Origin of the sequence: Gluconacetobacter sacchari (genome assembly GCF_014174255.1) — a bacterium.
Classification (GTDB): domain Bacteria; phylum Pseudomonadota; class Alphaproteobacteria; order Acetobacterales; family Acetobacteraceae; genus Gluconacetobacter; species Gluconacetobacter sacchari.
This window is the reverse complement of record NZ_JABEQJ010000004.1, coordinates 1-57,671: the sequence shown is the minus strand read 5'-3', so window position 1 is coordinate 57,671 and position 57,671 is coordinate 1. Positions and strand designations below refer to the sequence as shown.

Sequence of the window (57,671 nt, the reverse complement as noted above, 5' to 3'; positions counted from 1 at the left end):
TGGCCCCAACGGGCTGGTCGTGCCGGTGATCCGCGATGCGGAAAAGCTGAGCTTCGCCGGGATCGAGAGCGCGATCGCCGGCTTCGGCAAGCGCGCGCGCGACGGGTCGCTGAAGCTGGACGAACTGTCGGGCGGCACGTTCTCGATCACCAATGGCGGCATCTACGGCTCGCTGATGTCCACGCCGATCATCAACGCGCCGCAATCGGCCATCCTGGGCATGCATGCCATCCAGGATCGTCCGATCGCCCTCAACGGCCAGGTCGTGATCCGGCCGATGATGTATATCGCCCTGACCTATGATCACCGCATCGTCGACGGCAAGGAAGCCGTCAGCTTCCTGGTGCGCGTGAAGCAGAACGTGGAAGACCCGCGCCGTCTGCTGCTCGAGGTCTGATGCGCCGGGGCGGACCGGGCTTTCGGCTCGGTCCGCCGATTCTATTCCGACGCAGCGAACGCAGGACAAGAAGATGACCATTGAAATCAAGGTGCCGACTCTCGGCGAGAGCGTGACGACGGCCACGATCGGCAAGTGGCTGAAGCAGCCCGGTGACAGCGTCGCCGCCGACGAGCCGGTGGTGGAACTGGAGACCGACAAGGTCAGCGTGGAGGTTGCCGCGCCGTCGGCCGGCCGTCTGGGCGCCCATGCCGTGGCCGAGGGCGATGAAGTGGCGGTCGGTGCGGTGCTGACGACCGTCGAGGCGGGTGCCGGCGCCGCTCCGGCCGCCAAGCCTGCGCCCGCGGCGGCGAAGCCCGCCGAGGTCGAGGCCGCCCCGGCCCCTGTACCCGTGGCGGCGCCTCCGGCCGAGACCGATTATGATGTCATCGTCATCGGTGCCGGCCCTGGTGGCTATGTCTGCGCCATCCGCGCGGCGCAGTTGGGCTTCAAGGTCGCCTGCGTCGAGAAGCGCGCGACCCTGGGGGGCACCTGCCTGAATGTCGGCTGCATTCCGTCCAAGGCGCTGCTGCAATCCTCCGAGAATTTCCATGCCGCCGGCCATGATTACGCGGGCCATGGCATCCTGATCGACAGTGTCAGGCTGGATCTGAAGCGGATGATGGCGCGCAAGGCCGAGGTGGTCGATGCCAACGTCAAGGGTGTCGAGTTCCTGTTCAAGAAGAACAAGGTCACGTGGCTGAAGGGCTTCGGCACGCTGGAAGGCACCGGGCGCGTCACGGTCGACGGCAAGACGGTGACGGCGAAGCACATCGTGATCGCCAGCGGCAGCGACAGCGCCGGCCTGCCGGGGGTGGAGGTCGATGAGAAGGTTATCGTCACCTCGACCGGCGCGCTGGAACTGTCGGCGGTGCCGAAGAAGCTGGTCGTGATCGGCGGCGGCGTGATCGGGCTGGAACTGGGCAGCGTGTGGCACCGTCTGGGCGCCGAGGTCACGGTGGTCGAATATCTCGACCGTCTGGTGCCGGGCACGGATGGCGAGATCGCCAAGCAGTTCCAGCGCGTGCTGACCAGGCAGGGCCTGCAATTCAAGCTGGGCCACAAGGTGACCAAGGCCGAGAAGACCGGCAAGGGCGTGACGCTGACGGTCGAGCCGGCGGCCGGCGGAAAGGCCGAGACGCTGGATGCCGATATCGTCCTGCTGGCGATCGGCCGCACCGCCGCCAGCAAGGGTATGGGCCTGGAAGAGGCCGGCGTGGCGCTGGACAAGCGCGGCCGCATCGTGACGGACGCCCATTATGCGACCAGCGTGCCGGGTGTCTATGCGATCGGCGACGTCATCGCCGGCCCGATGCTGGCGCACAAGGCCGAGGATGAGGGCGTTGCCATCGCCGAGATTCTGGCCGGCCAGGCAGGCCATGTGAATTACGATGCCATTCCCGGTGTCGTCTACACCTGGCCCGAGGTCGCGACCGTCGGCCGTACCGAGGAAGAGCTGAAGGATGCCGGTGTGACCTACAAGACCGGCAAGTTCCCCTTCACCGCCAACGGCCGCGCCCGCGCCATGGGCATGACCGACGGGTTCGTGAAGGTGCTGGCCGATGCCGCCACCGACAAGGTGCTGGGTGTGCATATCATCGGCCCCGGCGCCGGCGAGTTGATTGCCGAAGCCACGCTGGCGATGGAATTCGGTGCCTCGTCGGAAGACATCGCCCGGACCTGCCACGCGCATCCGACGTTGAGCGAGGCGGTCAAGGAAGCGGCGCTGGATGTGGAGAAGCGCGCGATCCATATCTGATCGCGCGTTGGTTTTGATCTTCGTCGCGCCCGGCCATCTCGGTGGCCGGGCGTTTTTTTGGGGGGTCCTGCACCCCGATTGGCTTACGCCTTGCGGAGAAACTCGGCTTTCAGCATGTAGCTGCCGGCTTCGATGGCATGGTCGCCGCCGCGCAGGCGGATATTCTTGATCCTGGTGCCGACTTTCAGTGTGGTCGAAGAGCCTTTGACCTTCAGGTCCTTGATGACGACGACCGTGTCGCCGTCGGCGAGCGTCACGCCATTGGCATCGCGCACGACCTCTTCGGCCGGGGTGGTTTCAGCGATATCGGCAGGCCATTCATACCCGCAGGTGTCGCAGACTTGATGCGCCCCCTCGATATGCGTTTCTGTCAGACTGCATTGCGGGCAGGCGGGTGCGGTGGCGTCCATGAACCGGGCTTATCCTCACCGCACCCGGCAGACAATCCCCGTCTCCTATCGGGCGGCGAACTCGGAAGCGGATATGGCCGTCTGGATTGTAACGGCGTGGCCTGAACAATCAGCCTATTGGAAGAATGTCGCCGGATTTCTGGGGGGATTGGGAGTCATCATCACCGCCCTGATCGTGATCGGGCATATCGATATCGGCGGCTTTGCCCTGCTGACGTTTGGATTTTCGTTTCCATCAGCATCTTTCGCCGCGATCGTTGTCTGGGCGTCGTTGCGGGACTGGCCGTCATGTGAGCCGGGAATGACCGATGAAGTGCCGGCCGGGACGATGGGTTTCATCTCGCGTCTGACGGTGCGTCCCCGGCCGAGGCGGCGCGCAGGGCGCGGTCGCCGATGTCGCGCCGCCATACCGCGTCATCCCAATGGATGGCCGGGATGGCCCGATAGGCGCGGGCGCGGGCGTCGCCCAGCGTGCTGCCGGTGGCGCAGACGGTCAGGACCCGGCCGCCAGCCGCGACTAGGCGGCCCTGGTCGTCGCGCCTGGTGCCAGCATGGAAGATGTGGACGCCGGGCTGGGCTTCGGCCTGTTCCAACCCCGTGATCACGCCGCCGGCGCCGGGCTTGCCGGGGTAGCCGCGGGCGGCGAGGACGATGCTGATGGAGTGATCGTCGGAGAAGCGGATGTCGGCCGCGTCCAGCGTGCCGGCGGCGACCGAGGCGAGGGCGGGCAGCAGGTCGGAGCGCAGGCGGATCAGCAGCGCCTGGGCCTCGGGGTCGCCGAAGCGGACATTGTATTCGATCAGCTTCGGGCCGTCCGCCGTCAGCATCAGGCCGGCGAAGATGACGCCGCGAAAGGGCGTGCCGCGGCGGACCATTTCGGCCAGCATCGGGCGGACCAGCAGGTCCAGCGCCGCTTCCTGCCGTGCGCGGTCGAAACCGGCGGGGGGCGAGACCGCGCCCATGCCGCCGGTATTGGGGCCTGTATCGCCCTCGCCGATGCGCTTGTGGTCCTGCGCCGCGCCGATCAGCACGGCGGTTTCGTCGGCGCAGAAGGCGAACAGCGACACTTCGTCGCCCATCAGGCATTCCTCGATCACCACGGACTGCCCGGCGGTGCCCAGGGTGGCGTCGTCCATCATGGACCGGATCGCGTCTTCTGCTTCCGCGACGGTGGTGGCCACCACCACCCCCTTGCCGGCGGCCAGGCCGTCGGCCTTGATGACGATCGGCGCGCCCCGGCGGCGGACGAAGTCCAGCGCCGGGGCGGCGGTATCGAACCGTTCCCACCGGGCGGTGGGAATATCGGCGGCGTCGCAGATTTCCTTGGTGAAGCTCTTGCTGCCTTCCAGCGCGGCGGCGGCGCGGCTGGGGCCGGCGCAGGGAATGCCGGACGCGATGCAGGCATCGGCCAGGCCCGCGACCAGGGGGGCCTCGGGGCCCGGCACCACCAGATCGATCCGCTCGGCCCGGGCGAAGGCCACCAGGGCGGGTACGTCGTCGACGGCGATGGCGACATTGGTGCCCAGCGCGGCGGTGCCCGGGTTGCCGGGCGCGATGAACAGGGCCTCCAGCGCGGGCGAGCGCGCGATCGCCGCCGCCATCGCATGTTCCCGTCCACCCGATCCGACCAGAAGCACCCGCATCACTTCGTTTCCCCGTCCTTCGCACCTCCCCGGGCCTTCCGGGGAGGCCGTCTCTATCATACCCTGCGCCGATGGACGAAACTCTTCGCGCTGCCGGCGGTGCCGGTCCGGGCAATGTGCCCGAATATTCGGTCTCCGAGATTTCGGGGGCGATCCGCCGTACGCTGGAGGGCAATTTCGGCCGCGTGCGGGTGCGGGGCGAGATCACGGAATTCAAGCGTTATCCGTCGGGGCATCTCTATTTCTCGCTCAAGGACGAGGGCGGGAAGATCGCGGGCGTGGTCTGGCGCGGGTCGGTGTCGCGGCTGGGGCTGGTGCCGGAAAACGGGCTGGAGATCATCGCGACGGGCAAGGTTTCGTCCTATGGCGAGCGCTCGTCCTATCAGTTGATCGTCGAGCGGATGGAGTATGCCGGCGAGGGCGCGCTGCTGGCGCGTATCGAGCGGCTGCGGTTGAAGCTGGCCGAAGAAGGGCTGTTCGACGCCGCGCGCAAGCGGGCGCTGCCGTTCCTGCCCGGTGTGATCGGCATCGTCACCTCGGCGCAGGGAGCGGTGCTGCATGATATCCGCACCACCGTGGCCCGGCGTTTCCCCCGCCGGCTGCTGGTCTGGCCGGTCGCCGTGCAGGGCGAGGGCGCGGCGGCGCAGATCGCCGCCGCCGTCGCGGGATTCGATGCGATCGACGGGCGCGGGGCGGTGCCACGCCCCGACGTGCTGATCGTCGCGCGGGGCGGCGGGTCGCTGGAAGACCTGATGGCCTTCAATGACGAGGCCGTGCTGCGGGCCGTGGATGCGTGCCGCATTCCGCTGATTTCGGCCGTGGGGCACGAGACCGACACCACGCTGATCGATTTCGTGTCGGACCGGCGCGCGCCTACCCCCACGGCGGCGGCCGAGATGGCGGTGCCGGCGCGGGCCGACCTGATGGCCGACCTGGCGCATCGGGTCGCGCGCCTGACCAGCGGACTGGCCCGCCTGACGCAGACCGCGCGGCTGCGGCTGGACCGGATGGCGGCGCGGATGCCCGACCTGCCCTCGGTGCTGGCCACCGCGCGGATGCGGGTGGACGATCGGGGCGAGCGGCTGGACCGGGCGCTGCCGGGGCTGATCGAGCGCCGGCGCGCGGCCCTGCTGGCGACCGGACGCATGATGCCCGCGCCGCTGCTGCTGACCGGGCCGGGACGGGCGCGGCTGGATCTGGTGGCCAGCCATCTGCTGTCGGGCCTGCGCCAGACGCTACGCGACCGCCGGGGCCGGACCGACCGGGCGCGGCTGTCGGCGGCACCGCTGGCGGCGATGGTGCGCGAACGGCGGGCGCATCTGAACGGGCTGGCCGGGCGGCTGGAATCGCTGTCGCCCATGGCGGTGCTGGAACGCGGCTACGTGCTGGTGCGCGATCCGTCGGGCGTTGCGGTGACCCGCGCCGCCGACGTGCGGCCGGGAGGGCTGCTGGAACTGACATTCGCCGACGGCGTGGTGAAGGTCCGGGCCGTGGCCGACGGGCCCCAGGGGATGCTCGATCTTTGACCATGGGGATGATAGGACAGGGCCATGAACGAACGTCTCCGGTTTTCATTCGCGGGCGTGCTGCCGGTTCTGGGACTGCTGGCGGGGTGTGCCACGCCCCCCGCGCCGGCGGCGCCTCGGCCGGTACGCCGGCCGCCCATGCAGTTCGCGCCGGGGACGGCAGTGGAAGCGCCGCCGCCCGCCAATGAGGCGCAATTGGTAAACGATCCCTCCGCCCCCCTGGACACACCGCTCTGCGGTGTCGCGGCCCGTGCGGCGCAGGCCATGGCGGCCCGGGTGAATCCAGCGCCCCTGGCGTCGGGCAATGCCTGTGTGGCCAATGCCTGTTTCGACCCGCTGACCGGCACCTATATCGGGGCGGACGGCGAGCGGCATGTTTGCCGGTAGCGCGAATGGAAAAGACAGTATCCGTTCTTTTTTGAAAAAAAGAACCAGAAGATTCTTGATCTGTTTCTTTGGAAAAAGAAGAACTGCCTGCATCGCCGTATAAGCATTATCCGGAAGCCGCGCTCCTTCTGATGCAGGTTGTGATTGACAGCCGCGCCCCTGGGGCAACATCGTCGGAGGAATGAGCGGCCTCACTCCTCCGGATGGCGCCAATGACGGCCTGGCGACCGTTCATGTCTTTCCGCTGCGGCGCATGCTGTCTCTGGACGATGCTGCCCTTTACCTGGGGATTCCCGCGCGCCGGCTGCGTATGCTCGGGCGGCTGAACGCGGGGCCGCGCCCCGCGGCGCGCAACGGGCGGACGCCGATGTATCGGGTCGAGGATCTGGACCGCTATGTCACGCTGCTCTACGGGCGGGCGCGGATCTCGGCGGCGGAGGAGGCACGGCAGCGGCAGGACTGGCGGGGGCGGATCGCGGCGCCGGGGGCGCTGGATGCGCGGGGCCGCCGGGTTCGGATGATCGACCCCTGTATGCAGGCCCTGACGCTGGATGTGCTGGTTTCGGCGGGTGGGCCGATGGGGCTGAAATTGCTGTTCGCCTCGGGGCTGGGGCTGATCTTCCTGTCCCATACGCCGGTGATGTGGCGACTATATGCGATGCTCTGAATGCGATGCTCTGAGGGCAGGCCCGCCGGGGCGGGCGTGGCGTCGGGAACATTTGCATCACGCACCGACGCCACACGCAATAAATGATCCGGAATTACAGCGGAATTATGGCGTGGACGGCGGCGGGGCGACCGGCGGGCCGGGCGGACGCATGGAGGGCTCGGGCGCGCGGGCTCCTGGCGGCGGGGGCGGCACGATCTGGGGCACGTTCGGCGGCAGACCCTGGACATCCATCGGCTGGGCCGGGGGAATGGGCTGGCCGCGATAATAGAGCGGGCCGCGATAGCGCCCCGGCAACTGGGCCGCGTTCAGGCGGTCGACCAGCGAATCGCCGGTGCCGTCGGGATAGGTGGAACGCGGCGTTGGCGAGGCTGGAGCCGGGGCTGGGCGCGCGGACGACGGCGCCGGTGGCAGCGACAGGGCGGCGAGGGCAAGGCACCCGGCAATGGTCCGGCGGCGGGGCGGTCTCATGGCGAAAGGCCTTTCAGGCAGGGGGCGAGGAGGAGAGTATGGCATGGTCCCGGCACCGCCGTCGCGTGGGGCCGCGCGGGTTTGAACGGCCGAGGACTGGTCATGCCCCCGATGATCGGCTAGGCAGGGCGGCATTGCTGTTTTTGCGGCTTCCGGCCTTCGCGCCGTTGCGTTTGCTCCTGCCTTACGGATTGCGATCATGACCGATATGTCCCGGATCTCGTGCCGTCGGCTTCTGGCCGGTTTCTTCGTCGTGACCGGGATGGGCGCCGTCATGACGCCCGCCGTCGCCGCTGCCCCGGCGGCGCATGCGGCCCCCGCCCCCGCCGCGGAACCCGCCGCCGCCCCGGGGCAGCCGCTGCTGCCCGCCCCCCCGGTGCCGGATTTCGCGGCGTTGCCGCCCGGCGCCAAGCCTCCGGCGCCGGTGGTCGGGGTGTTCGACACCGATGCCATCATGCGGCAATCCGTCGCGATCCAGGAAGTCGAGAAGGAAATGGGCACGCGGCGCGATGCCCTGATCCGCGACGTGCGGGCCGAGGAAACGCAGATCCAGGCGCTGCGCCAGCAGATGATGAATGCGGCGCGGCCCGAGGCCGAGGCCCGGCAGCGCAGCTTGCAGCAGCGCGTGGCGGCCGATCAGCGCACCTTCGGCAACCGCAACCGGATTCTGGAGGAAGACATCCAGATCGCGCTGAATCAGGTCCAGCGGGAAATCGGGCAGATCGTGACCAGCGTGGCGAAGGCGCGCGGGCTGACGCTGGTGGTGCAGTCGGGCCTGACCGTACTGCACGGGCCGCAGGTCGATATCAGCGACCAGGTGGCCAGCCGGCTGAACACCATTCTGCCCCATGTCTATCTGCCGGCGGCGAACGAGGACCCGGAAGTGATCGCGAAATCGGGCAAGTTCCCGACCGCGCCGGTGCAGATGACCGACCCCGCGCAGCAGCAGGGGTGAGACGGCCTTTCCTTTGCGCCAGATAAAGGAAGATTATCCCGCCGTCAGGTCCGCCAGGAAGGCCCCGCTGGCGCGGAGCGCGTCGGCCGGGGCCAGGCGCACCTGCACCCCGCGCTGCCCGCCATTGGTGTAGAGATAGGGCAGGTCGGCCGCCTGCCGGGCGAAGGCCGTGGGCACGCGGCGCTTCTGCCCGAACGGGCTGATGCCGCCGACCCGGAAGCCGGTGATGCGTTCGGCATCGGCCGGCTTCATCATCCTGGCACTTTTGCCGCCGAAGGCGGCGGCCAGTTTCTTCATGCTGACTTCGTGGTCGGACGGAACGACGACGCAGACCGCGTTGCCGTCGATTTCCGCCATCAGGGTCTTGAACACGCGGGCCGGCGGCTCGCCGATCGCCTCGGCGGCCTGGACGCCCAGCCTGTCGGCATCGGGGTCGTACGCGTAGGTCACGGCGGTAAAGGCGATCTGGGCACGGGTCAGCGCCAGCGTCGCCGGGGTGCCGTGTGTCTGGGGTTTCCTGGCCATATCCGCGTCATAACAGGATCGGGCGCGCGCGTCAGGCTCTGGCGGGAGCTGCGATCCGCCGGCCGTGCCGGCGTTCGTCGGGGCGGCACAGGGCGGCGATGGCGGCGGCGGCTTCGTCCGGCCCGGGCAGGGTGGACAGGTCGGCGGCGGGCATGGCCTGCACCCGCAGCCGGGTGGCCACCGGTCCGGGATCGTAGAGATTGACCCGGAGCGCCGAGTCGGGGCCGATTTCATCGGCCCAGGTCAGCACCACGGCCTCCATTGCCGCCTTCGAGGCCGCCATCATACCCCAGAAGCTGGCGGGACGGGCGGCATGACCGTCGGTCAGGAACAGGGCGCGGCCGGCTGGGGCGTGCGCCAGCAGCGGCGCGGCGGTGCGGATCAGCCGCCACGTGGCGGTGGCGTTGACCGCCAGCGTGGCCTCCCAGTCGGTGTCGCGCATATGGGTGACGGGGGTCAGCACGCCGAGCATGGCGGCGCAGTGGACCAGCACGTCCAGCCGGCCGAAGCGGGCGGCGATCGAGGGGCCCAGCGCGTCGATCGCCGTGCCGTCCCGCAGATCCATGGGCAGCAGGGTCGCGGGCCGGCCGGTGCGGCGCGCGATCAGGTCGTCGGTTTCCTCCAGCCCGCCCGGGGTGCGGGCGGTGAGGATGCAATGGTGGCCGGCATCGGCCAGGGCCAGGGCGGTGGCGCGGCCGATGCCGCGGCTGGCACCGGTGACCAGCGCCACGCTGCCCGGTGCGGTGCCGCCGGTCATCGCGCCGCCGGGGTCATGCGGCGTCGGAGTGCGGATCGCCGCCGGCGGCCTCGTAATCGACCAGGGCGATCGGGTAGTCGCCGGTGAAGCAGGCATCGCAATAACGGCCCGCCGCCGCTGCGCGGCCCTCGTGCCCCAGGGCGCGGTACAGGCCGTCGAACGAGATGAAGGCCAGGCTGTCGACGCCGATCAGTTCGGCCATTTCCTTCAGGTCGTGGCGGGCGGCCAGCAGCTTGCCGCGTTCTGGCGTGTCGATGCCGTAGAAGCAGGAATGCGTGGTCGGCGGCGAGGAGATGCGCATATGCACCTCGCGCGCGCCGGCCGCGCGGACCATGTCCACGATCTTGCGCGAGGTGGTGCCGCGCACGATCGAATCATCGACCAGCACCACGCGCTTGCCGTCCAGCACCGGGCGGTTGGTCGAATGTTTCAGCTTCACGCCCAGATGGCGGATCTGGTCGGTCGGCTCGATGAAGGTGCGGCCGACATAATGGTTGCGGATGATGCCCAGTTCGAAGGGAATGCCGCTGGCCTTCGCGTAGCCCATGGCCGATGGCACGCCGGAATCCGGCACCGGGACGATTACGTCGGCCTCGACGCCGCTTTCGCGGGCCAGCTCGATGCCGATGCGCTTGCGCGCCTCGTAGACCGGCATGCCGTCCAGCACCGAGTCGGGGCGGGCGAAATAGATATACTCGAACACGCAGAAGCGGGCCTTCTGCTCGCCGAAGGGCTTCACCGACCGCACGCCGTCATTGTCGATGATGACGACCTCGCCCGGCTCGACGTCGCGGACGAATTCCGCGCCCACGATGTCCAGCGCGCAGGTCTCGCTGGCCAGCACCCACGAGGGCGGGGCGGATTCGGTCTCGCCGGGGATGCGGCCCAGGATCAGCGGCCGCACGCCCAGCGGGTCGCGCACGCCGATCAGCGCGTCGCGCGACAGCACCACCAGCGAGTAGGCGCCCAGCACCTGTTTCAGCGCGTCGATCAGCCGGTCGATCACCGAGGCGTAGAGCGAGATCGCGATCAGGTGGATGAACACCTCGCTGTCCGTGGTGGACTGGAAGATGCAGCCCCGGCGCACCAGCGCGCGCTTGAGCGTCTCGGCGTTCGTCAGGTTGCCGTTATGGGCCACCGCCAGGCCGCCGAACTCGAAATCGGCGAACAGCGGCTGCACGTTGCGGATCAGCGTGGCGCCCGTGGTGGCGTAGCGGTTGTGGCCCACCGCGCGGTGGCCGGGCAGGGTGGCCATGACCCGCGCGTCGCCGAAGACGTCGCCCACCAGGCCCAGCCCCTTGTGGGTGTGGAAGCGCTCGCCGTCATACGACACGATGCCCGTGGCTTCCTGCCCGCGATGCTGGAGCGCGTGCAGCCCCAGCGCCGTCAGCGCCGAGGCGTCCTTGACGTTCCAGACGCCGAAGACGCCGCATTCCTCATGCGGCTTGTCGTCGTCGTGCCATTGTGGCGGCACGTCGCCGCACTGGTGGTCCGGCGGACACCCGGCGGCCTGCGGAACGGGGGGGCGGATCGGCATGATCAGGTCTCTCTTTCCTCGGCGGGTGACCGGGGGCAGGGCCCCGCGAAGGGGTCATATCGGGGCGTCATGGCCCGTCTGCACCGGTTGCGCAAGGCGTGCCTGCATGGAAATGGGCAGGAAGGTGCCCAGAAGGAAGGCCCCCCGCGCGACGAGGGGGGTCGCCCGTGCCTGCTGCACCGGCGGCGGCCAGTCCGCCGGGGCGACCTCCGCCGCCACTGCGAGATAGAGCGCGGCCAGCAGAACATAGCCGCGCAGGCCGCCGAACAGCAGGCCCAGCAGGCCGTTCAGCCCGCCCAGCGCCGAATCGCGGACGATCCGGCCGATCAGTTGCGCCGACAGGGTGAAGACGATCAGCAGCCCGATGCAGGGCAGGACGAAGGCGGCGGCCGACGCGACCGTCGGGTTGTCGATCCACGGTGCCAGCGCCTGGCGCACCGGCTCCTGCCACCGCACGGCCAGGACCAGCGCGCCGGCCCAGGTCGCCAGGCCGAGCAGTTCGCGGACCAGGCCGCGCCCCCAGCCGAACAGGGCGGAGGCCGCCACGACCAGGGAAGCCGCCAGATCCACCCAGGCCCCGCTCATGGACCGGGATCGGCCACCCGGTCGGCGGCTGGGAGAAAAGGGACCCGGGACATGATGGGCGGGACGGTCCTTGTGCGATGAGGCTGCGATCCAGGGGCGCTTATGCCACCCCGCGCCCCATCGGGCCAAGGAAAGATCGCGCGGCCGCCATCAGGGCAGCTTGGTGGACTGGATCTTCCACGGGCGGCCCAGGGCGCGCCCGGGCGATCGTCCGGCGCGGCGGCGGGAGGCGGTGTTCAGCATCACCAGCAATTCGCCGACCTGGGTGCGGCGGTCCAGTTCGGTCCAGACGGCGCCGGCGGAGAGATCGCGTGCCGCCCAGATCCGCATCAGGCAGGTCAGCAGATGGGCGCTCTCGCGGATGAGCTGGCCCTTGTCGTCGGCGATCAGCCCGACCAGGCACTGTTCGCCATGCATCCCGAAGGCGCGGGCCAGGCGGTGGATGTCCCGCTCGCCGGGTGGTCCGGCCAGGGCGGCGTCCCGGGACAGGGCCTGCCACAGTGCCTCGACCGCCTGCCGCGCGTCAGGCGGGCCGGACCTGCCGTCAGCCGGCGGCGGAGGAGGAGGACGTGTCATCCGGCGATGATGCCGGGGGGCGGATCATGCGGTCAACAGCGCGGGCGGGCGGCGGAGGGCGGGTCTGCCGTCAGATCGAAAAATATTTCGCCCGCGGATTGAGGACCACCAGCGCCGAGGTCGATTGCTCGGGGTGCAATTGGGAGCCGTCGGTCAGCGAAACGCCGATTCGTTCCGCATCCAGCAGTTTCAGGATCGGTTCCTGGTCCTCCAGCCGGGGGCAGGCGGGATAGCCGAAGGAATAGCGCGATCCGCGATAGCCCTGCTGGAGCAGCTTCGCCATGTCGCGATCGTCCTCGGCGGCGAAGCCCAGCTCGGCACGGATGCGCTTGTGGGTATATTCGGCCATCGCCTCGGCCATCTCGACCGACAGGCCGTGCAGATAGAGGTAATCCTTGTAGCGGTTGGCCTCGAACCATTCGCGCGCCATGTCCGACGCCTTCTGCCCCACGGTGACGACCTGCAACCCGATCACGTCGCGGGCCGCGTCATCCACGTCGCGCACGAAATCGGCGATGCAGTCGCCATTCTCGCGCGGCTGGCGCGGCAGGGTGAAGCGCGCGACCTCGGTGGTGCCGTCCTCGGCGAACAGGATCAGGTCGTTGCCCTGGCCGGCGGCCTTCCAGTAGCCGTAGGCGGCCTGGGGCCGCAGGATGTCCTGCTCCGCCGCCAGCGCCATCATGCGGCGTAGCACCGGCCGCAGCTCCTGCTTCGCCCAGCCCATGAAATCGTCCAGCGAGCGGCCCTGTTTGCGGAAGCCCCACTGGAATTGATACAGCGACCGCTCGTTGAGGAACGGCAGCACGGCATCCGGCGCGGCTTCCAGCACGCGCGTGCCCCAGAAGGGCGGGGTGACGACCGGTTCGTCCCGCGTCAGCCGCTGGCGGCGGGCGCGGGCGGCGGCGGCATCGACGGGGCCGAAGCCGCGCTGCTCCTGCTGGTCCATGTCGCGCGGGCGCGACCGGGTGGCCTTGCCGGCGCGGCGGGCGCGCACGGCGGCCAGGTAGTTGTCGAACTCGCCCCTGGCGACCTGGTCCATCAGCGACAGCCCGTCGAACGCGTCGCGGGCGTAGGCCACGCGGCCGTCGGTGCCGTAGGCGGCGGCGCACTCTTCCTCGACATAATTGCGGGTCAGCGCGGCGCCGCCCAGCAGCACGGGGAGATCGACCCCCTGGCGGGCCATCTCTGCGAGGTTCTCGCGCATGATCACCGTCGACTTGACCAGCAGGCCGGACATGCCCACGGCGTCGGCGCGATGGTCCCGCGCCGCGGCGATCATGTCGGCGACCGGCACCTTGATGCCCAGGTTGACCACCCGGTAGCCGTTGTTGGTCAGGATGATATCGACCAGGTTCTTGCCGATGTCGTGGACGTCGCCCTTGACGGTCGCCAGCACGATGATGCCGCGCGCCTGGCCCTCGACGCGCTCCATGTGCGGCTCCAGATGCGCGACGGCGGCCTTCATCGTCTCGGCCGATTGCAGCACGAAGGGGAGCTGCATCTTGCCGGCGCCGAACAGTTCGCCCACCACCTTCATGCCGTCGAGCAGGATGGTGTTGATGATGTCCAGCGGCGGAATGGTGGCCATCGCCTCGTCGAGATCGGCCTCCAGCCCCTTGCGGTCGCCATCGACGATGCGGTCCTTCAGCCGGCCTTCCACCGTCTCGGCACGGACCTTCTTCACCGCGTCGCCGGCCTTGCGGTCGGCGAACAGTTCCAGCAGGCGTTGCAGCGGGTCGTAGCCCTCGGCACGGCGGTCGAAGATCAGGTCCTCGGCCACTTTCACCTCGTCCTCGGGGATCAGGTGCAGCGGGCGGATCTTGGAGACATGGACGATCGCCGCACTCATGCCCGCGCGCACCGCGTGGTCGAGGAACACCGAGTTCAGCACCGCGCGCGCCGCCGGGTTCAGGCCGAACGAGATGTTGGACAGGCCGAGCACGATCTGGATGTCGGGGAAGCGCTCGTGGATCCGGCGGATGCCCTCCAGCGTCCACAGGCCCAGCTTGCGGTCGTCCTCGACGCCGGTGCCGATGGTGAAGGTCAGCGGGTCGATCATCAGGTCCGACTGCGGCAGGCCGTGGCGGTCGCAGGCGAATTCCACCAGGCGGGTGGCGATGCGCAGCTTGTCCTCGGCCGTCTTGGCCATGCCGACTTCGTCGATCGTCAGCGCCACCACGGCGGCGCCGAACTTGCGGGCCAGGAGCATGCGGTCGTTCGCGTGGCCCTCGCCATCCTCGAAATTGATCGAGTTGATGATCGCCTTGCCGCCATACAGTTTCAGCGCGGCCTCGATCACCGGGGTTTCGGTGGAATCGATGACCAGCGGCGCGTTGACCGAGGCGGTGAAGCGGGTGACGACTTCGTTCATCTCGCGCATTTCGTCCCGGCCGACGAAGGCGGTGCAGACATCCAGCGCGTTGGAGCCCTCGGCCACCTGCTCGCGGCCCACGGCGACGCAGCCGTCCCAGTCGCCTTCTTCCTGGAGGGTGCGCCATTTCTTGGACCCGTTGGCGTTGCAGCGCTCGCCGATCGAGAAATAGCTGTTTTCCTGCCGCAGCGGGACCTGGGTGTACAGGCTGGCGACCGAGGGAATCCACACCGGGCGGCGGACGATCGGGGCGGGGCGGTGGCGGCCGGTGCCCTCGGCACGGCGGCGCAGCATGGCGTCCAGCGCCGCGATATGCGGGGTGGAGGTGCCGCAGCAGCCGCCGACCAGGTTCAGCCCGTCCTCGGTGATGAAGCGCTCCACCCAGCTTGCCATGTCGGCGGGCGAGAGCGGGTAATGGGTCTGGCCGTTGACCAGCTCGGGCAGGCCGGCATTGGGCTGGATGGACAGCAGGCCCGGCCAGTTGGTGGCCAGCCAGCGGACATGCTCGGCCATTTCCTGCGGGCCGGTGGCGCAGTTCAGCCCCATCAGCGGCACGTCCAGCGCGTGGATCGCGGTCGCCGCCGCCGCGATGTCCGGCCCGACCAGAAGCGTGCCGGTGGTTTCCACCGTCACCTGCACGAAGATCGGGGTCGCGGCGCCCAGCTCGGCGCGGGCGATCTTGGCGCCGTTCACCGCCGCCTTGATCTGGAGCGTGTCCTGGCAGGTCTCGATCAGCAGCGCGTCGGCGCTGCCTTCGATCAGGCCCCGGCACTGTTCGGCGATCGCGGCTTCCAGCGTGTCGTAGTCGATATTGCCCAGCGAGGGCAGCTTGGTGCCCGGCCCGATCGAGCCGACCACGTAGCGGTGGCGGCCGTCGGCGAAGCTCTCGGCGGCCTCGCGCGCCAGGTGGGCGGCGGTGCGGTTGATCTCGCGCGCCCGGTCGGTCAGGCCGAATTCGCCCAGTGTGATGGGCGAGCCGCCGAACGAATTGGTCTCGACCATGTCCGCGCCGGCCTCGAAATAGCCGCGATGGATCTCGCGCACCAGGTCGGGGCGGGACAGGTTCAGGATCTCGGTGCAGTTCTCCTGCCCCCAGTAATCGCGCTCGACATCGAGGTCGAGCACCTGGACGCGCGAGCCCATGCCGCCGTCGCAAAGCAGGACCTGGTCACGGAGGGCGTCGAGAAGAGGGGGGCGAGCGGTCATGGAACTGCGGGATCCGGCGAAACGGGTAGGAGGCAGGCTGTTATTCCCGTGGTGCCCTCATGTGTCCAGTTCGTTATGACGGGACGTGGCCATTTCCGCGCATGCGACACCCGGCCGGGCGTGTGAAGGAGGCGTTGATCGTGCGTCGTCAGTCATCCTGGGTTCCTCATCTGGCGGACGGCACGGGGTCGCCGGCCGAACGCCTGGCCGAGGCGCTGGGCGGCGATATCCTGTCGGGCGTGCTGCGGGAGGATGAGCGCCTGCCCGCCCATCGGCCCCTTGCCTGGCGGCTGGGGATCGGGGTCGGCTCGGTGACCCGGGCCTATGCCCTGCTGGAGCGGCGCGGATTGGTGCGCGGCATGCATGGCCGGGGCACCTTCGTCGCCGTGCGGCCCGACCAGGCCGGCCCGATGCTGGACCTGGCGACGAACATGCCGCCGCCCATGTTCGGCGACCGCGCGCTGGCCCGCACGCTGACCCGGCTGGCGAAGCATGTCGATCCGGGCCTGTTCAATGTCTATCCGCCCGTCGCCGGGCATCTGGAGCATCGGCGGATCATGGCGCGCTGGCTGGCGGGGATGGGAATCGCCGTCGCGCCGGAGCGGCTGCTGCTGACCGGCGGGGCGCAGCAGGCGCTGAACGTGGCCGTCCATGTCGCCCGCCGGCATGCCGCCTATGCCGTGGTCGAGGCGCAGACCTATCCCGGCATGCTGGGCGCGATGCGCCAGGCCGGGCTGGAGATTCGCCCCGCGTCGATGGACAACGAGGGCATGCGGCCCGCCGCGCTGGAGCGCATCCTGGCCGGCCGGCGCGACCGGCGCGCGGTCGTCTACCTGACGCCGACGATGCAGAATCCGACCACCGCGACCATGACCGTGGGCCGCCGCCGGGATATCGTGGCGCTGTGCAGGCGGTTCGACGCGCTGATGATCGAGGATGGCGTGTATGTCCATGAGGACGACCCCGCGCGCCCGGCGCTGATGACGCTGGCGCCGGAGCGGACGTTCCATGTCAGCAGCCTGTCGAAGATCCTCAGTCCCGGCCTGCGCATCGGCGCCCTGATCCCGCCCGTCGGCTATGCGGGGGATTGCCTGCGGGCGCTGCTGGCTTCGTCGCTCATGATCGCGCCGCTCTCCTACGCCATGATGGCGCAATGGATGCAGGACGGAACGGCGGAAAGCGTGCGCAACGCCCTGCATGCCGAATCCGTCCGCCGCCAGGCGCTCGTGCTGTCCGTGCTGGGCGCGTGGGCCGTCACGCCATCCTGCCACGCCTTTCACGCCTGGCTGCCCATGCCGGCGGAGTACGCGGCGCGGGTGGTGGCGCATGCGCACCGCCTGGGCGTGACCCTGCCGCCACCCGGCATGTTCGATGCCGGCGACGGCATGCGTGGCGGCGTTCGGCTGGCGTTCGGCAATGTGGCGTTCCGCGCGCTGCCCGAGGCGCTCGGCCGGGTGCGCCAGGCTTGCGCGCGGCGGGCGGAAAACGTGCCGCATGACATGATGGCGATGTCGTGAACGCGGAAGGCCCGGGCCGGGATCCCGCGAATGCAATGATATGATATGTTATCTTTTATGTCCTTTCCAGAAGGATAAAACGCTATTATGAAAATAATATAATTACGCAATTTGAAAAATTTTCTGGAAAAATTCAGGCGCGTTGCCTGAATAGAGAAGGCAATGGTCTCGTTACCGTACAGAGAAACCGAAGACTTTATTCGCTATGCCCTGGACAACGCCGCCATCGTTGCCACTACGGACGTGCAGGGAACGATTACGTTCGTCAACGAAAAATTCAGCCAGATCAGCGGCTATGAGCGGAACGAACTGATAGGATTCAACCATCGGATCCTGCGGTCCGGCGTACATGACGCGCATTTCTTCCGGGCCATGTATCGCAAGATCTCCAGGGGTGAAATCTGGCAGGGAGAAATCTGCAACCGCAGAAAGGATGGAAGCCTCTATTGGGTGGATACCACCATTGTTCCGCATGTTTCGATCGCGGGGAAAGTCGACGGCTATACGGCCATTCGCTTCGACATTACCGCGCGCAAGCGTATCGAGGACGAATTGCGCGCCAGCCGCGCGCATCACCGGGCGATTGCCAATCATGATTTCCTGACCAATCTGCCCAACCGCCGGCGGCTGCGTCACTATATCGATGACCTGGCCGCCAGGGACGGGCGGGCGGGCCGCGGCTTTCACCTGGCGGTTCTCGATATCGATGCTTTCAAGGAAATCAACGATTCCTTCGGGCATGATTCGGGCGATCTCCTGCTCCAGACCGTCGCGTGCCGCCTGCAATCCTTCGTCGCGGATGGCGTTTTCATCGGCCGGCTCGGCGGCGACGAATTCGGGATCGTTCTCGATGGCGTCAGCGATGACGCGGCGCAGGCATTCCATGAGACGATACTGGAAAGCATTCGCGAACCCATCAGGATCGGCGCCGTCACCCGGCATTGTTCCGGCAGCATGGGGTACGCGGCGTTTCCCCGGCATGGCAGGGATGCGACCAGCCTGCTGAAGGCGGCCGATATGGCCCTGTATCATGCCAAGTCCCTGGGGCGGGACCGGCTCGAACTGTTTCATCGCGGCTTGCAGGCCGCCGCCGAGCAGAGATCGCGGGTCTTTCTCGAGATCGAGGCCGGCTTGAAGCGGGGGGAGTTCCAATTCTTCTACCAGCCGATCGTCCACAGGATGCCGGGCACGCCGGTCGGTCTCGAAGCGCTGATGAGATGGCGCCACCCCGATCGCGGGCTTTTGGCGCCCGGCGATTTCGCCGTGGCGTTCGACGATCCGGCCATGCGGGCGACCCTGGGAATGTTCACGCTGGACCGGGTGTTCGACGATATGAAGCTCCTGCGCGACAGGGGCGTGCCGCTCGGCCGGGTGGCGATCAATCTGACCAATTCCGACTTCCGGTCCGAGCAGTTCATGGAGCGTTTTTTCGCGCGGTGCGACGAGACGGGGATCAGGCTCGACCAGATCTGCGTCGAGGTCACGGAGGACATGTTCCTGGGCCGCGACCACAAGCGGGTGGAACTTGGCCTGCACCAGTTCCACGCGGCGGGGGTCGAGGTCGCGCTGGACGATTTCGGCACCGGCTATGCCTCGCTCCGGCATCTGCGCGAACTGCCGATCGATCGCCTGAAGATCGACCGGCGCTTCGTGTCGCATATCACCACATCGCACGAGGACCAGGCCATCGTGAGCGGCGTGATCGATATCGCGCACGGGTTGGGCAAGGTCGTCACCGCCGAAGGGGTCGAAACCGCCAGCCAGGCGCGCATGCTGCTGGGCATGCAGTGCGATTTTCTGCAAGGCTGGTATTTCAGCAAGGCGTGCGATACGACGATTCTTCCTTCCGTCATCAGAAGATTGCCGGAAATGCGCGATGTGCTGAGAGGGTGGCGCGAGGCCTGACTCCGGCGCCTGCCGCGCCCCGCATGGGGCATGGGGAGAGACATCATGCGACGCGAGGACGGCCGGATCGCGCTGGATCTGCTGGATGACGCGGCGTTTGCCCGCCTGCCGGGCGACGGCGTGACGCTGGTGCTGCGCATGGCGGGCACGGCCGGCCATGGCCGATGGCTGGACCAGGTCGTGATGCCGGCGCCCTCGCCGTTCGCCCATCGCGCGGGCTGCGCCTGCTGTGCGCCGGATGGCGCGATCGCCGCCATGCTGGCCGACCTGTTTCGCGCCCGCGTGACCGGGCGGCGCCCGTGGTTCGAACGGGTGATGGTGGTGGTGCCGCCCGGCCTGCTCGTGGGGACGCGGCAGGCGCTGGATGCCAACCGCGTGGTGGCGGCGCGCTATCGCCCGGCCTGGCGGTCCGCCGGGCCGGGGCATTAACCGTCCATTCGTCTTCCGCCCCTAGGATCGCTGCTCGGGGACCAGCGAAGGACGATCCGTGGCGCAGCCAAGTCAGGGGCCAGAACAAGGCAATGAGGCGCGGCCGACGCCGGCGATGATCCGCCTGTACGCGGCGGTCGCGGCGGCGCGGTATCATGGCCTGTCGATGGATATCCGCGATTTCGTCGCCGAGCCCGGCGAGGCCGCGCCCTCGCCGGCGGCGCTGGCGCGCTGGCTGAACGAGTGCGGGGCGGTGGCGCGGGGCATGCGCCTGCGCTGGCGCGACCTGGTGCGGCTGCGCGGCATGCCGCCGATGGTGCTGATGTTTCGCGACGGTTCGGCGGGGCTGATGGTGACGGGCGACCCGGAGCGCGGGGTCGTGTGGCTGCGCGACCCGCTGGGCGACGAGGGCACGCCCCCCGTGCCGCTGGACGAACTGCGTCTGGCGCAGGTCTGGACGGGCGACGTGCTGTTGGTCAAGCGCCGCCGCGACCAGAGCGAGGCCGATGCCCCTCTCAACGCCGCGTGGCTGGGCCGCATGGTGCTGCGCGAGAAGGGGCTGCTGCGTTATATCCTGCTGGCCTCGATGGTGCTGAGCGTGCTGGCGATCTTCCCGCCGCTGATCGTCATGCAGGTGATCGACAAGGTGGTGAATTACCGGTCGTTCTCCACCCTGATCTCGGTCTCGGCGATCCTGGGCGTCATGAGCTTTTACGAAATTCTGCTGACCTATGCGCGGCGGGAACTGGCGCTGGTGGTCACGACGCGGCTGGATACCAGGATCTCGCTGCTGCTGTTCGATCGGCTGCTGTCCCTGCCGCTGGAATTCTTCGAGCGCGAGCAGGCCGGGCAGGTGATCGGCCGCGTATCCGCCATCTACAGGGTGCGCGATTTCATGACCGGCAAGCTGATGAGCACGGTGCTGGACCTGTTCACCCTGGTCGTCGTGTTGCCGTTCCTGTTCTATTTCAGCCCGCCCATGGCCTGGATGACCCTTGCCGCCGCAGGGGGGATCGGGCTGGTGGTGTTCGGCTTCATGCGGCCCGTCGGCTACCTGATCGGCCGCAAGATGGCCGCCGACATGGGGCGGGGCGCGGTGTTGTACGAGACGGTGGCGGGCATCCGCACCGTCAAGACGCTGGCGCTGGAACAGGCGCGGCGCCAGGTGTGGGACGAACGGTCGGCCGAGGCGGCCCTGTGGGGGCTGGCGGCGGGGCGGATGGGCAACATGGCCGCGACCGTGGCCCAGCCGTTCGAGCTTTTCATCAATCGCGGCATCCTGCTGGTCGGGGCGTGGCTGATCCTGACCCATCGCGGCGACATGGCCGGCGGCGCGCTGATGGCGTTCATGATGCTGGGCGGCCGCGTCGCCGCGCCGCTGGTCGGCATGGCGCGGCTGCTGGACGATCTGAGCGAGGTCCGCACCGCTTTGAGCGAGGCCGGCCACGTGCTGAACCAGCCGACCGAGCGCCAGGCCCTGACGACCGGACTGCGCCCCGTCATCCGGGGTGCCCTGTCGTTTCAGGAGGTGCAGTTCACCTATCCCGGTGCCACGACGCGCGCCCTGTCGGGCGTCAGCTTCGAGGTGCCGGCCGGGACGACGCTGGGCCTGGTGGGGCGCAGCGGCTCGGGCAAGTCGACCATCACCCGTCTGCTCCAGGGGGTCAGCCGGTCCTATACCGGGTATCTGCGGCTGGACGGGGTGGACCTGCGCGAGATCAACCTGCTGCATCTGCGCCGGTCGCTTGGCGTGGTGTTGCAGGATAATTTCCTGTTTCGCGGCACCGTGCGCGACAATATCACCGCCGGCCGGCCGGGCCTGACCCTAGATGACGTGATCCGGGCCGCCCGGCTGGCCGGGGCCGAGGAATTCATCGAGCGCATGCCCGCCGGGTACGAGACCTGGATCGAGGAGGGCTCGACCAACATTTCGGGCGGCCAGCGGCAGCGCCTGGCGATCGCCCGCGCGCTGATCTGCGACCCCAGGCTGCTGATCCTGGACGAGGCGACCTCGGCCCTGGACCCGGAGAGCGAGGCCGTGGTCAACGCCAACCTGCAACGCATCGCGCGCGGGCGCACCATGGTCATCGTCTCGCACCGCCTGTCCTCGCTGGTCGATTGCGACCAGATCTGCGTCATGGACCAGGGGCGGGTGGTCGACATCGCGCCGCATGCCGTGCTGCTGGAACGCTGCGCCATCTATCGCGCGCTGTGGCTGCAACAGAACCGGCACGAGGCGGGCGGCCGGGCGCATGCCCATCCGGCGGCGATGCTGGCCGAGGGGGACGCGCCATGACCGCGACCCCGCTGGTGCCGCCCGAAATCGACGCGGTCGAGGCCTATGTCCTGCCCGAGACCGAAGACCGCTCCATGCCCCGCGCCCTGCTGGAGTTCCATTCGCCCAGCCTGGCGCTGATCGACCTGCCGCCCACGGCTTCGGCGCTTTATCTGACATGGATCGTCTCGGCGCTGGCGATCGTGGGGGTGATCGTGATGTCGGTCTTCCCCCTCGATCAGGTGGTGGCCGCGCAGGGGCGGATGGTCTCCACGCAGGCGACGCTGGTGGTCCAGCCGCTGGAAACCGCGATCATCCGCAGCATCGACGTGCAGGAGGGCGATTTCGTCCATAAGGGCCAGGTGCTGGCCCGGCTGGACCCCACCGTGACCGGTGCCGATGTCGAGGATATGGGACAGCAGGCCGATGCCTATGCCGCCCAGGTCGCGCGCCTGACGGCCGAGGCCGACGGCCGGGTGTATACGCCCGATCCCGCCGACGCCGCCGCGGTGCAGGAGGCCGCGGCCTTCGCGCGGCGGCGGGCGGAACTGACCGCCCGGGTCGAGAATTACGACAAGCAGATCGCCGGCGCGCGCAGCGACATGCAGGGCAACCTGGCGGATGCCGCGATGTATGGCGCCCGGGTCCGCGTCGCGGCCGACGTGCTTGCGATGCGCCTGCGCCTGCAACGCGACCAGGTGGGCAGCCGCCTGTCCACCCTTTCGGCGCAGAACGACCTGATGGAGGTCCAACGCGCCCAGATCGCCGCCCGCAAGGCCGCCGACAGCGCCCGCGCCAAGCTGGAGGCGGTGACGGCCGAACGCGATGGCTTCGTCCAGAACTGGAAGGCCACGGTCTATGACGACCTGGCGACCGCGCAGCATCATCTGGCCGATGCGCGCGACGAAGCGCGCAAGGCCGGGCTGCGGCACAGCATGGTGGTGATGCGCGCGGACCGCGACGCCGTGGTGCTGAGCATCGCCGCCCTGTCCGTGGGGTCGGTCATGCAGTCGGGCACGCAATTGATGACCCTGGTGCCGGTCGATAGCGGACTTGAGGTCGAGGCGGCGATCCGGGGCTCGGATGTCGGCTTCATCCGGCCGGGGGACCATGTGCTGCTGAAATTCGCGACCTTCCCCTATACCCAGTATGGCGGGGCCGAGGGCGTCGTCCGCGTCATCAGCGCGGATTCCTTCGCCCCGGGCGAGAGCGGCCATGCCGCGCCGGGATCGCAGGCTGCCTCCGGGCCGGCGGACGCCCAGGGGATGGACGCCTTCTATCGCGCGCGGGTGCGGGTCGACCGCTACACGCTGCATGGCGTGCCGTCCTTCTTCCACGCCCAGCCCGGCATGCCGGTCGAGGCCGATATCCATGTCGGCCGCCGTACCATCATGCAATATCTGATGAATCATCTGGTGCCGGCCGTCACCAATGGCATGCGTGAACCCTAGTTTGGACCCGCGAGCGCACGCCGGATCGCCACCAGCGCGCGTTTGCGGGCCCAAACTCCGCGGTCGTTCGGGCGGCTGCCTGATCCAGGTTGGGCTATGAAGCGGGCTTTGTCGGCGCTGGGGGCGCGGTTTTCCGCGCGGGCGCGGCTGGCGCATGCCCTGCGGCTGATCGAGGACGGGGAGGTGGTGGCCGGGGTGGCGCTGTTGGGCAGCGTGGCCGAAACCGGCATGCCGGAAGCCCAGTTCCGGGTCGGGCGGGCCTATCTGGACGGGACCGGCGTGCCGCCCAGCCTGGTGGAGGGCGCGCGCTGGATGCGGCGCGCGGCCGAGGCCGGATGGGTCGAGGCGCGGCTGGTGCTGGGCACGCTGTATCTGTTCGGCCTGCCGCGCGACGGCATTTCGGATCACGGCGTGCGCTTGGTGGCCGAAACGCCGGACGACCGGGTGCCGGACCCGGTGGAAGCCGCCCGATGGGCCTATCTGGCGGCCGAGGCGGGGTCGCCCGACGCGCAGGCGCTCTATGGCTACATCCTGTTGGACGGGCCGCCCGGCCTGCGCGATCCGGCGGCGGCCGAGGGCTGGTTTTCCCGCGCCGCCGCCGCCGGGTGCCCGCAGGGCCATCTGGGGCTCGGGCTGGTGTGGATGCGCGCGGCCGGCGACGAGGCCGGGCAGGCGCGGGCGGCGGAGGCCCTGCGGGTCGCGGCCGATGCCGGGCTGGGCTCGGCGCAGTTCCTGCTGGGGGCGCTGATCGAGCAGGGACGCGGCGTGGCCCGTGACGAGGCGGCGGCGACCGCGCTGTACGGTCGCGCGGCCGAGGCCGGCGTGCGGGCGGCCCAGGCACGGTTCGGCCTGGCGCTGCTGGAAGGGCGGGGCTGCGCGCGCGATGCGACGCGGGCGGAAAGCTGGCTGCGCCGCGCCGCGCTGGCCGGCGATCGGGAGGCCGCGTCGCTGCTGGGCGACCTGTATGCCAGTGGCGGCACGCTGCCGCCGAATTATGTCGAGGCGGCGCTGTGGTACCGGCGCGCGGCCTCGGCCGGGCACGCGGCGGCCTGGCGGGCGTTGGGGATGCTGGTCCTGACCGGGGCGGGCCAGCCCCGCGACGTGACCGAGGCGGCGCGCTGCTTCCGCCAGGCGGCCGCGCTGGGCGACGGGCGGGCGGGTGCCGATCTGGGCAATCTGCTGCTGGGCCAGGATGTGTCGGAGGACGACCGGCGCGATCTCGGGCGGTATTTCGCCGACGCCGCGGCCGCGGGGGACCCGGTCGCGGCCTTCAATTTCAGCATCTGTCTGACCCATGGGCTGGGGATGGCGCGCGACGAGCCGGCGGCGGCGGCCTGGATGCTGCGTGCCGCAGACGGGGTGGTGAACGCGCAATACTGGTACGGCCGCATGAAGCTGGAGGGGCGCGGCTGCGCGGCCGATACGGCGGCGGGCCGGGGCTGGATCGCGCGGGCGGCCGAGGCCGGCATGGCCGATGCCCAGGTGGCGCTGGCGCAACTGATGCTGACCGGGCGCGGCGGCCCGCGCGACCATGCGGGGGCCGCCGCGCTGTACCGGGCGGCGGCCGAGCAGGGGCAGGTCGATGCCATGTTCTCGCTGGGCGCGATGCTGGGCGGCGGGCATGACCTGCCGGTGGACCGTGGCCAGGCCCAGCACTGGTTTCACATGGCCGCCGAACGCGGCAACGCGCTGGGGCAGTTGATGCTGGGGCGCTACCTGCTGCGCGGGCTGGCCGGTGAGACCGACCCGGCGGAGGCCCGGCGATGGCTGGAGCGCGCGGCCGCGCAGGGCGTGTCCGATGCGGCGGCCGAGCTGGTGCGGCTGGGGCCGGGGCCGGCCGCGCGTGTCGAGACGGGCTGAGTGATGGCGGGACGCATCGCGCGGCCCGCGCGCGGCCGGGTGAGCGCGGCGGATCGCGCGGCATGGCAGATATGGGCCGATTCCCAGGCCCAGTCGGCCTTTCGCCGGGCGCGGGAGCGTGAGGAGGGCGGCGACCATGACAGCGCGTGGGCCTGGTACGAGCGGGCCCACCGCCTGGCCCCGGACAGTGCCGTCGTGGCCTTTCCGCTGGCGATGGCGCGGCTGCGCGGCGGCGACGGCCAGGGCGCCGCGCATCTGCTGCGCGCGCTGACCGGGCGTTTCGATTTTCGCGAGGGCTGGGTCGCCCTCGCCGCCGCCCTGCTGATGGCGGGCGAGGACGCGGCCGCGATCGCGGCCGGGCAGCAGGCCCTGTCGCGCCATGTGCCGTCCGGCGAAGCGGGCCCCCTGTTCGCGCAACTGGCGGCGCGGGCCGGGCGGCCGGGCTGGTGCGGGCTGTCGGTGTCCGGGCGGTTGTGCCTGGGGGGAGGTGCGCCGCCGGTGACGGTGCTGATCGATGGGCAGCCCCTCTCCGACCTGCGGGATGGGGGCGTGCTGCCCGCCCGGTGGCGCCGTGCGCGGCGGGTGGAGGTTCTGGCCGGCGGCGCGCCGCTGCTGGGCAGCGCGCTGGACCCGGCGGCGCTGCAACGGATCGACGGGTTGGTCGAGGCCGGGCCGGAGGGAGTGTCCGGCTGGGCGTGGCATCCGGCGGACCCGGATCATCCGCCGGTCCTGCATGTCCGCGACGCGCGGGGGCGCCTGGTCCGGCGCGTCGTCGCCGCCGGTCCGGCACTGGGGTCGGACAGTGTCCTGCCCCTGGCCCGGCCGCGCCGCTTTGCCGTGGCGGCGGCCGGCCTGCCGCCCGGCCTGCTGCATGTGGGGGGGCCGGACGGGCGTGAACTGCCGGGCAGCCCGCTGGCTGTGGACCGGGGGGACGCGTGCGCCGATGACGGCGCCGCCCGGCCGCCGCCATCCATGCCGCCGCCGCGGGTCGGCGTGGCCATTGTCGTTCCGGTGCATGGCGACCGCGCCGCGACCCTGGCGTGCCTGGAATCGGTGTCGGCCAGCGTGGGGGACGGGGTGGCGGTGATCGTGGTCGACGATGCGACGCCGGACCCGGTGCTGGCCGCCGAACTGGATCGGCGGATGCGCGAGGGGCATATCCGCCTGATCCGCCACCGGCGGCGCCTGGGATTTCCGCGATCGGCCAATGACGGCGTGCGCGCGGCGGCGGGATGCGACGTGGTGCTGCTGAACAGCGATACGCTGGTGGCTGGCGGGTGGCTCGCCGAACTGGCCGATATCGCCTATGGCGCGGCGGATATCGGCACCGTCACCCCGCTGTCGAACCGGGCCAGCATCTTTTCCTGGCCCGGTCCGGACGCGCTGCCCGGCGATCCGCCCCGGCCGATGCCCGATCCGGCGGCGATGCGGCGGCTGATGGCGGCGGCACGGGCGGCCAATCGCGGGCAGGCGGTCGATGTGCCGACCGGGCATGGCTATTGCCTGTTCATCCGTCATGACTGCCTGGCGGGCACCGGGCCGTTCCGCGCCGATCTTTTCGCCCAGGGCTATGGCGAGGAAAACGAATTCTGCCGCCGGGTCGCGGAGGTCGGCTGGCGGCATGTCGCGGCGCCCGGCGCGTTTGTCGGCCATGCGGGCGCCGCGTCCTTCGGCACGGTCCGTCCGGCGCTGCTGCGGCGCAACCTGGCGATCATGGACCGGCTGCATCCCGGCTATGGCGCGCTGGTCGCCGCCCATATCGCCGCCGATCCGCTGTTCGCCGCCCGGCGGCGGCTGGACCTGCTGTGCTGGCGGCGCGGCGGGGCCGGCTGGCGGCACGCGGTGCTGCTGGTCACGCACGACCAGGGCGGGGGCGTGGAACGGGTGGTGCGGGAGCGGGCGCGAATGTGGCGCGCGAAGGGCGCGCGGCCGGTGGTGCTGCGCCCCACGCCCGACGGGTGCCGGCTGGAAGACGCGGCGGGAGACGCGTGGTCGGCCACCCCGCGCTTTCGCCTGCCGGTGGAGCGGGACCTGTTGCTGGCGGTGCTGCGGGCGTCGGGCGTGGACCGGGTGGAATGGCATCACGGGCTGGGGGTCGATGCGTCGGCTCTGGCGGCCGAACTGCGCGTGCCGTACGCGGTCCATCTGCATGATTATGTCTGGTTCTGCCCGCGCGTCGCGCTTGTGGACCCGTCCGGCCGCCATTGCGGCGCGCCGGGACCGGCGGATTGCGTCGTCTGCCTGCGGGCGGGGGAAAGCCTTCTGGAGGGCGCGGGGCCGGTGCCGGCGCGCCTGTCGGCCTATCGCGCCCGGTCCGATGCCGTGTTGCGCGGAGCGGCGGCGGTGTGGGCGCCATCCGCCGATACTGCCCGCCGGATGGAACGGGCCTTCCCCGGCCTGGCGATCGGCGTGGCGGCGCTGGAAGACGATCGTGCCATCGCGGTGCCCATGGTCCGTGCGTCGGCGCGGCGGGTCCGGGTGGCGGTTCCCGGCGCGATCGGGGTCGAGAAAGGATACGAGATCCTGCTGGCGGCGGCGCGGGACGCCGCCGCGCGCCGGCTGGACCTGGAGTTCGTCGTGGTGGGGCATACGTCGGACGACGAGGCGCTGATGGCCACCGGCCGGGTGTTCGTCACCGGGCCGTACGAGGAAGGTGACGGCGCCGCGTTGCTCGCGGCGCAACGTGCCGACCTGGCCTTCCTGCCGTCGATCTGGCCCGAGACCTGGTGTTTCGCCCTGGGCCTGGCGTGGCGGGCGGGACTGCGCGCGGTGGTGTTCGACCTGGGCGCCATGGCGGAGCGGGTGCGCCGCACCGGCTGGGGAACGGTGTGGCCGCCGGGCCGGCCGATTCACGAATTGAATACGTTTTTACTGTCTTATGGCCGAATCGGGGCGGCTACCGCGTGCCCCCGGGAGAACAGGGAAACCTCGACCTTGCACCCAGTCCACGACTTGCCGACGCTTGACCTCGCCTCTGGCCCCGCTGCTCCCGGCGGGGGAACACGCTGATGCCGGACAGCATGGCGACGGACAATCCGAGCCGGATCACCGACCTGAAGGTCGCCGGCCGGGTGATGACGCTGGATGCGGGGTTGTACTGCATCTTCCATGCCTCGGCCGACGAGGCCCCGGGCAGCACGGCGGGCGGCGCGGCGAGCGAGGGCCTGCCGGGCGTGCGGATCTCGCGCGCGCCGGGGCCGGGCGGGGCCGGGGTCGGGATCGCGACCTTCGATGCCGATGGCTGGCTGGGGGCGGCGCGCAACGCGGCCCTGGTGCGGGTACCCGGAGCGGCCGGGCAGATCCTGATCACCATCTATCACGACCCGGTGCGGGTGAGCGAGACGCCGCGCCTTCAGGTGGTGCGTCTGGCCGATGCGCCGACGGCGGCCGGCCCGGGTTCCGCCGCGGTGGCGCCGCCGGCCGTGGTGCCGAAAGCGGAGGCTCCTCCGGGGGAACTGACGGCGCATATCCAGCGTCGCGGCGATGTGGCGCATGCCCTGGCGGAATGGATGGGCACCCCCGGCAGCGGCAACTGGATCGAGGGCTTCGCCATCGCGCCCACGCGGCCGATCACCGCCGAGGACATCGAATACCAGGCGGTGCTGGGGCGTGGCTGGATGTCGCCCTGGGTTTCGGGCGGGCAATTCTGCGGCAGTCGCGGGATGGCGCTGCCGATCCTGGGATTGAGCGTCCGGCTGAAGCCGCAGGCCGCCGCGCGCTACCGGTGCCGGGTCTGGGCCAGTTTCACCGATGGCAGCCGGACCGGGCCGGTGACGGACGGCGCGGTGGCCGAGGCCGAAAGCGCGGCCCCGCTGGAAGCTTTCCGCGTCGAGATCGTGCCGGTCGCGGAATCGGACATCCCAGATGACGGGGAACGGGCGCTGCTGGCCGGGGCGCGCGCGGCGGAGACGAAACCCCCGCGCCGGCCCCGCAAGCCGGCGGCGGCCCCGCCGCCTGTCGTCGAGGCGCCCGCCGGGACGGCCCGGCCGCGTCGGGCCCGGGATATCGCGCCGCCGGTCGAGGAGGCGCCGCCGATCGAAGCCGTTCACCCCGGCCGGGGCCGGAAGGCACCGGGGTCGCGCGTGGACCTGCTGAAGGCGCGCCGGCAGATGGTGGCGCGGCGCCGGGCCAGACAGGAGCCGTGACCGGAGACGCGCATGCGCCCGCCACGCATCGGTTCGGGATGACGTCTTGAGATATCTGTTCGTTCACCAGAATTTCCCCGGACAGTTCCTGCATCTGCTGCGGCATCTGGGCCAGGACCCGGAAAACGAGATCGTCTTCATCAGCGAACCGAACGCCAGCCAGGTGCCTGGCGTTCGCCGCGTGGCCTATCGGCTGCCGCGCGGCGGGCTCGATGCCGCGCATCCGGGAGCGCGGGATTTCGACCTGGCGCTGCTGCGGGCCGAATGCGTGGCGCGGGCGGCGATGAGCCTGCGCGAACTGGGCTATCGCCCGGATATCGTGATCGGCCATCATGGCTGGGGAGAATTGCTGAACCTGGGCGACGTGTTTCCCGGCGTGCCGGTGCTGGGCTATTTCGAATTCTTCTATCACGCCGAGGCGCTGGATGTGGGGTTCGATCCGGAATTTCCGTCGCCCGAAAGCCTGCGGCCGGTCATCCGCGCCAAGAATGCCGTCAATCTCCAGGCGCTCGCGCTGGGCGGGCATGGCCATACGCCCACCCGCTTCCAATGGATGACCTATCCCGACTGGGCGCGGGACCGGATCGCCCTGCTGCCCGAAGGGGTCGACCTCGCCGCCTGTTCGCCGGACCCTTCGGCCTTTCACCGGCCGCTATCCGTCGCCGGCACGGTCATCGCGCCGCAGGACCGGCTGGTGACCTATGTGGCCCGCGACCTGGAGCCTTATCGCGGCTTCCATGTCTTTATGCGCGCGCTGCCGCGCATCCTGGCGGCGCGGCCGGACGCGCGGGTGGTGCTGGTGGGGGGCGATGGCGTCAGCTACGGGGCCAGGTTGCCGCAGGGGGCGTGGCGGGCGCGGATGCTGGCCGAACTGGCGGGGCGGATCGATCCGGACCGGGTTCATTTCGCGGGGCGGGTCGAATACGACACGTTCCGCGCGCTGCTGCGCCGGTCCGACGCGCATGTCTATCTGACCTATCCGTTCGTCGCGTCCTGGTCGTTGCGCGAGGCGATGGCGATGGGCTGCGCGATCGTCGGCAGCGACACCGTGCCGGTGCGCGAATTCCTGACCGACGGCCGCACCGCCCGGCTGGTGCCGTTTCTGGACCCAGACCGCATCGCCGACGGCGTGCTGGAGGTACTGGAGGACGGCCGCCTGTCCGCCCGGCTGCGCCGGTCGGCGCGCCGGCAGGCCGAGCGCACGCTGGATATGGGGGATTATATGGCGCGCTATCGGGCGCTGATCGACCGGGTGGCGCGCCGGGAGGCATGACGCCCCGTCCCGCGCGCGCGGGACGGGGCGAAGGGGTCAGCCCTTTCTGGCGGCGGCCAGCGCTTCCATGATGACCTCGCCCGCTTCCTCGCGACCGGCCCAGCCCGTCACCTTCACCCACTTGCCCTTCTCCAGGTCCTTGTAGCGGGTAAAGAAATGCTCGATCGCCTGGAGAGTGATCTCGGGCAGGTCTTCCAGCTTTTCGACCTTGGAATAGTGCGGATGCACCTTGTCGTGCGGCACGCAGATGATCTTCTCGTCCTGGCCGCTTTCGTCCTCCATGCGCAGCATGCCGATCGGGCGGGCGCGAATCACGGCGCCGGGCACCACCGGGGCAGGGATCAGCACCAGGGCGTCGGCCGGGTCGCCGTCGGCGGCCAGCGTGCCGGGAATGAAGCCGTAGGCGGCGGGGTAGGCCATCGGCGTGAACAGGATGCGGTCGACGACGACGGCGCCGCTGTCCTTGTCGATTTCATATTTCACCGACGACCCCTGCGGGATCTCGATGACGACGTTGATATCGAACGGCACGTCCTTGCCGGGCGAGATTTTCGACACATCCATGGCGGCGCTCCATACTCTTGGAAAACAGGGACAGAATGGCGCCGAACCTACCGGTGCCGCCGGTCCTTGCCAAGCATCGTTTCGGCGGCGGGAATCGCCCGCGCGGGGCAACGCGCATCTTGCCAAAAGCCCGCACATGCGCGAAGTGAGGACCGGCCTGCGCGCCCGTAGCTCAATTGGTCAGAGCGGGCCGCTCATAACGGCTTGGTTGCGGGTTCAAGTCCTGCCGGGCGCAGGCTGCAAGACCAGGCCGCGCCTCCAGCACGCGGAACGCCGGCCGCTCGGTTTCTTTTTACTCTGGATCATCGGGAGCCTTCGTCATGGCCGCCACGCAATATGTCTATGTGATGAAGGACCTGACCAAGGCGTATCCGGGTGGGCGCGAGGTCTTCAAGGGCATTACCCTGTCCTTCCTGCCCGGGGTGAAGATCGGCGTGCTGGGCGTGAACGGCGCCGGTAAATCGACCCTGCTGAAGATCATGGCGGGGATCGAGAAGGAATATGGGGGCGAGGCCTGGGCCGCCGAAGGCACTCGGATCGGCTATCTGGAGCAGGAGCCCAAGCTGGACGAGTCGCTGACCGTCGGCGAGAACGTGGCGCTGGGCTTCGGCGCGTTGAAGGTGGCGGTCGACCGCTTCAACGAGATCTCGATGAAGTTCGCCGAGCCGATGTCCGACGACGAGATGACGGCGCTGCTGGCCGAACAGGCCGAGCTTCAGGAAAAGATCGACGCCGGCGACGGCTGGGAACTGGACCGCAAGATCGACATCGCGCTCGACGCCCTGCGCTGCCCGCCGGCCGACAGCCCGGTCACCAAACTGTCGGGTGGTGAGCGTCGCCGCGTGGCCCTGTGCCGCCTGCTGCTGGAAAAGCCCGACCTGCTGCTGCTGGACGAACCGACCAACCATCTGGACGCCGAGAGCGTGGCGTGGCTGGAGCGGACCCTGCGCGACTATGAAGGCACGGTCATGATCATCACCCATGACCGCTACTTCCTGGACAACGTCACCAACTGGATCCTGGAGCTGGAGCGTGGCCGGGGCTATCCGTTCCAGGGTAATTACTCCTCGTGGCTGGAACAGAAGCGCAAGCGCCTGGCCCAGGAGGAGAAGGAAGAGAGCGCCCGCCAGCGCGCCCTGGCCGCCGAGCAGGAGTGGATCGGCTCCAGCCCCAAGGCGCGCCAGGCCAAGAGCAAGTCGCGTATCGCCCGCTACGAGGAAATGCTGGCCCAGAACGCCGAGCGCGCGACGGGCACGGCCGATATCGTCATTCCGCCCGGCCCCCGCCTGGGCGGCACGGTGATCGAGGCCGAAGACCTGCGCAAGGCGTTCGGCAACCGTCTGCTGATCGACGATCTCAGCTTCAAGCTGCCGCCCGGCGGCATCGTCGGCGTCATCGGGCCGAACGGCGCGGGCAAGTCGACCCTGTTCCGCATGATCGTGGGCCAGGAGCAGCCGGATTCCGGCACGCTGAAGGTCGGCGACACCGTCAAGCTGGGCTATGTGGACCAGTCGCGCGACAGCCTGGACGACAACAAGAGTGTGTGGGAGGAGATCTCCGGCGGCACCGACGTCATCTATCTGGGCAAGCGGGCCGTGCCGTCGCGCGCCTATGTCGGCGCCTTCAACTTCAAGGGCGCGGACCAGCAGAAGAAGGTCGGCATCCTGTCGGGCGGCGAGCGCAATCGCGTGCATCTGGCCAAGATGCTGCGGCAGGAAAGCAATGTCATCCTGCTCGACGAGCCGACCAACGACCTGGATGTCGATACGCTGCGCGCGCTGGAAGACGCGCTGGCCGAATTCGCCGGCTGCGCCGTGATCATCAGCCATGATCGCTGGTTCCTCGACCGTCTGGCGACCCATATCCTGGCCTTCGAGGGCGACAGCCACGTCGAATGGTTCGAGGGTAATTTCCAGGCCTATGAAGAGGACAAGCGACGCCGACTCGGCCCGGATGCGACCGAGCCGGGACGGATCAAATACCGCCCCCTGGCGCGCTGAACCGCCAGGGCGATGCCCGCCCCCTTCGTCCTGCCGGGCCCCGGTGACGCGGCCGCCGCGCGACGCTGACGGGCCGGACCCGTTGGAGACGCGGCACCTGCGCCGTGGTCCGTGGGGGCGGCCCGCCGACGGTGCCGGATGGACGAGCCGCCCCCGGATCACGGGCGGGTCGATCCGCACGCCGCGCCTGGTGCTGGAGCCGGTCGCGTGGCGGGATATCGACGACATGGCCCGGTTGAAGGCCGATGCCGGGGCGTTCGGCATGATGCTGGGCGGCGTGCGCAGCCGCCAGCAGGCCGAGTCCGACATGGCCGACGACATGGCCTGCTGGGCGCGGCGCGGGGTCGGCATCTTCACGATTCGCGAGGATGGCCGCTTTATCGGCATGACCGGCCTGCATGAGCGCCCCGACGGGCGCGGGCTCGGCCTGCGCTTCGCGCTCTGGCCATGGGCGGCCGGGCGCGGCCTGGCGCGGGAGGCCGCGTCGGCGGCGCTGAGCTTCGCCCATGATTCGGGGATTCGCCGCGTGATGGCGGTGACGCGCGACACCAATATCGCCTCGCGCACCATCCTGGGCGGGATCGGCATGACCCAGTGCGACAGTTTCGAACGCGACGGCCACCGGATGCTGGTCTATGAAAGCATCCGCGACGCCGCGTCCGACCCGTTGCCGCCCCTGCCGCCGCGCCGTCCGGTCAGGCTGCCGGAATAGGGCGGAGGCGGCCCGGACTCAATGTGCCTGGGCCGGCGCGTTGTGGGCCGCGACCTTGCGCTCCAGCGCGTGCAGCAGGGCGTCGATGCTGCCGTTATGCTGGCTGAGAAAGGACGCGTAATCCTGCTGCGTGGTCACGCTCAGCCGGGGACCTTCGGCCACCACATCCATCACCATGGGCCGGCCGCTGCCGAAGCTGACGATCCATTGCGCATTGACGGCCGGCTGTTCGGGACGGTTGATCACCGTATCGACCGCCTGGTCGGTACCGGACGGCGTAACCCGGCCGATGGTAAAGGTCACGCCCCGGTAGTCGCCGATCTGGTCGGTGATGGAATTGACCACGACCTGATGGAACAGCGACAGGAAGCGGGTCCGCTGTTCGGGCGTGGCCACGCGCCAGTAGCGGCCCAGGCAGGTGCGGCCGATCGAATCGATATCGACATTGTTTTCCAGCAGGGGCTGGAAGGCGCTCTTCTTCTCGGACAACGAACGGTTCGAATTGACGATCGCGACCATCTGCTGGCCGAACGTGTTGATAAACGCGCGGGCATCGTCGGCGGGCGTGGCGCGGGCCGCCGCCGTGCCCCACAGCATGGCGGCCGCGAAGGCAAGACCCAGCGTATGACGACGGGAGAGGGCTGTCTTCATTTCTGTGTCCCTGTTCAGTTGTACCAGTCGGGTACGGTGGCGCGGTGGTCGTTGCGGATGGCGTCGGTCTGCGCCTTGCGTTGCTGCTGGTAGGCGCTGCGGATGGTGGCGTAGGGGTCCAGCGCGTCCTTCTGCAACTGGTCGAGCGCGTCCAGATGGTCGGCCCGTCCGTTGATCGTGCCCATGATGTTATAGGCCCAGTTGAATGTCAGCAGCCCGTAGCCCCTGGGGACATAGTTCCACGGCGACAGGCCGACATCGATGCCGTAGCCCGCGCCGTCGCGGAACGAGGACGGCCCCATCATCGGCATGAACAGGTAGGGGCCGGAGGGCACGCCCCATGTCGCCAGCGTCAGGCCGGCGTCATTGTCGTGGTGCGGATAGCCGGCATATTTCGCGACGTCGATCAGGCCGCCGACGCCCGCCACCATGTTGATGCACCAGCGCACGAACGCATCGCCCGCCCGGCGGGACTTGCCGGCGCCGACATCGTTGAAGAACACCACCGGCTCGTTCATCGTCTGGACCAGGTTGCCCAGCGATTGCCGCACGCGATAGGGCACCGCCCAGACATAGGCCTTGGCCACCGGGCGCAGGGAGTATTTGTCCAGCGTCATGCTGAGGTCGTACATCTTGCGGTTGAGGGGCTCGTACGGGTCGTTGGCCTCGCGATATTCGGCCAGCGCGTCCGGGTCCTTCGGGGGCGGGACCGCGCAGCCGGCCAGCGCGGCCAGCCCCAGTCCGGCGAAGAGGCGGGCGATCCGGCGGGGGCGGGCACATGACCGGGATGGCTGTAAGATCGATCCTGTCACTGCGCGCATGCTTGTTCCCGTTTCCCTGGTCTGCCGTCCCCGCACGCCAGCAACGCGCGGGGAAGCCAATGGATGTCGCGGGCCGTCGAGATGCGTCCGCGAGGTCTCTCTCTAGCATGGGACGCGGCGTGTGCAATCGCCCCCTTGACCGATCGGTCATGCGCCGGGAGATGGAAACGGGGAACGGCAGCGTCTTTCACGTTTCTGTGATGCCGCCATGGGCGACATGTTTTCGGATGATTCTGAGGAGGCGAATGGTGAACGAGAAGGCGAGTCCGACCGCCGTGGGGCGGGTGGTGGCGCTGCATGTCCATCCCGTCAAGTCACTGGGCGGGATCGCGGTGGCGGATGGCCGGCTGGAGCTCTGCGGGCTCGAGGATGACCGGCGCTGGATGGTCACCGACCCGGATGGCGGGTTCCTGACCCAGCGCCAGGTGGCGCGGATGGCGTTGGTCACGGTGGCGCGGGGCGCCGGCGGCGGACTGGTGCTGGCGCTGGCGGGCCACGGCGCGCAGGCGGTCGTCCGCCCGCCCGCGGACGGCGCGCGGCGGACGGTGCGGGTATGGGCGGACAGTGTGCCGGCCGTCGATGCGGGCGACGCGGCGGCGGCGTGGCTGACCGGCGCGTTGGGCCGCCCGTGCCGGCTGGTCTACCTGCATGATGTCGCGGCGCGGCCGGCCGATCCGGCCTTCGCGCCGCCGGGCGCCACGGTGGGGTTCGCCGACGGGTTCGCGGTCCTGGTGGCCAGCCGCGAGTCGCTGGCCGCCCTGAACCGCGACCTGCCCTCGCCGGTGCCGATGGACCGTTTCCGGCCCAACCTGGTGCTGGAAGGGGCCGCGCCGTGGGCCGAGGATCGCTGGCGCCTGCTGGCGGTGGGCGAGGCGCTGCTGCGACTCGTCAAGCCCTGTTCGCGTTGCGTCGTGACGACGATCGACCAGCAGACGGCCGAAAGGCCCGACCCGCGCGAGCCGCTGGCGACGCTGGCCCGCACGCGCCGCGCCTGGGGCGGGGTGATGTTCGGCCAGAACGCGGTGGTGGCGCGACCGGGCCGCGTCGCGGTCGGCGATGCGGTGCGGGTGCTGGAAGAGGGGCCGTCGAACCTCGTCCCGGCCTGACGGCGCCCTGTTATCTGCGTCCTGTTATCGGCCCAGCCTGGGCCCGATTTCCGGCAGCAGGCCGACCAGGTCCGTGACCTCGCGCTTCGACAGGCCCGAGGCCTGAAGATCGACCTCCCGCCCGGCCAGCACGTCGCGCAGGGCGCGCAGGGCGGGGCCGGAGAGCAGGGCGGCTTCCTGCATGTAGTCGCGGAAGGCTTCGAACGTCAGCGGCACCCAGCGTTCCACCAGGGTCAGGATGGTGTCGGCATAGGCGCGGATTTCATACTGCGCGTGGGCGTCGGCGCGCAGCCGCAGGAAATGCAGCAGGTTCCACAGGTTGAGCTGCCAGTAGAACTGCGTCATCACATTGACCGGCAGCGTCATGCGCGCCAGTTCGCGCGCCACCACCGGGCGGGTGGGGTCGACGACATTCCCTGCCTCGTCCTGGTTCAGCATCTCCAGGTAATGGTCGTAGCAGCGGGTCGCGTCCTCGCGCAGCAGGTCCAGCACATGCTGCGCGGCGTCGGGGGGCAGGCTGTCGCCGCGCCCCTGCTTGTTGCTGGCGGACTGGTGGGCGATGTCCTCGGGCCGGGGAAAATAGAATTCCTTCTCCAGCACCGAATAGCGGGCCGAATATTCGTTGATGCTGGCCGTGCGGTGCCGAAACCACTGGCGGGTGACGAAGATCGGGGCGCGGACGTGGAACTTGGCCACCGCCAGTTCGAACGGGCTGGTGTGGCGGTGGCGCATCAGATAGCGGATCAGCCCCCGGTCGTCCGAGGTGCTGCGGGTGCCGCGCCCGTACGACACGCGCGCGCCCTGCACGATGGCCGCGTCGCCGCCCATGTAGTCGACCAGCCGGACGAATCCGCTGCCCAGCACCGGCTGGGGCTCGTACAGCGCCTCTTCGACGGCGGGGACGACCGTGCGGCGGGTCTGTGCCCAGTCGGCGCGGGCGGCGTCGATCTCCGATTTCTGGTCTGGTGAAAACATGGCCGCGCTCCGTCCCTGCCGCTGAGTCCAAGCGGGCGCACATACCATATCCGCTCCGACGCGTCACCGCGACCGTTCGGGCCCCGGCTACCGGATCCGGATATCGGCGCTGGCATGGCGGCCTGTCGCGTCCTGCACGGTCAGGTGCGCGAAGCCCGGCATGTCCGGCGTCCAGGATGGCCGCGCGCCGAGCGGAACGGCGAGCGGGGCGCCGTTGACGAACCAGCGATAGGGCGGTCGGCCGCCCGAGGCCTCCAGGCCGATGGGCACCATCGCGCCGTCGTCCGAACGGCTTTCGAGGTCCGCGTGATCGCGGGGGAAAACGACCTGTGGGCCGTCGGGGCGCGGCAGCCTCCGCAGGGCCGGAGACAGCGCGGCCATGGGCTGGTGCGCGGGGGCGGCGTCCGGCGTGCCGGGCAGGTCGGCCGGGGCAAGGACCGAAAGGATATCGGCCAGGACCGGCGCGGTCGTGTCGCGCCCCGTCAGGCCCGGCGAGGCGGTGCCGTCCGGGCGGCCCGCCCAGACCCCGACCGTCCAGCGCGCGGTCGCCGCCATCGCCCAGCCGTCGCGGCTGCCGAAGGACGTGCCGGTCTTGAACGCCACGTCGTCCCAGGCGGGGGTGCCGTCCGGCGGGGCGGTGCCGCGCAGGATCGCGCGCACGTCGCGCGCCGCCCGTTGCGACAGCAGGCGCGTCTCCGGTGGTGCGGGGCCGGGCGCGATGCGGAGCGGCGCGACCATGCCGTCGTGATTCAGCGCGGTATAGAGCATCGTCAGGTCGAACAGCGACAGATCGACCCCGCCGAGGACGATCGCCAGGTTCGCTCCCGCGCCGCGCGGCAGGCGCAGGGTCGCGCCGCCGGCCCGCATCCGCGCCATGAAGCGGGCGGCGCCGACGCTGCGCAGGGCCTGGATCGCCGGGATGTTCAGCGACAAGCGCAACGCCTCGCCGACCGTCGTCTCGCCCCGGAAGCGACGGTCGAAATCGAGGGGGGCATACCCGCCGATGGCCATGCGGATGTCGCTGACGCGGGTACGCGGCGTCATTCTCCCCGCCTCGAACGCCATGCCGTAGACGAAGGGCTTCAGGGTCGATCCCGGCGAGCGCGGTGCCCGGACGAGGTCGATCGCCTGGCCCGGACAGGCATGTTCGGCGCCGCCGATCCACGCCGCGATGGTCCGGTCGCGATCGACCACCAGGGTCGCGAACGTGCCGCGCAGAGGGGCCGGGCGCGCGGCGAGCATCCGGCGGATCTCGCGTTGCAGCAGCGGGTCGAGCGTCGTCGTCACGATGCCGGCGCGGCGCGCCGCCAGCATGTGGCCCAGCAGTTCGGGCGCGTCATGCGGGACGGCCGGTGGCCGTGGGGCCTGCCATGACAGGACGGCCGGCGCGGCGGGCGCCCCCCGTGCCAGGATCGCGCGGGCCGCCGCGACCAGCGCGGCCGGGTGGCGGTCGGGCCGCAGCGCCGACGGGCGGCGGGGCAGCGCGACCAGGAATGCGGCCTCGGCGGGGGTCAGGCGTGCCGGCTCATGGCCGAAATAGAGCAGCGAGGCCGCCCGCACCCCTTCGATATTGCGGCCCTCCGGTGCCAGGGTCAGGTAGAGGTCGAGAATCCCCGCCCGGCCGAACCGCCATTGCAGTTGCAGTGCGCGCAGCAGGTCCCGCACCTTGCCGGCCAGGGTGTGGCGATGGGGCGTCAGCAGGCGCGCCACCTGCATGGCCAGGGTCGAGCCGCCGGAGACGACGTGGCCCCGGCGCGCGAATTGCCAGGCCGCCCGCGCCAATGCCGCCGGATCGACGCCGGGATGGGCGGCGAATCGGCGATCCTCGGTCTTCAGCAGCAGGGCGAGATAGAACGGGTCGACATCGCGCGCCCGCACCGGCAGCCGCCACAGCCCGTCGGCGCTGGTATGGCCGTCCAGCCACGTGCCGTCGCGCCCGTCGAGGATCAGGGCGAACTGGCGCGCCCGCGTCAGGTCGGGCGGGGCCAGGCGGTCCAGCAGCAACAGCCCGCCGAGCAGCAGGGCGGCGGCCCCCAGCGGCCAGAGCCGGCCGGTCGCCATCAGCGCGGCGCGATATCGACCGTGCCGGAGGCCGTGCGCGCCATCAGGCTGGGACGGAAGCGCCCGCTGACAACGGCTTCGGGACGGACGAAACGGCCCGGCATGGTGGCCCGCGCGATATAGGCGATCTGGAAGCCCCGCCGGGCCTGGCGCGGGTTGCGCGTGTCGAAGCGCAGGGTGACGGTCAGGCGGTCGTCGCGGATCGCCGCCTTGTCCACCCCGGTCAGCGGGCCGAGGAAGCCATAGGGGGCGTGGCGGCCGCGTGACTCGTCGTCCTCCGCGCGATCGGGGGCGGCGTCGGACGGCGGGATCACGCTTTCGATCTCCCATCCGGCGGGCAGCAGGCTGGTGAGGACGACCTGATAGCGGCCGGGGAGCGGCGCGGTACCTTTCAGGCTGACGATGAACCGGTCGGTCTGCCGCATGTGCGCCAGGTCGAAGGGGGCGCCGTCCAGAGTGTAGCCGGCCTGCTCCAGCGTCAGCCCCCGGGCGGCGGGCGTCGCGTCGCCGTCCGGCACGCCGTGGCGCGTCAGGGTGACGAAGAGCGGCTTCTGCCCGGTATTGTCGACCGGCACGCCCCGGTCGAGCATGGCGGGGGTGAGGGACCAGAACGCGGGCAGGCGCAGCGGCGGCGGCGCGTGGCCGTCCACCCGCACGGCGCGGCCGGCCGTGTCCTGGTCCATCGCCCGCGCGGCTTCCAGCAGCGCCGTCCGGCTTTGCCCGGTCAGGGACTCGGGGGCCACGGTCAGCCTGCCGAACCGGTCGATCAGCAGGCGCGCCCTGGTGTCGTCATGCGCTTCGGCGGCCAGCGCCGCCAGGCTGGCGAGGTCGCGGGCATAGGCCCAGTATCCGGCATCGAGGACCCCGGGCGGGCCGGTGCGTTCCGGCCCCAGCGCGGCGATGGCGGCGTCGAACAGGCCGCCCGGCGCGGTCGCCCCGCCGTCATCGGGTGCATCGGCCAGGCGCAGCGCCGCCGCCAGATGGCCCAGCGCCTGCGGTCCGGCCTGCGCGTCGCCGGCTTCGCTCTCCGCCCACAGCAGGGTGGTGTGGCCCTGCTGCGTCCGGGCGACCAGCGATGCCGCCAGGTCGTGGATGGCATCCGGATGCAGCCGCCCCGCGCGCGCCAGCACATAGGCCGCGTAGGCGCGCGTGTTCAGCACCGACAGGCGGGGCCCCGGCCCGCCGGTGAAGGACATGGGCCGCATCTGTTCGGCGTCGATCTGGTCCAGCAGCAGGTCCAGCCGGTCCGCCGGGACGGGATAGCCGGCCGCTTTCGCGCGGATCAGGAAATCCGCCAGGTAATCGAGGTCGTCGGGCAGGGTGCGCCCGTCATTCGCCTGCCACTGCCCGATCGCGCCCGCCGCGTTCTGGCGGTCGAACAGCGTCTCGATGACCGAGCGCACCCGGTCGCCCACTGTGGCGGCCGTTTCATGCGGTCCCAGCATGGCCGGATCCGTAACCTGAAGCAACGCGCGCGCCTGGGCCGCCAGGGTGTCGGACGGGCCCCAGAGGGTGCGGGGCAGCGATTGCAGCAGGCCGACCGTGTCGATCCCCGCCGAGGCGGACAGACCCAGCGTGACGTGCGTCTCCGCCGCGTCGAATCCCGCCAGCGCGTCGCGGGCGACGACATGGCGGCCGCCCGGTTGCAGCCATGCGCCGTCGCTGGCCGTCACCGGCATGTGGCCGGGCCGGATCGTGATCGGCCAGTGCCGCTCCAGCAGCGTCGTCGCGCTGCCGGCGCGGCGGAGCGTCAGATGCACATGGCCTTCGGCGCCGCCCGGTCCCGTCGGATCGGCGGCGAGGGGCAGGCGGGTCTCCTTTCGCATGCCCGGCGCCAGGGCGGTTTCGAACGTGCTCGCGCCCGTCAGGCGCAGCGGGCCGTCGGTGGACAGCCGGACCGTATAGGTGCCCGGAGGCGCCGTCGTATCGACCAGCGTGACCAGGGCCTGGACGCTGTCGCCGGGCGCCATGAAGCGCGGCAGGCCGAGATCGGGGAAGACCGGGTCCCGCGCGATCACGTCGCGCTCGGCGTTGCCGACCGCGTCGTCGCTCCACGCCGTGGCCATCAGGTGCAATTGGCCGTCGAAATCCGGCACGTCGAACGACACATGGCCATGGCCGGACGCGTCCAGCGAGACCGGGCCGTCGAACAGGGCCACGCTGGCGCGCCTCCGGATCGGCGGGCCGCTCTCCCCCTCCTCGTCGCCGGATGCGTCCCCGCCCGAACGGATGTGCCCCGCCTTCGCGTCGCCCAGCAGCAGCGCGCCGTAATTGTCGAGCATGTCCAGCCCCAGCCGCTGTTGGCCGAACAGCATGTCGAACATGTCCAGCGGCCGGAAATGCGTCAGGTTCAGGATGCCCTGGTCCACCGCTGCGACCACGACGCGCACCGCCCCCGCCGGGGCCCCGCCGGCGCCATGGATCGTGACCGGGACGGTCAGCCTGCGACGCGGTTCGACCGTCCGCGGGGCGTCGAGCGTCACGGCGAGGCGGTGCTTCTCCTGGTCGACGCCGATCCAGGCCAGGCCGACCGCCCGCACCGGGTCGTGCGGGCGCATCGACGTGGCGGCCGGGCCGGCGAGCGGACGGTAGAGCGTGACCAGCGCATAGACCCCGGACTGCCAGTCCGGGGTGGCCGTCAGCGGAACCGACAGGCCCTCTTTCGGCACGTCGACGGTCTGCATGGACAGGACATGGTCGGTCGCCAGCGTGACCAGCGCCTGCCCCGCGATGCCGCCGCCGATATGCAGGACGGTGCCGGCGCCGGGCGCGACATGGGCGTCGCGCACGCTCAGCACCAGTCGGTCGGGCGCGCCCTCATCCTCGGCCCGGGCGGCCCAGCCGACCGTGAAGCGGACGGATGTGGCCGCGCCGCTGGCCGGGTCGTTCGCCGTCAGGCGGTACTCGCCCCAGTCGAGCACTGGGGAGACGCGGGCGCGTCCGTGGCCGTCGGTCGTGACATCGCCCGCGCGCATGGGCACGTCGATGACGTGGCTGGTGAAGGTCCAGCCATTTCCCCCGTCATGCGACCAGTCATAGATCCGGTTGAGGCGCGAGACGGTCCAGTGGAGGGCCGCGGCCGGCACCGGGCGGTCGTCGGGCGAGAGCAGGGCGATATCGACGGGCACCGGTCCCGACTGCCCGCTGTCGGACCCGCGCGCCGCGACATGCAGGCCGATCAGCGGTGCCGTGCGCCGGATGGCGATCAGGCGCTGCTGGCCGACGCGCTGCCCCAGCGGGTCGAGAAACCCGGCATCCAGCGCCACGGCCAGCGGCCGCGTCAGCCCCGGTGGGATATCGGGCGTGAAGGCCAGCCGCGCATGGCCGTCGGGCCCGGCCGGCGGGGCGTCGATATCGCCGCCGATCGGGGCCATGTCCTCGTTTTCCAGGCCGAACGACCAGCCCCGATAATCCGCGACCGGGTCGGGGGCGGGGATGACGCGGTAATGGCTGTCGCTTCTCAGCCCGGCGCCCGGCGCGCCGTAGAGGAAGCGGACCGTGGCGTCGACGGTGATCGTCTGTCCGGGGCTGACGGCGGATGGCGCGCTGAAATCGGCGGCAATGACCTGCGGCACGAAATCGCGGACCGCGAACCCGGCGCTGCCCAGCGGCGGCATGGTCGGGTCGAGGCGGATCTCCGCCCGCCATTGTCCCAGTGGCGCCGTCGCGTCGAGGGGCAGGGCAACGGCGTAGCCGCCGGCCTGGTCGGCGGCCAGCGGCAGGACGCGGTCCCGCGTCATGTCCGGGCGGCGGAGGATGAGGCTCGGGCGGAGGCCGCCGGCGGCCCTGCCGGCGCGATCGCGCATCAGCACCAGCAGGCGGACGATCTCGCCGGGCCGGTAGAGGCCGCGATCGGGCTGGACCAGCGCGCGGACGAGGCCGTCGGCAACGGCGGAGTGGTGACGTTCGCCCGAGCCGGCGGCGCCATGCTCGGAAAAATCGAACCATTGCCGGTCCAGGCGCAGGAAGCCGATATCGTCATCCTGTTCGGCGATCAGCAGGACGGGTTCGTGCGCGGCGCGTCCGCGCAGCAGCGGGGCCGCGAAACGGGCCGCGCCGGCCCTGTCGGTATGAACCGTGCCCAGGATGCCGCCGTCGCGCCCGCGCAGGGTCAGCGTGGCCCCCGCGACCGGCAGGCTGCTGGCCAGGGAGCGGACGCCGACCGTCAGCCCGTCTTCGCCCCTCAGCATGGTCAGGCCCAGGTCGCTCAGATCGACCCAGTGGGTCGCGAACTCGCGCGACCCGGTCAGGTCGCCGCCCGGCTGGTCCGCGTGGCCGCGCGCCGCGCGCAGGGCGGCTTCGACCGGGCTGGACGCGGGGGCGACGGCCGCGTCCTCGGCGGTGACCAGATAGAGGCCGGGCTGCCTGCGGTCCACGATGTCGGCCAGTGGAAAGGCCGTTTCGGCCGTGCGGTTGGCCGCGCCGTCGACGGCCATCGTGCCGTGCCAGACCTCGCTGAGGTCCTGGCCCAGCAGGCTGCGGAACGTCCAGGATTCCATGGTGGTCTGGCTGAGGTCCGGCGTGACGCCGCCATCCTGTCCGGTGCCGGGAAAGCGCATATGCGGCTGCATGCGGAAGACATGGAGCCGCACCGCGTGGACATTCACGCTCTGGACGGTCACGCCAGCCGTCGCGTGGCCGGGCAGGATGAAGCCGTTGCCCGCGATGGCGACATGCGCCGGGCGGTTGCCGAAACTGGCCGCCAGGGTGACCGGCGCGGCCAGATGGCCGCCGGCCGCCGACAGGATGGCCGTGCCGATCGTCACCTGATAGCGCTGGTCGAAGGCGAGGCCGCCCAGGCAGAGCATCCGGTCCTCGACCCTGACCGCCGGCCGCGCGTCGGGCGCGAGATGGATCGCCGCCGCCAGGGCGGCGTTGTCCTGCCTTTTCAGCGGCTGGTCGAAATGCAGGCAGATTTCCGGGGTCTCGCCCGTCGCGTCCAGTGTCGCGCGGTCGAAATGCAGGGGCGGCGGGGGCGTGTCGGCCGCGACGGCCCGGGGCTGGGCCAGCGCGATCGCGGCAAGGCAGAGACAGGCAGGACGCGCGCGCGAAAACAGACCGGGCATGACGGACCTTGGATGAGCGGGTGGTGGCAGTCTCGGCGCCGATAAGAACAGGTTTCCCCGCGCGCCGCCATCCGCGCGTGCGTCTTGCCAGACGGGTGCGCGTTGCCTATATCTGCCGGTGCCGGAGGGGCTTGCTCCTTGGCTATGGCGATAAACGGCACGTGGAATAAGTGTAGTGGACCCGGGGGCAGTACCCGGCGTCTCCACCAGGTCATCTCTCCGCCATGACCCTTCGGGGCAGGAGAGCATGGGGACGAAACAGGCTCGACACGCATGGTAAAGACCTGCCTTTTGCCCGGCATTGTACCGCCGTTATCGGGCTAACTTACAAGTGCCAACGATAACTCTGAGGTGCTCGCTGTCGCTGCATAAGTGACAAGCGCGGTTCGGGAGGGCACCGGGCAACAGAAGCCCTCCCACTTCCTCGCCCGATCATGGCATTATTCCTCTGGTTGTGATGTCTGACCTGCTATGGCGGCTCTTGTGCCGCCATGCGGTTTGACGCATGGCTGAATGCTGTGGCAGGGCGTGGCGCGACCCACACGGCCATCATGGCCCGGCCGGCTCCCCGTGGAGCGGCCGGACGGTACGGAGTATCCCGCATGTCCGACGAACGCGACGAGGAAAACGGTTTCGACGCCATGATCCCCGAAAGCCTTCTGCCCTACGAGTCCTGGATCGAGGACGCGTATCGCGCGGTGATGCTGCGCGCGCTGGAGCATGTGGGTCGCGAAGGGCTGCCCGAGGGGCATCATTTCTATCTTACCTATCGCACCGACTGGCCGGGCGTGGTCATGCCCAGCCGGCTGCGCGCCCAGTATCCGCACGAGATCACCATCGTGCTCCAGCATCAGTTCTGGGACCTGAAGGTGGATGAGGACACGGGGACCATTTCGGTCGGCCTGTCCTTCGGCGGCGTGGGATCGATCCTGGTCATTCCCGCCGACGCCGTGACCGCCTTCGCCGACCCGCACGTCCGGCTCGCGCTGCGCTTCACCCCGCCCGAGCCGGCGGCCGAGGAGGACGCGGCGCCCGTCGCCGCCGAGCCCGCGGCCCAGGCCGACGAGGCCGCGGAGGCGCCCGCCGAGGGTGCGCCGGCCTCGCCACAAGTGGTCAGCCTGGCCGCCTTCCGGAAGAAGGGATCCGGTCCGGGCTGAACCCGACACCATCCGGGGGGCCCGGATGCGGCCGGGCTCTCCGTGCATCGCCACCACCCGGAACCAATCCGGGGGAGACAGGCACACAGAGGGAGATCATCCATTGAACGCCTCATCCACCCCCCCCAAGCCTCCATTGAAACCGTTCGTATACGGCCCGCTCTTTCCACTTCACGACGACGACACGCCCTATCGGCGGCTGGAGATCGAAGGGGTCCACACCACGGTGTGCGACGGCCGCACGGTGCTGCACGTCAAGCCCGACGCGCTGGCCGAACTCGCCGCCCGCGCCTTCCACGAGATCGCGCACCTGCTGCGCCCCGGCCATCTGGCGCAGCTCGCCAGGATCCTGAAAGACCCCGAGGCGTCGGACAATGATCGCTTCGTGGCGCTGGACCTGCTGAAGAATGCCTGCATCGCCGCCGGCGGCGTGCTGCCGATGTGCCAGGATACCGGCACCGCCATCGTCTACGGCAAGAAGGGCCAGCGCGTGTGGGTGGACGGCAACGAGGAGGAAGCGTTCTCGCGCGGCGTCTACGACACCTACACCCGCACCAGCCTGCGTTATTCGCAGATGGCGCCGCTGTCGATGTTCGAGGAAGTGAATACCGGCACCAACCTGCCGGTGCAGTTCCATATCTCGGCCACGCCGGGCGACTATCATGCCGAGCAGATGGACCTGATGTTCGTCGCCAAGGGCGGCGGTTCGGCCAACAAGACCTTCCTGTTCCAGGAAACCCGCGCCCTGCTATCCAGCAAGGAAAACCTGCTGAAATGGCTGGACGTCAAGGTGCGCACGCTGGGCACCTCGGCCTGCCCGCCCTACCATCTGGCCGTGGTGATCGGCGGCATGTCGGCCGAGCAGACGCTGGAGACGGTCAAGCTGGCCTCCACCAAGTGGCTGGACACCCTGCCGACGCAGGGCAGCCCGCAGGGCCACGCCTTCCGCGACCTGGAGATGGAACAGGAAATCCTGAAGCTGACGCAGGGGCTGGGAATCGGCGCGCAGTTCGGCGGCAAGTATTTCTGCCATGACGTGCGCGTGGTGCGCCTGCCGCGCCATGGCGCGTCGCTGCCGGTGGGCATCGGCGTATCGTGCTCAGCCGACCGGCAGATCAAGGCGCGCGTCACGGCCGACGGATTTTTCCTGGAACAGCTCGAAGCCGATCCCGCGCGCTTCCTGCCCGAGACGACCGACGAGCATCTGGGCGGCGAGGAAGTGCAGGTCGACCTCGACAGGCCGATGACCGAGATCCGCGCGCAATTGTCGCAGTACCCGGTCAAGACCCGGCTGTCGCTGACCGGCACCATGGTCGTGGCGCGCGACATCGCCCACGCCAAGTTCCGCGAGCGGCTGGAACGCGGCGAGGGCCTGCCGCACTATCTGAAGGACCATCCGGTCTATTACGCCGGGCCGGCCAAGACGCCCGACGGGCTGCCCACCGGCTCGTTCGGCCCCACCACCGCCGGGCGCATGGACAGCTATGTCGATATGCTCCAGGCTGCCGGCGGCTCGTTCGTGATGCTGGCCAAGGGCAACCGGTCGAAGGCGGTGCGCGAGGCGTGCCATAAATATGGCGGCTTCTATCTCGGTTCGGTCGGCGGCCCGGCGGCGCGGCTGGCCAAGGACTGCATCCGCAAGGTCGAGGTCCTGGAATATCCGGAACTGGGCATGGAAGCGGTGTGGAAGATCGAGGTCGAGAATTTCCCGGCCTTTATCGTCATCGACGACAAGGGCAATGATTTCTATGAAGGTCTGACGGGCTGAGCCCGGGGGCGCCGCGCCCGCTCGGCTTCCGTCTATAAGGAGATCCCCGTTCCATGCGCTTTACCGTCGATCGGCTGGACCATGTCGTCATCACCGTCCGCGACCTGGAGGTCTCGGCGTCCTGGTATCAGCGGGTCCTCGGCATGGAGCGGGAGGAGTATGGGCGCAACAACCGCACGGCGCTGAAATTCGGCGGCCAGAAGCTCAATCTCCGCCCCCATGGGGCGGAGGGCTGGGCCACGGCCACCGACGCGCTGCCCGGCACCAACGACCTGTGCTTCATCACCGCCGTCTCCAGCGGCGATGTGGTCGAGCATCTGGAAGGATGCGGCGTTCGCGTCACCGACGGGCCGGTGGCGCGGCTGGGCGCGCTGGGGCCCGTCACCTCGGTCTATTGCGAAGATCCCGACGGCAATCTGGTCGAGATCGCCTCATACCAGGGCTGATCGTGTCCGGGACGGCTTCCTCCCCGGCGGCCGATCCGGCGTCGCGCTATCCCCGTCCGCATGACCGGCCGCTGGCGGGCGAGCCGCATCCCGACTGGCTGATCCATCCCCGTCTTTATGCCTGCGAATGCGCGGGCACCGCGCTGCTGATGGTCTTCGGCGTCGCCACCAACATCCTGCTGGGCGCGGCCGGCAGCCCGGTGGGGCGGGTGCTGGCGGCCCATCCCGCGTTGCAGGTCGCCTTGCAGGGACTGTTCTTCGGCCTGGGCGGGACGCTCGCGGCGCTTTCGCCCTTCGGCCGGGTCAGCGGCGGGCATGTCAGCCCGTCGGTGACCCTGGCTTTTACCCTGATGGGGCGCCTGGCCTGGCGGGACATGCTGGGCTACGTCGCGGCCCAATTGGCGGGCGCCGTGCTCGGCACCGGCCTGGTGGCGCTGGCGGGCCTGACCTGGCCGCGCTGGGCGGCGTGGGCGCGCGTCACCCACTTCTCCGCCACCCTGCCCTCGGATCTGGTGCCGCTGAGCTGGGCGTTCGCGGGTGAGATCTGCACCACCGCGCTGCTGATCGGCAGCCTGCTGTTCACGGGCGGGACCGCCCGCCTGCGCTGGATGACGCCGCTGGTGGCCGGCCCGCTGTTCTTCCTGCTGAATCCGTTCGAAGCCTGGCTGTCGGGCGACAGCACCAACCTGGCCCGCAGCCTGGGACCGGCGCTGTTCTCCGGCCAGTGGCGCGGCTTCTGGATCTATGGCGTGGCCCCTTTTGCCGGCGCGGCCCTGATGGTGGCGCTGGTGCGGCTGGGCGTTCTGGGAGCGATCGAACTGCGCGAGGCGCGGGTGGCCCATTTCGGCCATCATGGCCGCGCGCCGTATCTGCTGCCGTGGCGGCGGCGGGGCACGCCCGCGCCATAAAGCCGCGCGGCGGGAACAGGAGGGGGGATGGAGAACGCGGCCGGCTTCACGAAATCTTCCACGCCTTTCTGGATGCGGCCGCCCGATGCGACGTTCGCCGCCCTCGCGTCCGGCGCGCAGGGTCTGACGGCGGATGAGGCGGCAGCGCGCCTGGCCGCCGACGGCCCGAATACCGACAGGCCGGTGCGCCGGATCTCGCCGGCCGTCGCCATCGCCCGGCGGGTTCTGGAGCCGCTGATCCTGCTGCTGCTGTTCGCCGCCGCCGTCTCGGCGGCCATGGGCGATGCGACCAGCGCGGGCATCATCGCCGCCATCATCGTCGGGTCGATCGCGCTCGATGCGATCCAGGAAGGCCGCGCGGCCCGGACGGCCGACGCGCTGAAGCAATCGGTGGCGCTGACGGCCGAGGTCCGGCGCGATGGCCGGTTCATCGATATTCCCACCGCCGACATCGTAGCGGGCGACGTCTTTCGCGTGCGGGTCGGCGACGTGGTTCCGGCCGATGCCCTGATTCTGGACGTTTCAAGCTTCACCGCCGACGAGGCGGCGCTGACCGGCGAGCCCTATCCGGTGGAAAAACATCCCGGCATCATTGCGTCCCGCGCCCCCGCCGAGGCGACCAACGCGCTGTTTCGCGGGTCGATCGTGCAAACGGGGGAGGCGACGGCCCTGGCGGTGGCCACCGGAGGCAAGACCCTGTTCGGCGCGGTGGCGTCCGTGCTGGCCGAGGATGCCGCGCCCTCGCCGTTCCAGCGCGATCTGCGCGCCCTTGGGCTGGTCGTCGCGCGCGCGGCCGGCGTCCTGTCCGTGGCCGTGCTGGCGGTCAACCTGCTGTTCGGGCGGCCGTTGATCGACTCCCTGATGTTCGCGGTGGCGCTCGCGGTCGGGCTGACGCCGGAACTGCTGCCGATGATCACCACGGTCACCCTGTCGCGCGGTGCCGTGCGGATGGCGAGGCAGCGGGTGATCGTCAAGCGGCTGACCGCGATCCACGATCTCGGCGCCATGACGGTTCTCTGCACCGACAAGACGGGCACCCTGACATCGGCCGAGATCGTGCTGGCCGGCAGCCTCGATGCCAGGGGCGCGGACGATCCGCATATCGCGATGCTGGCCGGCCTGTGCGCCGCGCTTGCCGGCGATCGCGGCGCCATGGACGGCGCGCTCGCCGCCGCCGCGCCCCAGGCCGCCGAGGGGTGGACCGCGCAAGGCCGGATCGGCTTCAATTATGAACTGCGCCGGGGCTCGGTCCTGGCGGCGCGGGAGGGGGAGCGCCTGCTGATCTGCAAGGGCGCGCCGGAAGCGATCCTGGCGGTGTGCGACCGGCAACGGGACGGGTCGGGGGCGATCATGCTCGACGACGCGGCCCGCGACGCGATCGCGGCCCGGCTGCGCGGCCTTGCCGCCCAGGGGCTGCGCGCGGTCGCGGTCGCGACGAAGCCCTGTGCCGCCCAGGTCGACACGCTGGAGCCCGGCGACGATTCCGACCTGATCTTCGAGGGGGTCTGCACCTTCGCCGATCCGCCGAAGGCGAGCGCCGCAGCCGCCTTGAAGCGGCTGGCGGCGGCCGGCGTGCGCGTGAAAATCCTGTCGGGAGACGATCCGCTGGTGGTTGCGCGGGTCGCGGGCCTGGTCGGATTGACCGAAACGGCCGTCCTGGCCGGGCCGGACCTGGAGATGCTGAACGACGACGCCCTGGCCGCGCGCGTGCAGGGTGTCGATCTGTACGGCCGCCTGACGCCCGACCAGAAGGTGCGCGTGGTGCGCGCCTTGCAGGCCCGGGGCGAGACCGTGGGGTTTCTGGGCGACGGCGTCAACGACGCGCCGGGGATACGCACCGCCGATGTCGGGCTGTCGGTCGACGGCGCGACGGGGGTCGCCCGGGCGGCGGCCGACATGATCCTGCTGGCGCCGGACCTGAACGTAGTGGCCGACGGTGTCGGCGAGGGGCGGCGGACCTTCGCGAATATCCTGAAATATGTCCGCATGGGGTCCAGCTCCAATTTCGGCAACATGCTCTCGATGGCCATGGCGTCGCTGTTCCTGCCGTTCCTGCCGTTGCTGGCGACGCAGATCCTGCTCAACAATCTCCTCTACGATCTGTCGGAAATCGGCATTCCGTTCGATACCGTCGATCCGTCCGACCTTGGCCGGCCCCAGCGTTGGAGCATGCGCGGGATCGTCCGCTATGCCGGGATCATGGGGCCGCTTTCCTCTATCTTCGATTTCATGACATTCGTCGTGCTGCTCGATGGTTTTCACGTCGCGGCGCCAGAATTCCGCACCGGCTGGTTTCTGGAATCGATCGCCACGCAGATCCTCGTGGTCTTCCTGATCCGCACGCGCGGGGCGCCTTGGCGGACGCCGCCCGACCGGTGGCTGCTGGTCTCGGCCCTGTGTGCCCTGGTCGTGGCACTGGCGCTGCCTTTTACGCTTGCCGGCCGCTGGTTCGGCTTCGCCGCGCCCGGAGCCGGCGTGCTGCTGGGCATGGGAGGGATTACGGCCGGCTACCTGCTCGCGGCGCAATGGGTGAAGCGCGTGGCGGCCGGGGGGCATTGAGCGGACATGGCTTCCATGCGTTTTTTGGATTAAGAAAAAATCAGGATTTCTATAGGGTTTTCCTGATCTTGGACGAGCCCGGATCGCCGCGGACGACGGTCCGGCCACGTTCCGGGGCCCGAATCGTCTTGACCTCGGGCGATCCGGCCCGTTCATTCCTTTCAAGAGGTGACAGGAGAGGAAAAGAGGCATGCTACTGGTGGGCGCCGGCGTGGCCATTCTCTCCATGGTTCTGTTCGGATTATGGATGTGGATCGACGATCAGGCCGTGAATGACGAAGGTCCGAAAGCCGACCGTGACGCGGCGGATGCCGAATTCGAACGGACCATGAAGGACATTGAGGACGGAAAATAAAGCGAGGGTCGCGCCATTATTCGCAAAGGCTGGATTCGGCGGCGGGGGTGATGTTACCAAGCGCGGACCAATCAGGCCGGTGATGTCGGGGCCGGGGCACGTGACCCGCCACGGCGACGGTCGCGCGCGCATCCAGTTCGGGCGACGGGCGCGACGCCACCGAGCAACAGGATCGCGCGGGAATTTGAACATTTGGTCAAAAAAGGTTGCGGCTGCGGACAGAGTCGCCCTATCGTATCGCCAATGGATCGAATGGCGGAGATTGTCATGACCGCGACACCGGACATCGTTTGTGGCCGCCTGAGCGAACTGGAGCTGTCGCGGAATTTCGCGGACGCGCATCCGGCGCTGACAGGCCCGCAGGCGGCGCTTGAGGCCGACCGGTGTCTTTACTGCTTCGACGCGCCCTGCATGGAAGCCTGCCCGACCGGCATCGATATTCCGCGGTTCATCAAGGCCATCGCGACGGGAAACCTGGCTGGCTCCGCCCGCACGATCCTGGAGTCCAACATTCTGGGCGGGTCGTGCGCGCGCGTGTGCCCGACCGAAATCCTGTGCGAGCAGGCCTGCGTCCATAACGGTCTGGAGACAGGCAAGCCGGTGCGGATCGGCGCGCTCCAGCGGTTCTCGACCGACTGGCAGATGCATCATGGCGGCCAGCCCTTCGTTCGCGCTCCGCTGACGGGGCGGCGCGTCGCCGTGGTGGGCGCCGGTCCGGCGGGCCTGGCCTGCGCGCACCGCCTGGCGATGCACGGACATGACGTGGCGCTGTTCGACCGGCACGCGGAGCCGGGGGGGCTGAACAGCTATGGCGTGGCCGCCTACAAGCTGGCGGACGATTTTGCCCGGCGCGAGGTCGCGTTCCTGATGGCGATCGGCGGCATCACCTTCCACGGCGGGGTGACGGTCGGCCGGGACATCACCCTCTCGGCGCTCGGCGGGCACTATGACGCGGTCTTTCTGGCGACGGGTCTGGCGGGCGTGCGCGCGCTGGGCCTGGCGGGCGAGACGCTGGACGGCGTGATGGACGCGGTCTCGTTCATCGAGACTGTGCGCTCGAACGACAAGAAGGACGTGCCGGTGGGCCGCCGGGTCGTGGTGATCGGCGGCGGCAACACGGCGGTCGACGCGGCGGTGCAGGCCAGGCGGCTGGGCGCGGATGAGGTGACGCTGGTCTATCGCCGCGGGATCGAACATATGTCCGCGACACCGGTCGAGCGCGAATGGGCGCAGACCAACGGCGTGACCGTGCGGCTGTGGGCCGCGCCCGAGCGCCTGCTGTCTGAAAATGGTGTATTGACGGGCATTATCTTCGCGCGCGGCCGGGCGGGCGCTGACGGGCATGTCGTCTATGATCCCGAGGACAGCTTCACGCTGGCGGCGGATATGGTGCTGAAGGCCATCGGCCAGGTTTTCCTGCCGGCGCACGCCGAGGGCGAGCATATAGCCGTCGAGGGCGGGCGGATCGTGGTGGATGCGCGATACCGGACCTCGATGCCCGGCATCTATGCCGGCGGCGACTGCATCGCGGGCGAGGACCTGACCGTGGCCGCCGTGCGCGACGGCCGCGACGCGGCCGAGGCGATTGACAAGGCGTTGCGCGCGGCAGGGCAGGAGAACGGATAATGGCTGATCTGCGCACGGTTTTTGCCGGAATTTCTTCGCCCAACCCGTTCTGGCTGGCGTCTGCCCCGCCGACGGACAAGGAATATAACGTCCGCCGCGCCTTCCAGGCCGGCTGGGGCGGGGTGGTGTGGAAGACGCTGGGAGAAGATCCGCCGGTCGTCAATGTCAGTTCCCGCTACGGCGCGTTGACCTATGAGGGGCGGCGCATGGCGGGGTTGAACAATATCGAGCTGATCTCGGACCGGCCGCTGGCGACGAATATCGCCGAAATCAAACGTGTGAAGCGGGACTTTCCGGACCGCGCCCTGGTGGTCAGCCTGATGGTGCCGTGCCGGGAGGAGAGCTGGAAAGCCATCCTGCCGATCGTCGAGGAAACGGGCGCCGACGGGATCGAGCTGAATTTCGGCTGCCCCCATGGCATGTCCGAGCGCAACATGGGCGCGGCGGTGGGCCAGGTTCCTGAATATGTCGAGATGGTCACCCGCTGGTGCAAACAGTACACGCGCATGCCGGTGATCGTGAAACTGACTCCCAACATCACCAATATCCTGGCGCCGGCGCGGGCCGCGCTGGCGGGGGGCGCGGATGCGGTGTCGCTGATCAACACGATCCAGTCGGTGATCGGGGTCGATCTGGACGCCATGGCGCCGATGCCGGTCGTGGGCGGCCAGGGCACGCATGGCGGCTATTGCGGGCCCGCCGTCAAGCCCATCGCGCTGCGCATGATCGGGGACATCGCTCGCGATCCGGACCTGTCGGCGCTGCCGATTTCGGGCATCGGCGGCATCGGCGACTGGCGCGACGCGGCGGAATTCCTGGCCATGGGGGCGACGACGCTTCAGGTCTGCACGGCGGCGATGCATTATGGCTTCCGCATCGTCGAGGACATGGCCGACGGCCTGTCGCGCTGGATGGACAGCAAGGGCTATGCCGGGGTCGCCGATGTGACGGGTCGTGCCATTCCGCGTTATGTACACTGGAACGATCTCAATCTCAAATTCCGTACCCTGGCGCGTATCGACCAGGATGCCTGCATCAAATGCGGCCTGTGCCATATCGCCTGCGAGGACACGTCGCACCAGGCGATCGCCCGGCTGCGCGACGGCGCGAACCGACGGTACGAGGTGATCGACGCCGAATGCGTGGGGTGCAATCTCTGCGCGCATGTCTGCCCGGTGGATGGATGCATCACGATGGAGCCGCAGCCGGTTGACGGGATGCAGACCTGGCGGGAACATCCCAACAATCCGAGCCGGGTCACCGCCTGAACCGCGAGAGATGCCGGCCACGACGTCATTTGGGAAAGAGATCGACATGACGCATGCGACGGGCGGCAGCAACCTGCGGGTGGATGGCGAGGCGCTGTGGACCGACCTGATGGAAACGGCACGGTTCGGCGGCACGCCGAAAGGCGGGATAAAGCGGCTGACGCTGACGGCGGAAGACAGGCAGGTGCGCGACTGGTTCGTGAAGGCATGCGAGGATCTCGGCTGCGCTGTGTCCTGCGATTCCATGGGCAACCTGTTCGCGCGTCGTCCCGGCCGCGATGACAGCCTGCCGCCCATCACCATGGGCAGCCACCTGGACACCCAGCCGACGGGCGGCAAGTTCGATGGCATTCTGGGCGTGCTGGGTGGTCTCGCGGTGCTGCGGGCGCTACGCGAGGCGGGCCATGTGACCCGTCACCCCATCGAGTTGATCAACTGGACCAATGAGGAGGGCTCGCGCTTCACGCCGCCGATGATGTGTTCGGGCGTGTTCGCCGGCGTTTTCACCGAGCAGGAGGTGCTGGACAAGCGCGACCGCGCGGGCCTGCGCTTTGGCGAAGAACTGGAGGCCATCGGCTATCGCGGTGAGGAAATCTGTGGCCGCCATCCGCTCGCCGCCTATTTCGAGTTGCATATCGAGCAAGGGCCGATCCTGGAGGCCGAGGACCGTACGATCGGCGCGGTGGCGGGCGTGCAGGGCATGCGCTGGTACGAGGTGACGGTACGCGGCCGGGACGCGCATGCGGGGTCCACGCCCATGCCCTTGCGCCACGATACCCTGCTGGCATCCGCCCGGATGATCGCGGCTCTGGCCGAAGTGGCGCGCGCCCACGCGCCGGGGGTCGGCACGGTGGGGCTGATCGAGAACCGACCCAACAGCAACAATGTGGTGCCGGGTGAGACGTTCTTCACGGTGGATATCCGCCATCCCGACGATGGCGTGGTGGCGGCGATGGAGGCCGCGTTCCAGGCCCGTTTCCGCGCGATCGCGGAGGCTGGCGGCGTCACGCTGGATATCGTGCCGATCTGGGACGCGCCGGCGGTGCATTTCGACCCTGCCTGCGTGGCCATGGTGGCGGACGCGGCGCGTGAGGCGGGTTTCGACCCGCGCCCGATCGTCTCCGGCCCCGGGCATGACGCGGCCTATGTCGCGCGTGTCGCCCCTACCGCCATGATCTTCGTACCGTGCAAGGACGGATTGAGCCATAACGAGGAGGAAAGCATTACCCAGGCCGATGCCCAGGCGGGGGCCAACGTGCTGTTGGGCGCGATCCTGCGAGCCGACGCCGCGTTCTGACGCCTGCCGGCGCCGGCTCCGGGGCTTGTCGCTACGCTGCGCCGCTGCCATAAGGTGGTCTGTCGCAGCAGCAGGTCAGATCTGTGCCCAGGACAATTCCAGCCGCGCCCGCCGTTCCCCCGAAGTCCGAGCGGATGGGTGCGCCGCGGCGTGCGACACTGCCGCAGATCCTGAACGGTGCCGAACTGACCTTCGCGGCGCGCGGCTTCGCCGGCACGCGGCTGGAGGACATTGCCCGTGCCTGCGCCATTCCCAAAGCCAATATCCTCTATTATTTCGGGTCGAAGGAAGAACTTTACCACGCCACCCTCAGCCGCCTGCTGGCGCGCTGGCTGGCGGATGCCGACGAATGGCTGGTGGCCGAGCGCGATCCGCGCGAGGCGATGGAACAGTATATCCGCCTCAAGATGGCGAGTTCGGAAAGCCGGCCCGCCGCGTCACGCCTGTTCATGCAGGAATTGCTGTCGGGCGGGCATGCCGTACGCGCCTTCCTGGAAGGGGACCTGCGCGCGCATGTCTCGCGTCGGGCCGATGTGTTCAGATGCTGGCAGGAAAAAGGGGTGATGACCGCGATCAACCCGGTTCATTTCATGTTCCTGCTGTGGTCGATGACGCAGGCCTATTCCGACATGCAGGTTCAACTGGAGGCGGTCCTGGGGCGCGAGGCCTTGACATCGAGCGATTTCGAAACGGGCGTTGCGACTATCATGACATTCGTCTCGTCGGTGTTTCCACCGATAACGCGGAAGGCGCGGGCTCGGCCTGAGCGGCGTGGCCGGTTGGCATCAGGGAATTTGCTTTCCACGACCGGCAAGATATAGGTTGGATAGCCGGAAAAATGCTTGCGGCGTTGCGATGCCGCCGACAAGGGTTTTTCGCCTCTATTCCGAGCGTCCAACTTCATGGTGAGGGACGCTGCGAGGTGAGTTGACCGGGCGGCGAGGCGCGTTCCGGTCGGATGCCGACACCAGACCGCCACGCGCACGTGTTGTTTCGCCAAGATCACACTGTTATTTTCGTAATAATGTATTAAAACAAAAGGGCGAAATTCCCTAGCCCGGATTATGCATGATGGTTGGCGGGTATGGGCATAACGTCTTGATCTGATGTAGGATTTGGGTGTCGACACCAAAACCCACCTGATCGGGACCGCACCATGCCCGCCACTGTCGAGCCTATCGCTTTTCTACCCGGCCTGTCACCGGTCTGCGGCAAGCCGATCGAGGCCCGTTTCGACGAAGCTCTGATGTCCTCGGACGGCGGCTTGCTGGCACTGCGCGAGATCGAGCGGCGTCTTGGCATGGCCCGGCGCCTGGCCGCCTGCATCGATGATCCGCGGGCACCGGAACGTGTCGTGCATCCGCTCGACGGGATCCTCCGCTTTCGTATGCTGATGATCGCCGCGGGTTATGAGGACGGCAACGACGCTGACTGGACTTGCGCTGAAAAAGTGGAGAGCTCCTGATACACTGAGAGAGGAGTTTTCTGGGCATGCCACAGAAGCGGTTCACGAAGGAATTTGAGGATGAGGCCGTTCGCCTATCGCGGACGAGCGGCCGGACGAAACGGGAGATAGCTGCAGATCTTGGGATCGGCCTATCGACACTGACGCGATGGATCTCTCGTAGCCGAGATCGGGAGATTGACGAGCCAGATCGGCGGCTG

General features: G+C 69.6%; 45 protein-coding genes, 1 tRNA gene, 1 other RNA gene and 1 pseudogene (1 of these 48 running past the window's edge). 32 read left to right on the top strand and 16 right to left on the bottom strand.

Features of this window, described 5'->3' with window-relative positions:
* Positions 1 to 397 carry the 3' end of a 2-oxoglutarate dehydrogenase complex dihydrolipoyllysine-residue succinyltransferase gene (odhB, locus tag HLH48_RS04510; protein ID WP_182996313.1) on the top strand. The gene continues 854 nt to the left of window position 1, outside the view, so only the last 397 of its 1,251 coding nucleotides appear in the window; its start codon lies beyond the left edge, outside the window; it ends in the stop codon at positions 395 to 397.
* A gap of 73 nt (positions 398 to 470) precedes the next feature.
* Positions 471 to 2,195: a dihydrolipoyl dehydrogenase gene (gene lpdA, locus HLH48_RS04505; protein WP_182996312.1), complete on the top strand. Its 1,725-nt coding sequence runs from the start codon at positions 471 to 473 to the stop codon at positions 2,193 to 2,195.
* Positions 2,196 to 2,278: 83 nt separating this feature from the next.
* Here the strand turns inward: lpdA and HLH48_RS04500 are convergent, their stop codons facing one another.
* From HLH48_RS04500 to purD, 3 genes are all read right to left on the bottom strand, one after another.
* A complete protein-coding gene (locus tag HLH48_RS04500; protein WP_182996311.1) occupies positions 2,279 to 2,605 on the bottom strand; it encodes a zinc ribbon domain-containing protein YjdM in 327 nt (108 codons plus the stop codon).
* A 114-nt stretch (positions 2,606 to 2,719) separates the two neighbouring features.
* On the bottom strand, positions 2,720 to 2,944 hold the full coding sequence (locus HLH48_RS04495; protein ID WP_182996310.1) for a hypothetical protein: 225 nt from the start codon (positions 2,942 to 2,944) through the stop codon (positions 2,720 to 2,722).
* On the bottom strand, positions 2,941 to 4,248 hold the full coding sequence (purD, locus tag HLH48_RS04490) for a phosphoribosylamine--glycine ligase (protein WP_182996309.1): 1,308 nt from the start codon (positions 4,246 to 4,248) through the stop codon (positions 2,941 to 2,943). The genes HLH48_RS04495 and purD overlap by 4 nt, the downstream gene beginning before the upstream one ends.
* Before the next feature lie 71 nt (positions 4,249 to 4,319).
* Here purD and xseA point away from each other — a divergent pair, with 71 nt between their 5' ends.
* The 3 genes from xseA to HLH48_RS04475 all read left to right on the top strand — a co-directional run bounded on the left by xseA (position 4,320) and on the right by HLH48_RS04475 (position 6,828).
* Positions 4,320 to 5,774, top strand: coding sequence for an exodeoxyribonuclease VII large subunit (gene xseA / locus HLH48_RS04485; RefSeq protein ID WP_182996308.1), 1,455 nt, complete (start codon positions 4,320 to 4,322; stop codon positions 5,772 to 5,774).
* A gap of 24 nt (positions 5,775 to 5,798) precedes the next feature.
* Entirely contained in the window at positions 5,799 to 6,161 is a 363-nt protein-coding gene (locus tag HLH48_RS04480) for a BA14K family protein (protein ID WP_182996307.1), read from the top strand.
* A 181-nt stretch (positions 6,162 to 6,342) separates the two neighbouring features.
* Positions 6,343 to 6,828: a MerR family transcriptional regulator gene (locus HLH48_RS04475; RefSeq protein WP_182996306.1), complete on the top strand. Its 486-nt coding sequence runs from the start codon at positions 6,343 to 6,345 to the stop codon at positions 6,826 to 6,828.
* A gap of 105 nt (positions 6,829 to 6,933) precedes the next feature.
* Here the strand turns inward: HLH48_RS04475 and HLH48_RS04470 are convergent, their stop codons facing one another.
* Positions 6,934 to 7,299: a hypothetical protein gene (locus HLH48_RS04470; protein ID WP_182996305.1), complete on the bottom strand. Its 366-nt coding sequence runs from the start codon at positions 7,297 to 7,299 to the stop codon at positions 6,934 to 6,936.
* A 199-nt stretch (positions 7,300 to 7,498) separates the two neighbouring features.
* On the opposite strand from HLH48_RS04470, the gene HLH48_RS04465 reads away from it, so the two are divergent.
* Positions 7,499 to 8,254 (top strand): OmpH family outer membrane protein, encoded by a 756-nt coding sequence (locus HLH48_RS04465; protein WP_246386881.1) that lies wholly within the window; start codon positions 7,499 to 7,501, stop codon positions 8,252 to 8,254.
* A 33-nt stretch (positions 8,255 to 8,287) separates the two neighbouring features.
* On the opposite strand, the gene ybaK is transcribed toward HLH48_RS04465, so the two are convergent.
* From ybaK to metH, 6 genes are all read right to left on the bottom strand, one after another.
* The gene (ybaK, locus tag HLH48_RS04460; protein WP_182996304.1) at positions 8,288 to 8,779 is read right to left on the bottom strand and encodes a Cys-tRNA(Pro) deacylase; all 492 of its coding nucleotides are present in this window, start codon (positions 8,777 to 8,779) and stop codon (positions 8,288 to 8,290) included.
* Between the two features lie 31 nt (positions 8,780 to 8,810).
* Complete coding sequence (locus HLH48_RS04455; protein WP_182996303.1) at positions 8,811 to 9,536, bottom strand: SDR family NAD(P)-dependent oxidoreductase; 726 nt, start codon at positions 9,534 to 9,536, stop codon at positions 8,811 to 8,813.
* Positions 9,537 to 9,549: 13 nt separating this feature from the next.
* Positions 9,550 to 11,073: an amidophosphoribosyltransferase gene (purF, locus tag HLH48_RS04450; protein ID WP_246386878.1), complete on the bottom strand. Its 1,524-nt coding sequence runs from the start codon at positions 11,071 to 11,073 to the stop codon at positions 9,550 to 9,552.
* 54 nt (positions 11,074 to 11,127) lie between these two features.
* Entirely contained in the window at positions 11,128 to 11,658 is a 531-nt protein-coding gene (locus tag HLH48_RS04445) for a CvpA family protein (protein ID WP_182996302.1), read from the bottom strand.
* 150 nt (positions 11,659 to 11,808) lie between these two features.
* The gene (locus HLH48_RS04440; RefSeq protein WP_182996301.1) at positions 11,809 to 12,234 is read right to left on the bottom strand and encodes a phosphoribosyl-ATP pyrophosphatase; all 426 of its coding nucleotides are present in this window, start codon (positions 12,232 to 12,234) and stop codon (positions 11,809 to 11,811) included.
* Between the two features lie 70 nt (positions 12,235 to 12,304).
* A complete protein-coding gene (gene metH / locus HLH48_RS04435) occupies positions 12,305 to 15,811 on the bottom strand; it encodes a methionine synthase (protein WP_182996300.1) in 3,507 nt (1,168 codons plus the stop codon).
* A gap of 140 nt (positions 15,812 to 15,951) precedes the next feature.
* On the opposite strand from metH, the gene HLH48_RS04430 reads away from it, so the two are divergent.
* From HLH48_RS04430 to HLH48_RS04390, 9 genes are all read left to right on the top strand, one after another.
* The gene (locus tag HLH48_RS04430) at positions 15,952 to 17,328 is read left to right on the top strand and encodes an aminotransferase-like domain-containing protein (RefSeq protein WP_182996299.1); all 1,377 of its coding nucleotides are present in this window, start codon (positions 15,952 to 15,954) and stop codon (positions 17,326 to 17,328) included.
* A gap of 162 nt (positions 17,329 to 17,490) precedes the next feature.
* A complete protein-coding gene (locus tag HLH48_RS04425; RefSeq protein WP_182996298.1) occupies positions 17,491 to 19,233 on the top strand; it encodes a putative bifunctional diguanylate cyclase/phosphodiesterase in 1,743 nt (580 codons plus the stop codon).
* Between the two features lie 45 nt (positions 19,234 to 19,278).
* Entirely contained in the window at positions 19,279 to 19,662 is a 384-nt protein-coding gene (locus HLH48_RS04420; protein WP_182996297.1) for a hypothetical protein, read from the top strand.
* Between the two features lie 115 nt (positions 19,663 to 19,777).
* The gene (locus tag HLH48_RS04415) at positions 19,778 to 21,958 is read left to right on the top strand and encodes a peptidase domain-containing ABC transporter (protein WP_182996413.1); all 2,181 of its coding nucleotides are present in this window, start codon (positions 19,778 to 19,780) and stop codon (positions 21,956 to 21,958) included.
* Positions 21,955 to 23,388: an HlyD family type I secretion periplasmic adaptor subunit gene (locus HLH48_RS04410; protein WP_182996296.1), complete on the top strand. Its 1,434-nt coding sequence runs from the start codon at positions 21,955 to 21,957 to the stop codon at positions 23,386 to 23,388. The genes HLH48_RS04415 and HLH48_RS04410 overlap by 4 nt, the downstream gene beginning before the upstream one ends.
* Positions 23,389 to 23,484: 96 nt before the next feature.
* On the top strand, positions 23,485 to 25,248 hold the full coding sequence (locus tag HLH48_RS04405) for an SEL1-like repeat protein (protein ID WP_182996295.1): 1,764 nt from the start codon (positions 23,485 to 23,487) through the stop codon (positions 25,246 to 25,248).
* Between the two features lie 3 nt (positions 25,249 to 25,251).
* Positions 25,252 to 28,257: a glycosyltransferase gene (locus HLH48_RS04400; RefSeq protein ID WP_182996294.1), complete on the top strand. Its 3,006-nt coding sequence runs from the start codon at positions 25,252 to 25,254 to the stop codon at positions 28,255 to 28,257.
* Entirely contained in the window at positions 28,257 to 29,393 is a 1,137-nt protein-coding gene (locus tag HLH48_RS04395; RefSeq protein ID WP_182996293.1) for a hypothetical protein, read from the top strand. The genes HLH48_RS04400 and HLH48_RS04395 overlap by 1 nt, the downstream gene beginning before the upstream one ends.
* Before the next feature lie 46 nt (positions 29,394 to 29,439).
* The gene (locus HLH48_RS04390) at positions 29,440 to 30,666 is read left to right on the top strand and encodes a glycosyltransferase family 4 protein (protein ID WP_182996292.1); all 1,227 of its coding nucleotides are present in this window, start codon (positions 29,440 to 29,442) and stop codon (positions 30,664 to 30,666) included.
* A gap of 36 nt (positions 30,667 to 30,702) precedes the next feature.
* Here the strand turns inward: HLH48_RS04390 and ppa are convergent, their stop codons facing one another.
* Complete coding sequence (gene ppa, locus HLH48_RS04385) at positions 30,703 to 31,230, bottom strand: inorganic diphosphatase (RefSeq protein ID WP_182996291.1); 528 nt, start codon at positions 31,228 to 31,230, stop codon at positions 30,703 to 30,705.
* A gap of 161 nt (positions 31,231 to 31,391) precedes the next feature.
* Here ppa and HLH48_RS04380 point away from each other — a divergent pair.
* The 3 genes from HLH48_RS04380 (at position 31,392) to HLH48_RS04370 (ending at position 33,942) form a co-directional block, all read left to right on the top strand.
* Positions 31,392 to 31,465 (top strand) — tRNA-Ile (locus HLH48_RS04380).
* An 85-nt stretch (positions 31,466 to 31,550) separates the two neighbouring features.
* Complete coding sequence (ettA, locus tag HLH48_RS04375) at positions 31,551 to 33,230, top strand: energy-dependent translational throttle protein EttA (protein WP_182996290.1); 1,680 nt, start codon at positions 31,551 to 31,553, stop codon at positions 33,228 to 33,230.
* A gap of 157 nt (positions 33,231 to 33,387) precedes the next feature.
* Entirely contained in the window at positions 33,388 to 33,942 is a 555-nt protein-coding gene (locus HLH48_RS04370) for a GNAT family N-acetyltransferase (RefSeq protein WP_182996412.1), read from the top strand.
* An 18-nt stretch (positions 33,943 to 33,960) separates the two neighbouring features.
* Here HLH48_RS04370 and HLH48_RS04365 read toward each other — a convergent pair whose 3' ends face one another.
* Positions 33,961 to 34,593, bottom strand: coding sequence for an MlaC/ttg2D family ABC transporter substrate-binding protein (locus tag HLH48_RS04365; RefSeq protein WP_182996289.1), 633 nt, complete (start codon positions 34,591 to 34,593; stop codon positions 33,961 to 33,963).
* A gap of 14 nt (positions 34,594 to 34,607) precedes the next feature.
* The gene (locus HLH48_RS04360) at positions 34,608 to 35,414 is read right to left on the bottom strand and encodes an MlaA family lipoprotein (protein WP_182996288.1); all 807 of its coding nucleotides are present in this window, start codon (positions 35,412 to 35,414) and stop codon (positions 34,608 to 34,610) included.
* A 248-nt stretch (positions 35,415 to 35,662) separates the two neighbouring features.
* Here HLH48_RS04360 and HLH48_RS04355 point away from each other — a divergent pair, with 248 nt between their 5' ends.
* On the top strand, positions 35,663 to 36,520 hold the full coding sequence (locus HLH48_RS04355) for an MOSC domain-containing protein (protein WP_343065389.1): 858 nt from the start codon (positions 35,663 to 35,665) through the stop codon (positions 36,518 to 36,520).
* Between the two features lie 24 nt (positions 36,521 to 36,544).
* On the opposite strand, the gene thyX is transcribed toward HLH48_RS04355, so the two are convergent.
* The 3 genes from thyX to HLH48_RS04340 form a co-directional block, all read right to left on the bottom strand.
* On the bottom strand, positions 36,545 to 37,495 hold the full coding sequence (thyX, locus tag HLH48_RS04350) for an FAD-dependent thymidylate synthase (RefSeq protein WP_182996286.1): 951 nt from the start codon (positions 37,493 to 37,495) through the stop codon (positions 36,545 to 36,547).
* Between the two features lie 87 nt (positions 37,496 to 37,582).
* Complete coding sequence (gene pbpC / locus HLH48_RS04345) at positions 37,583 to 39,556, bottom strand: penicillin-binding protein 1C (RefSeq protein WP_182996285.1); 1,974 nt, start codon at positions 39,554 to 39,556, stop codon at positions 37,583 to 37,585.
* Complete coding sequence (locus HLH48_RS04340) at positions 39,556 to 44,622, bottom strand: alpha-2-macroglobulin family protein (protein ID WP_182996284.1); 5,067 nt, start codon at positions 44,620 to 44,622, stop codon at positions 39,556 to 39,558. Before HLH48_RS04340 ends, pbpC begins: the two co-directional genes overlap by 1 nt.
* Positions 44,623 to 44,702: 80 nt before the next feature.
* Here HLH48_RS04340 and ssrA point away from each other — a divergent pair.
* The 13 genes and pseudogenes from ssrA to HLH48_RS04275 form a co-directional block, all read left to right on the top strand.
* Positions 44,703 to 45,043: a transfer-messenger RNA gene (gene ssrA / locus HLH48_RS04335) on the top strand.
* A gap of 181 nt (positions 45,044 to 45,224) precedes the next feature.
* Complete coding sequence (locus HLH48_RS04330) at positions 45,225 to 45,779, top strand: SspB family protein (protein ID WP_182996283.1); 555 nt, start codon at positions 45,225 to 45,227, stop codon at positions 45,777 to 45,779.
* Positions 45,780 to 45,882: 103 nt separating this feature from the next.
* Complete coding sequence (locus tag HLH48_RS04325) at positions 45,883 to 47,547, top strand: fumarate hydratase (RefSeq protein WP_246386877.1); 1,665 nt, start codon at positions 45,883 to 45,885, stop codon at positions 47,545 to 47,547.
* A gap of 53 nt (positions 47,548 to 47,600) precedes the next feature.
* On the top strand, positions 47,601 to 47,993 hold the full coding sequence (locus HLH48_RS04320; protein WP_114725502.1) for a VOC family protein: 393 nt from the start codon (positions 47,601 to 47,603) through the stop codon (positions 47,991 to 47,993).
* A 2-nt stretch (positions 47,994 to 47,995) separates the two neighbouring features.
* On the top strand, positions 47,996 to 48,901 hold the full coding sequence (locus HLH48_RS04315) for an MIP/aquaporin family protein (RefSeq protein WP_182996433.1): 906 nt from the start codon (positions 47,996 to 47,998) through the stop codon (positions 48,899 to 48,901).
* Positions 48,902 to 48,928: 27 nt separating this feature from the next.
* Entirely contained in the window at positions 48,929 to 51,460 is a 2,532-nt protein-coding gene (mgtA, locus tag HLH48_RS04310) for a magnesium-translocating P-type ATPase (RefSeq protein WP_182996282.1), read from the top strand.
* 190 nt (positions 51,461 to 51,650) lie between these two features.
* The gene (locus tag HLH48_RS04305; RefSeq protein ID WP_182996281.1) at positions 51,651 to 51,815 is read left to right on the top strand and encodes a hypothetical protein; all 165 of its coding nucleotides are present in this window, start codon (positions 51,651 to 51,653) and stop codon (positions 51,813 to 51,815) included.
* A gap of 267 nt (positions 51,816 to 52,082) precedes the next feature.
* The gene (locus HLH48_RS04300; protein ID WP_182996280.1) at positions 52,083 to 53,441 is read left to right on the top strand and encodes an NAD(P)-dependent oxidoreductase; all 1,359 of its coding nucleotides are present in this window, start codon (positions 52,083 to 52,085) and stop codon (positions 53,439 to 53,441) included.
* Complete coding sequence (gene preA / locus HLH48_RS04295) at positions 53,441 to 54,709, top strand: NAD-dependent dihydropyrimidine dehydrogenase subunit PreA (protein WP_182996279.1); 1,269 nt, start codon at positions 53,441 to 53,443, stop codon at positions 54,707 to 54,709. The genes HLH48_RS04300 and preA overlap by 1 nt, the downstream gene beginning before the upstream one ends.
* A 46-nt stretch (positions 54,710 to 54,755) precedes the next feature.
* Entirely contained in the window at positions 54,756 to 56,006 is a 1,251-nt protein-coding gene (locus HLH48_RS04290; RefSeq protein WP_182996278.1) for a M20 family metallo-hydrolase, read from the top strand.
* A 134-nt stretch (positions 56,007 to 56,140) separates the two neighbouring features.
* Positions 56,141 to 56,827: a TetR family transcriptional regulator C-terminal domain-containing protein gene (locus HLH48_RS04285; RefSeq protein ID WP_182996277.1), complete on the top strand. Its 687-nt coding sequence runs from the start codon at positions 56,141 to 56,143 to the stop codon at positions 56,825 to 56,827.
* A 335-nt stretch (positions 56,828 to 57,162) separates the two neighbouring features.
* Positions 57,163 to 57,438: pseudogene (locus HLH48_RS04280) on the top strand (transposase); the annotation flags it as partial.
* Between the two features lie 59 nt (positions 57,439 to 57,497).
* Positions 57,498 to 57,671: transposase (locus HLH48_RS04275; protein WP_182996276.1), on the top strand; the 174-nt coding region annotated here is incomplete at its 3' end.

Coding starts and splice junctions, on each gene's coding strand:
- HLH48_RS04360 (WP_182996288.1), bottom strand. CDS start 35,414: ATGCGCGCAGTGACAGGATCGATCTTACAGCCATCCCGGTCATGTGCC.
- purD (WP_182996309.1), bottom strand. CDS start 4,248: ATGCGGGTGCTTCTGGTCGGATCGGGTGGACGGGAACATGCGATGGCG.
- HLH48_RS04290 (WP_182996278.1), top strand. CDS start 54,756: ATGACGCATGCGACGGGCGGCAGCAACCTGCGGGTGGATGGCGAGGCG.
- HLH48_RS04410 (WP_182996296.1), top strand. CDS start 21,955: ATGACCGCGACCCCGCTGGTGCCGCCCGAAATCGACGCGGTCGAGGCC.
- HLH48_RS04405 (WP_182996295.1), top strand. CDS start 23,485: ATGAAGCGGGCTTTGTCGGCGCTGGGGGCGCGGTTTTCCGCGCGGGCG.
- HLH48_RS04445 (WP_182996302.1), bottom strand. CDS start 11,658: ATGAGCGGGGCCTGGGTGGATCTGGCGGCTTCCCTGGTCGTGGCGGCC.
- mgtA (WP_182996282.1), top strand. CDS start 48,929: ATGGAGAACGCGGCCGGCTTCACGAAATCTTCCACGCCTTTCTGGATG.
- thyX (WP_182996286.1), bottom strand. CDS start 37,495: ATGTTTTCACCAGACCAGAAATCGGAGATCGACGCCGCCCGCGCCGAC.
- HLH48_RS04330 (WP_182996283.1), top strand. CDS start 45,225: ATGTCCGACGAACGCGACGAGGAAAACGGTTTCGACGCCATGATCCCC.
- HLH48_RS04425 (WP_182996298.1), top strand. CDS start 17,491: ATGGTCTCGTTACCGTACAGAGAAACCGAAGACTTTATTCGCTATGCC.
- ybaK (WP_182996304.1), bottom strand. CDS start 8,779: ATGGCCAGGAAACCCCAGACACACGGCACCCCGGCGACGCTGGCGCTG.
- HLH48_RS04300 (WP_182996280.1), top strand. CDS start 52,083: ATGACCGCGACACCGGACATCGTTTGTGGCCGCCTGAGCGAACTGGAG.
- HLH48_RS04365 (WP_182996289.1), bottom strand. CDS start 34,593: ATGAAGACAGCCCTCTCCCGTCGTCATACGCTGGGTCTTGCCTTCGCG.
- HLH48_RS04475 (WP_182996306.1), top strand. CDS start 6,343: ATGAGCGGCCTCACTCCTCCGGATGGCGCCAATGACGGCCTGGCGACC.
- HLH48_RS04440 (WP_182996301.1), bottom strand. CDS start 12,234: ATGACACGTCCTCCTCCTCCGCCGCCGGCTGACGGCAGGTCCGGCCCG.
- purF (WP_246386878.1), bottom strand. CDS start 11,073: ATGCCGATCCGCCCCCCCGTTCCGCAGGCCGCCGGGTGTCCGCCGGAC.
- preA (WP_182996279.1), top strand. CDS start 53,441: ATGGCTGATCTGCGCACGGTTTTTGCCGGAATTTCTTCGCCCAACCCG.
- HLH48_RS04320 (WP_114725502.1), top strand. CDS start 47,601: ATGCGCTTTACCGTCGATCGGCTGGACCATGTCGTCATCACCGTCCGC.
- HLH48_RS04470 (WP_182996305.1), bottom strand. CDS start 7,299: ATGAGACCGCCCCGCCGCCGGACCATTGCCGGGTGCCTTGCCCTCGCC.
- HLH48_RS04285 (WP_182996277.1), top strand. CDS start 56,141: ATGGGTGCGCCGCGGCGTGCGACACTGCCGCAGATCCTGAACGGTGCC.
- HLH48_RS04420 (WP_182996297.1), top strand. CDS start 19,279: ATGCGACGCGAGGACGGCCGGATCGCGCTGGATCTGCTGGATGACGCG.
- ettA (WP_182996290.1), top strand. CDS start 31,551: ATGGCCGCCACGCAATATGTCTATGTGATGAAGGACCTGACCAAGGCG.
- lpdA (WP_182996312.1), top strand. CDS start 471: ATGACCATTGAAATCAAGGTGCCGACTCTCGGCGAGAGCGTGACGACG.
- pbpC (WP_182996285.1), bottom strand. CDS start 39,556: ATGGCGACCGGCCGGCTCTGGCCGCTGGGGGCCGCCGCCCTGCTGCTC.
- HLH48_RS04305 (WP_182996281.1), top strand. CDS start 51,651: ATGCTACTGGTGGGCGCCGGCGTGGCCATTCTCTCCATGGTTCTGTTC.
- HLH48_RS04465 (WP_246386881.1), top strand. CDS start 7,499: ATGACCGATATGTCCCGGATCTCGTGCCGTCGGCTTCTGGCCGGTTTC.
- metH (WP_182996300.1), bottom strand. CDS start 15,811: ATGACCGCTCGCCCCCCTCTTCTCGACGCCCTCCGTGACCAGGTCCTG.
- HLH48_RS04500 (WP_182996311.1), bottom strand. CDS start 2,605: ATGGACGCCACCGCACCCGCCTGCCCGCAATGCAGTCTGACAGAAACG.
- HLH48_RS04400 (WP_182996294.1), top strand. CDS start 25,252: ATGGCGGGACGCATCGCGCGGCCCGCGCGCGGCCGGGTGAGCGCGGCG.
- xseA (WP_182996308.1), top strand. CDS start 4,320: ATGGACGAAACTCTTCGCGCTGCCGGCGGTGCCGGTCCGGGCAATGTG.
- ppa (WP_182996291.1), bottom strand. CDS start 31,230: ATGGATGTGTCGAAAATCTCGCCCGGCAAGGACGTGCCGTTCGATATC.
- HLH48_RS04395 (WP_182996293.1), top strand. CDS start 28,257: ATGCCGGACAGCATGGCGACGGACAATCCGAGCCGGATCACCGACCTG.
- HLH48_RS04495 (WP_182996310.1), bottom strand. CDS start 2,944: ATGAAACCCATCGTCCCGGCCGGCACTTCATCGGTCATTCCCGGCTCA.
- HLH48_RS04340 (WP_182996284.1), bottom strand. CDS start 44,622: ATGCCCGGTCTGTTTTCGCGCGCGCGTCCTGCCTGTCTCTGCCTTGCC.
- HLH48_RS04415 (WP_182996413.1), top strand. CDS start 19,778: ATGATCCGCCTGTACGCGGCGGTCGCGGCGGCGCGGTATCATGGCCTG.
- HLH48_RS04480 (WP_182996307.1), top strand. CDS start 5,799: ATGAACGAACGTCTCCGGTTTTCATTCGCGGGCGTGCTGCCGGTTCTG.
- HLH48_RS04455 (WP_182996303.1), bottom strand. CDS start 9,536: ATGACCGGCGGCACCGCACCGGGCAGCGTGGCGCTGGTCACCGGTGCC.